General features: G+C 42.8%; 48 protein-coding genes and 1 CRISPR repeat array (1 of these 49 running past the window's edge). Of the genes, 24 read left to right on the top strand and 24 right to left on the bottom strand.

The features are described 5' to 3' along the window. The first annotated feature begins 32 nt into the window (after positions 1-32). Positions 33-2,256: direct repeats of the CRISPR family, unit length 37 nt; unit sequence CCTCAAATACCGAATCCACAGAAACTAGGATTGAAAC. Between the two features lie 203 nt (positions 2,257-2,459). After that, complete coding sequence (locus Q0L00_RS10590) at positions 2,460-2,924, bottom strand: helix-turn-helix domain-containing protein (RefSeq protein WP_297336843.1); 465 nt, start codon at positions 2,922-2,924, stop codon at positions 2,460-2,462. 60 nt (positions 2,925-2,984) lie between these two features. Here Q0L00_RS10590 and Q0L00_RS10595 point away from each other — a divergent pair, with 60 nt between their 5' ends. The 3 genes from Q0L00_RS10595 to Q0L00_RS10605 are packed head-to-tail and all read left to right on the top strand — an operon-like array spanning position 2,985 to position 5,011. Then, complete coding sequence (locus Q0L00_RS10595) at positions 2,985-3,668, top strand: transposase family protein (protein WP_297336844.1); 684 nt, start codon at positions 2,985-2,987, stop codon at positions 3,666-3,668. Between the two features lie 21 nt (positions 3,669-3,689). Then, positions 3,690-4,661 carry a transposase gene (locus Q0L00_RS10600; protein ID WP_297336845.1) on the top strand — a complete coding sequence of 324 codons (972 nt, stop codon included), beginning with the start codon at positions 3,690-3,692 and terminating at the stop codon, positions 4,659-4,661. Positions 4,662-4,675: 14 nt separating this feature from the next. Further along, positions 4,676-5,011, top strand: a complete 336-nt coding sequence (locus tag Q0L00_RS10605; RefSeq protein ID WP_297336846.1) for a hypothetical protein — start codon at positions 4,676-4,678, stop codon at positions 5,009-5,011. A gap of 469 nt (positions 5,012-5,480) precedes the next feature. On the opposite strand, the gene Q0L00_RS10610 is transcribed toward Q0L00_RS10605, so the two are convergent. Then, positions 5,481-7,793, bottom strand: coding sequence for a hypothetical protein (locus Q0L00_RS10610; RefSeq protein ID WP_297336847.1), 2,313 nt, complete (start codon positions 7,791-7,793; stop codon positions 5,481-5,483). Between the two features lie 196 nt (positions 7,794-7,989). On the opposite strand from Q0L00_RS10610, the gene Q0L00_RS10615 reads away from it, so the two are divergent. Beyond that, entirely contained in the window at positions 7,990-8,745 is a 756-nt protein-coding gene (locus tag Q0L00_RS10615; protein ID WP_297336848.1) for a helix-turn-helix transcriptional regulator, read from the top strand. Positions 8,746-8,775: 30 nt separating this feature from the next. Beyond that, complete coding sequence (locus tag Q0L00_RS10620) at positions 8,776-9,522, top strand: helix-turn-helix transcriptional regulator (RefSeq protein WP_297336849.1); 747 nt, start codon at positions 8,776-8,778, stop codon at positions 9,520-9,522. Between the two features lie 3 nt (positions 9,523-9,525). Here the strand turns inward: Q0L00_RS10620 and Q0L00_RS10625 are convergent, their stop codons facing one another. Further along, the gene (locus Q0L00_RS10625) at positions 9,526-10,428 is read right to left on the bottom strand and encodes a hypothetical protein (protein WP_297336850.1); all 903 of its coding nucleotides are present in this window, start codon (positions 10,426-10,428) and stop codon (positions 9,526-9,528) included. Positions 10,429-10,539: 111 nt separating this feature from the next. Here Q0L00_RS10625 and Q0L00_RS10630 point away from each other — a divergent pair, with 111 nt between their 5' ends. The 5 genes from Q0L00_RS10630 (at position 10,540) to Q0L00_RS10650 (ending at position 15,460) form a co-directional block, all read left to right on the top strand. Beyond that, a complete protein-coding gene (locus tag Q0L00_RS10630; RefSeq protein WP_297336851.1) occupies positions 10,540-11,937 on the top strand; it encodes a DUF418 domain-containing protein in 1,398 nt (465 codons plus the stop codon). A 143-nt stretch (positions 11,938-12,080) separates the two neighbouring features. Next, on the top strand, positions 12,081-12,524 hold the full coding sequence (locus Q0L00_RS10635; RefSeq protein ID WP_297336852.1) for a GNAT family N-acetyltransferase: 444 nt from the start codon (positions 12,081-12,083) through the stop codon (positions 12,522-12,524). After that, positions 12,521-13,597, top strand: a complete 1,077-nt coding sequence (locus Q0L00_RS10640; RefSeq protein ID WP_297336853.1) for an alpha/beta hydrolase — start codon at positions 12,521-12,523, stop codon at positions 13,595-13,597. Before Q0L00_RS10635 ends, Q0L00_RS10640 begins: the two co-directional genes overlap by 4 nt. A 79-nt stretch (positions 13,598-13,676) precedes the next feature. After that, positions 13,677-13,859, top strand: coding sequence for a hypothetical protein (locus tag Q0L00_RS10645; RefSeq protein WP_297336854.1), 183 nt, complete (start codon positions 13,677-13,679; stop codon positions 13,857-13,859). Between the two features lie 134 nt (positions 13,860-13,993). Beyond that, entirely contained in the window at positions 13,994-15,460 is a 1,467-nt protein-coding gene (locus Q0L00_RS10650) for a serine hydrolase domain-containing protein (RefSeq protein WP_297336855.1), read from the top strand. A gap of 38 nt (positions 15,461-15,498) precedes the next feature. Here the strand turns inward: Q0L00_RS10650 and Q0L00_RS10655 are convergent, their stop codons facing one another. The 11 genes from Q0L00_RS10655 to Q0L00_RS10705 form a co-directional block, all read right to left on the bottom strand. Further along, positions 15,499-16,506, bottom strand: a complete 1,008-nt coding sequence (locus Q0L00_RS10655) for an alpha/beta hydrolase (RefSeq protein WP_297336856.1) — start codon at positions 16,504-16,506, stop codon at positions 15,499-15,501. 13 nt (positions 16,507-16,519) lie between these two features. Beyond that, a complete protein-coding gene (locus tag Q0L00_RS10660) occupies positions 16,520-17,506 on the bottom strand; it encodes an alpha/beta hydrolase (protein WP_297336857.1) in 987 nt (328 codons plus the stop codon). Further along, the gene (locus Q0L00_RS10665) at positions 17,507-18,739 is read right to left on the bottom strand and encodes an alpha/beta hydrolase-fold protein (RefSeq protein WP_297336858.1); all 1,233 of its coding nucleotides are present in this window, start codon (positions 18,737-18,739) and stop codon (positions 17,507-17,509) included. Positions 18,740-18,922: 183 nt separating this feature from the next. Then, positions 18,923-20,188 (bottom strand): alpha/beta hydrolase, encoded by a 1,266-nt coding sequence (locus tag Q0L00_RS10670; RefSeq protein WP_297336859.1) that lies wholly within the window; start codon positions 20,186-20,188, stop codon positions 18,923-18,925. Between the two features lie 314 nt (positions 20,189-20,502). Further along, complete coding sequence (locus Q0L00_RS10675) at positions 20,503-21,723, bottom strand: permease (protein ID WP_297336860.1); 1,221 nt, start codon at positions 21,721-21,723, stop codon at positions 20,503-20,505. A gap of 128 nt (positions 21,724-21,851) precedes the next feature. Further along, positions 21,852-23,384, bottom strand: a complete 1,533-nt coding sequence (locus Q0L00_RS10680; RefSeq protein WP_297336861.1) for a SulP family inorganic anion transporter — start codon at positions 23,382-23,384, stop codon at positions 21,852-21,854. A 456-nt stretch (positions 23,385-23,840) separates the two neighbouring features. Continuing rightward, positions 23,841-24,809, bottom strand: a complete 969-nt coding sequence (locus Q0L00_RS10685) for a zinc-binding alcohol dehydrogenase family protein (RefSeq protein ID WP_297336862.1) — start codon at positions 24,807-24,809, stop codon at positions 23,841-23,843. 22 nt (positions 24,810-24,831) lie between these two features. Then, the gene (locus tag Q0L00_RS10690) at positions 24,832-25,131 is read right to left on the bottom strand and encodes a hypothetical protein (RefSeq protein ID WP_297336863.1); all 300 of its coding nucleotides are present in this window, start codon (positions 25,129-25,131) and stop codon (positions 24,832-24,834) included. A gap of 30 nt (positions 25,132-25,161) precedes the next feature. Beyond that, entirely contained in the window at positions 25,162-25,686 is a 525-nt protein-coding gene (locus tag Q0L00_RS10695; protein WP_297336864.1) for a DinB family protein, read from the bottom strand. A 29-nt stretch (positions 25,687-25,715) separates the two neighbouring features. Next, positions 25,716-26,798, bottom strand: a complete 1,083-nt coding sequence (locus Q0L00_RS10700) for a hypothetical protein (RefSeq protein ID WP_297336865.1) — start codon at positions 26,796-26,798, stop codon at positions 25,716-25,718. Positions 26,799-26,870: 72 nt separating this feature from the next. Next, complete coding sequence (locus Q0L00_RS10705) at positions 26,871-27,452, bottom strand: Crp/Fnr family transcriptional regulator (protein ID WP_297336866.1); 582 nt, start codon at positions 27,450-27,452, stop codon at positions 26,871-26,873. A gap of 232 nt (positions 27,453-27,684) precedes the next feature. On the opposite strand from Q0L00_RS10705, the gene Q0L00_RS10710 reads away from it, so the two are divergent. Further along, the gene (locus Q0L00_RS10710; RefSeq protein ID WP_297336867.1) at positions 27,685-29,484 is read left to right on the top strand and encodes a potassium transporter TrkG; all 1,800 of its coding nucleotides are present in this window, start codon (positions 27,685-27,687) and stop codon (positions 29,482-29,484) included. A gap of 270 nt (positions 29,485-29,754) precedes the next feature. Next, positions 29,755-30,447: a TrkA family potassium uptake protein gene (locus Q0L00_RS10715; RefSeq protein ID WP_297336868.1), complete on the top strand. Its 693-nt coding sequence runs from the start codon at positions 29,755-29,757 to the stop codon at positions 30,445-30,447. A 6-nt stretch (positions 30,448-30,453) separates the two neighbouring features. Here Q0L00_RS10715 and Q0L00_RS10720 read toward each other — a convergent pair whose 3' ends face one another. The 4 genes from Q0L00_RS10720 to Q0L00_RS10735 all read right to left on the bottom strand — a co-directional run bounded on the left by Q0L00_RS10720 (position 30,454) and on the right by Q0L00_RS10735 (position 35,741). Continuing rightward, positions 30,454-31,263, bottom strand: coding sequence for an ion transporter (locus Q0L00_RS10720; protein WP_297336869.1), 810 nt, complete (start codon positions 31,261-31,263; stop codon positions 30,454-30,456). A 204-nt stretch (positions 31,264-31,467) separates the two neighbouring features. Beyond that, positions 31,468-33,927 (bottom strand): bifunctional UDP-N-acetylmuramoyl-tripeptide:D-alanyl-D-alanine ligase/alanine racemase, encoded by a 2,460-nt coding sequence (locus Q0L00_RS10725; protein WP_297336870.1) that lies wholly within the window; start codon positions 33,925-33,927, stop codon positions 31,468-31,470. Continuing rightward, entirely contained in the window at positions 33,905-34,990 is a 1,086-nt protein-coding gene (locus tag Q0L00_RS10730) for a lysylphosphatidylglycerol synthase transmembrane domain-containing protein (protein WP_297336871.1), read from the bottom strand. The genes Q0L00_RS10725 and Q0L00_RS10730 overlap by 23 nt, the downstream gene beginning before the upstream one ends. Before the next feature lies 1 nt (position 34,991). Then, positions 34,992-35,741, bottom strand: a complete 750-nt coding sequence (locus Q0L00_RS10735) for a segregation/condensation protein A (RefSeq protein ID WP_297336872.1) — start codon at positions 35,739-35,741, stop codon at positions 34,992-34,994. A 178-nt stretch (positions 35,742-35,919) separates the two neighbouring features. Here Q0L00_RS10735 and dxs point away from each other — a divergent pair, with 178 nt between their 5' ends. Together dxs and Q0L00_RS10745 are read left to right on the top strand one after the other, a co-directional pair. After that, the gene (dxs, locus tag Q0L00_RS10740) at positions 35,920-37,833 is read left to right on the top strand and encodes a 1-deoxy-D-xylulose-5-phosphate synthase (protein WP_297336873.1); all 1,914 of its coding nucleotides are present in this window, start codon (positions 35,920-35,922) and stop codon (positions 37,831-37,833) included. A gap of 4 nt (positions 37,834-37,837) precedes the next feature. After that, positions 37,838-38,605: an alpha/beta hydrolase gene (locus tag Q0L00_RS10745; RefSeq protein WP_297336874.1), complete on the top strand. Its 768-nt coding sequence runs from the start codon at positions 37,838-37,840 to the stop codon at positions 38,603-38,605. Positions 38,606-38,722: 117 nt separating this feature from the next. On the opposite strand, the gene Q0L00_RS10750 is transcribed toward Q0L00_RS10745, so the two are convergent. From Q0L00_RS10750 to prmC, 3 genes are all read right to left on the bottom strand, one after another. Further along, on the bottom strand, positions 38,723-38,911 hold the full coding sequence (locus Q0L00_RS10750) for a type II toxin-antitoxin system RelE/ParE family toxin (RefSeq protein ID WP_297336875.1): 189 nt from the start codon (positions 38,909-38,911) through the stop codon (positions 38,723-38,725). Further along, on the bottom strand, positions 38,904-39,149 hold the full coding sequence (locus Q0L00_RS10755) for a type II toxin-antitoxin system ParD family antitoxin (RefSeq protein WP_297336876.1): 246 nt from the start codon (positions 39,147-39,149) through the stop codon (positions 38,904-38,906). Before Q0L00_RS10755 ends, Q0L00_RS10750 begins: the two co-directional genes overlap by 8 nt. Before the next feature lie 90 nt (positions 39,150-39,239). Continuing rightward, complete coding sequence (gene prmC / locus Q0L00_RS10760; protein WP_297336877.1) at positions 39,240-40,073, bottom strand: peptide chain release factor N(5)-glutamine methyltransferase; 834 nt, start codon at positions 40,071-40,073, stop codon at positions 39,240-39,242. A 140-nt stretch (positions 40,074-40,213) separates the two neighbouring features. Here prmC and Q0L00_RS10765 point away from each other — a divergent pair, with 140 nt between their 5' ends. The 6 genes from Q0L00_RS10765 (at position 40,214) to Q0L00_RS10790 (ending at position 45,871) form a co-directional block, all read left to right on the top strand. Then, entirely contained in the window at positions 40,214-41,020 is an 807-nt protein-coding gene (locus tag Q0L00_RS10765) for a hypothetical protein (protein ID WP_297336878.1), read from the top strand. A 57-nt stretch (positions 41,021-41,077) separates the two neighbouring features. Continuing rightward, complete coding sequence (locus Q0L00_RS10770) at positions 41,078-42,265, top strand: RsmB/NOP family class I SAM-dependent RNA methyltransferase (protein ID WP_297336879.1); 1,188 nt, start codon at positions 41,078-41,080, stop codon at positions 42,263-42,265. A gap of 315 nt (positions 42,266-42,580) precedes the next feature. After that, complete coding sequence (locus Q0L00_RS10775) at positions 42,581-44,116, top strand: hypothetical protein (protein WP_297336880.1); 1,536 nt, start codon at positions 42,581-42,583, stop codon at positions 44,114-44,116. Further along, positions 44,088-44,627: a hypothetical protein gene (locus Q0L00_RS10780; RefSeq protein WP_297336881.1), complete on the top strand. Its 540-nt coding sequence runs from the start codon at positions 44,088-44,090 to the stop codon at positions 44,625-44,627. Before Q0L00_RS10775 ends, Q0L00_RS10780 begins: the two co-directional genes overlap by 29 nt. An 86-nt stretch (positions 44,628-44,713) precedes the next feature. Next, a complete protein-coding gene (locus Q0L00_RS10785; protein ID WP_297336882.1) occupies positions 44,714-45,250 on the top strand; it encodes a hypothetical protein in 537 nt (178 codons plus the stop codon). A 423-nt stretch (positions 45,251-45,673) separates the two neighbouring features. Continuing rightward, the gene (locus tag Q0L00_RS10790; RefSeq protein WP_297336883.1) at positions 45,674-45,871 is read left to right on the top strand and encodes a hypothetical protein; all 198 of its coding nucleotides are present in this window, start codon (positions 45,674-45,676) and stop codon (positions 45,869-45,871) included. Between the two features lie 13 nt (positions 45,872-45,884). Here the strand turns inward: Q0L00_RS10790 and Q0L00_RS10795 are convergent, their stop codons facing one another. Further along, positions 45,885-46,610, bottom strand: a complete 726-nt coding sequence (locus tag Q0L00_RS10795) for a hypothetical protein (protein ID WP_297336884.1) — start codon at positions 46,608-46,610, stop codon at positions 45,885-45,887. 318 nt (positions 46,611-46,928) lie between these two features. On the opposite strand from Q0L00_RS10795, the gene ileS reads away from it, so the two are divergent. The 4 genes from ileS to Q0L00_RS10815 all read left to right on the top strand — a co-directional run bounded on the left by ileS (position 46,929) and on the right by Q0L00_RS10815 (position 55,601). Then, positions 46,929-50,303, top strand: a complete 3,375-nt coding sequence (gene ileS / locus Q0L00_RS10800) for an isoleucine--tRNA ligase (RefSeq protein ID WP_297336885.1) — start codon at positions 46,929-46,931, stop codon at positions 50,301-50,303. 17 nt (positions 50,304-50,320) lie between these two features. Continuing rightward, entirely contained in the window at positions 50,321-50,956 is a 636-nt protein-coding gene (locus tag Q0L00_RS10805) for a lipoprotein signal peptidase (RefSeq protein WP_297336886.1), read from the top strand. 174 nt (positions 50,957-51,130) lie between these two features. Continuing rightward, positions 51,131-54,070 (top strand): DEAD/DEAH box helicase, encoded by a 2,940-nt coding sequence (locus tag Q0L00_RS10810; RefSeq protein WP_297336887.1) that lies wholly within the window; start codon positions 51,131-51,133, stop codon positions 54,068-54,070. A gap of 184 nt (positions 54,071-54,254) precedes the next feature. Then, the gene (locus Q0L00_RS10815; protein ID WP_297336888.1) at positions 54,255-55,601 is read left to right on the top strand and encodes a PhoH family protein; all 1,347 of its coding nucleotides are present in this window, start codon (positions 54,255-54,257) and stop codon (positions 55,599-55,601) included. Between the two features lie 202 nt (positions 55,602-55,803). Here Q0L00_RS10815 and Q0L00_RS10820 read toward each other — a convergent pair whose 3' ends face one another. Both Q0L00_RS10820 and Q0L00_RS10825 read right to left on the bottom strand, forming a co-directional pair. Then, positions 55,804-56,403, bottom strand: coding sequence for a 4'-phosphopantetheinyl transferase superfamily protein (locus Q0L00_RS10820; RefSeq protein WP_297336889.1), 600 nt, complete (start codon positions 56,401-56,403; stop codon positions 55,804-55,806). A gap of 90 nt (positions 56,404-56,493) precedes the next feature. Further along, positions 56,494-57,671 carry the 3' portion of an MATE family efflux transporter gene (locus Q0L00_RS10825; protein WP_297336890.1) on the bottom strand. Its footprint extends 217 nt past the window's final position, so only the last 1,178 of its 1,395 coding nucleotides appear in the window; its start codon lies beyond the right edge, outside the window; it ends in the stop codon at positions 56,494-56,496.

Genomic DNA, 57,671 nt, shown 5'->3' on the forward strand with positions numbered 1-57,671 from the left:
AAATATGGTGCATTCTTATTTACCGAAAGTGGTGCAGTTGTAATTACCGATTACAACTAGGATTGAAACGTCTCATAGATTTGCTCCTTAACCCATGTTTCAAGGCCTCAAATACCGAATCCACAGAAACTAGGATTGAAACGAGTAGCCAATCCACCTTTCCAGTAGGTTTCCATTACCTCAAATACCGAATCCACAGAAACTAGGATTGAAACAATCATGAGCAAGCTCAAAGAAAAAAAAGAAGCTCGCCTCAAATACCGAATCCACAGAAACTAGGATTGAAACTGGTGACGATACCTACTTCTGGTCGCTGGATGAGATCCTCAAATACCGAATCCACAGAAACTAGGATTGAAACCACAAGGATACCGGAGTTCATTGGGGGGGATTAGCCTCAAATACCGAATCCACAGAAACTAGGATTGAAACCCTAGAGGATATTGACCATGCTTGGATGATTTCGTACCTCAAATACCGAATCCACAGAAACTAGGATTGAAACCGGTGCTGTTGATGGGGATTGAGTAATCAAAATCTCCTCAAATACCGAATCCACAGAAACTAGGATTGAAACATTGTCATGTACAAAGTACTAAAACCTCTTCCCGGACCTCAAATACCGAATCCACAGAAACTAGGATTGAAACATAGTTACTGCTAGAAATCCGCAGTTAATTAATCTAACCTCAAATACCGAATCCACAGAAACTAGGATTGAAACAAAAATGGGCTGCGATAAGGTAGGAAGCGGGGTTTTCCTCAAATACCGAATCCACAGAAACTAGGATTGAAACCACTCGTGGTTTTCAGGGCATAGATTTTAAGTTTGCCTCAAATACCGAATCCACAGAAACTAGGATTGAAACACTTTCTTTCCAAGCCAAACGAGCAACCGGTAATGCCCTCAAATACCGAATCCACAGAAACTAGGATTGAAACTTTAGGCTTACATTAAGATTGCTGGAAATGGGATTGCCTCAAATACCGAATCCACAGAAACTAGGATTGAAACACTTTCTTACCAAGCCAAACCAGCAACCGGTAATGCCTCAAATACCGAATCCACAGAAACTAGGATTGAAACCGTAAATAATTTAGTCGTTTGGCAGGACGGTAAAGCCTCAAATACCGAATCCACAGAAACTAGGATTGAAACGGATTACACCGATTAACCCAGCATCCTAGCAAGTCGCCTCAAATACCGAATCCACAGAAACTAGGATTGAAACGTATCGATTCAAATATCAAAAACATATCACAATATTCCTCAAATACCGAATCCACAGAAACTAGGATTGAAACTAGCTCTGTCAATAATTACCCCCCAATCAGGAGTCAAACCTCAAATACCGAATCCACAGAAACTAGGATTGAAACTCGGAGAAGGGGATACAAAGACTCAGATCTCTGTCACCTCAAATACCGAATCCACAGAAACTAGGATTGAAACTTCCATTATCCGAAAGTTGATGGATAAGATGTCTGACCTCAAATACCGAATCCACAGAAACTAGGATTGAAACCGGGGTTCGGGTCGGAGGTGCTAACTATGAGGAAGCCCTCAAATACCGAATCCACAGAAACTAGGATTGAAACCAGGCCATTGTCGAAAAGTCCTGGAACTGATAGTAACCTCAAATACCGAATCCACAGAAACTAGGATTGAAACACCTTTGGGGTGTCAATCCTGCTATTTTCGATCCTGCCTCAAATACCGAATCCACAGAAACTAGGATTGAAACGGATCAACTGACAAAACTGAAACTCCACCTCCCCTGCCTCAAATACCGAATCCACAGAAACTAGGATTGAAACAAAAGTCTTTCATCGCCCCTTTTCTAAGGTGAGGTATCCTCAAATACCGAATCCACAGAAACTAGGATTGAAACAATATTATCTGTGATTACTTTCCGGACGCCCGAAAAGCCTCAAATACCGAATCCACAGAAACTAGGATTGAAACTTGAGCTTGACCTTCCAGAAGCCTATGAGCTTGAGACCTCAAATACCGAATCCACAGAAACTAGGATTGAAACCTTCCTGTTTTGATTGGGGGAGCTGTTGGATTAATCCTCGAATACCGAATCCACAGAAACTAGGATTGAAACTTCACGACCGGAAAGGTGACGAGTACCCGGTCACCCCTCGAATACCGAATCCACAGAAACTAGGATTGAAACATGGCTTTAGCCTCCTTTTCCTCCCTTGCTTTGGCTCCTCGAATACCGAATCCACAGAAACTAGGATTGAAACATTATACTCATACCAATGGCTTGAAAGGATCTTTATTTCCTCGAATAGGTTAAAATCTTTGAATTTTTGACTACAACTACTAATTCGCTTTAAATCAACTGTAAGGATTATGGGAAATGTATCTAGTCCAATGTTTGGATATTCCGGACAATACTGGGTTCTTCGTCAATTTTGGTGAAAGAACATTAATAAAATACACATTATTATTTTGCAGTAACCCCACTTCCTTTTTTGAATACCAGTCCCATCTTTTCGATTAATTTATAGGATTGGCTGGGTTTATAATCAACCTCAAACTGTTCTTTTATCACTCTAAGAATACTGGGTCCTGACCAATTTTTGGCATTAATCCCGTAATCTTCAGGTGATTTTTCCAGAACTATGGCCCGTATTTTTTCCATCTGTTGATCCGTAAGGTAGGACTTCCTCCCTCTCCCTGACCTGTTTTCCAATCCTTCTACTCCGTTTTGCTCGAAACGATGGACCCAGTTGACCACCTGTTTGAAACTGACTCCGTACCATGAGGCAACTTCCCTGCTTGAATGCCCCCTTGCTACATGGTAGACCATATTCAGGCGTGTTGCCAACAGGAAGTCAGCGTTGTTTTTCAAGATTCCGGCTATTTCTTCCGGAGTCTTTCTGTTTATTTTTAATACAGGCTTGCCCATAATGATAGGTTTAATCGATATAAATATATAATTTAAATGTGTATTTAATAAACATAATATATGGTCATCCCTTCCTTTATTATCCCTTCAGAACTCCAGCTTTCAAAAGCAGTTCTTGTCAACCAGGACCCTAGTCTTTTGATTGCAGCGGTGTCCGTACAGAAACGGTCTGCCTGCCCGTGCTGTGGAAAACAGAGTAAATCCGTTCACGGGTTTTATGACAGATCACTTGCTGACCTGCCGGTTTCAGGCAGGGAAACCAAAGTTATCCTGCGTGTCAGGAAGTTCTTCTGTAAGAACAGGAAATGTTCCCGAAAAGTCTTTACCGAACGGTTTGTTGATCAGATCAAGCCCTACAAAAGATGTTTTTCCAGATCTGCTGATCTGGTCAGATCAGTGGGTACAGAGCTTGGGGGGAATAAAGGCGCCGCCCTCTGTAAGGTAATCGGATACCCTGTCAGTTCATCTACTGTTTTGAGGACCCTCAAAGGAATCGGTGTTACTGCCAGAGCATTGACTTCGGGAACCATTGGCGTAGATGACTGGGCCTATAAGAAAGGGAGAAATTACGGGACTATCATCGTCGACCTGATCAATAAAGAAGTCATCGATCTGCTTCCGGACCGGGAAGCTGACACGCTTGCAGATTGGCTGAAAGGCCACCCTGAGGTTCACACCGTATCCAGAGACAGGGCAAGTGCCTATGCTCTGGGTATCAGAAAAGGTGCACCTGATGCCATTTAGGTAGCCGACAGGTTTCATCTTTTGGTCAATCTTACCGATGCCTTTAAGAGATCCCTGAGAAAGCACAGTACGGTGATCAAAAAATGCTTTGAAGAAATGGGATCCGGACAGGCAGGCTTACCGGAACCCGAAGAACAGAAAGCCATAAAAGAAACGGAACTGGAGGCCGGGGAAACCCTGTCTTTATCTTCCCCTACAGAGGGGGAGGCACGGATGGTAGGGAATGTCGGTCCGGATAGACAGTTTAAGTTTCAAAAAGCCAGGGAACTTCACCAACAAGGCTACGGCATCAAAGCTATTGCCAAACAGCTCGGGGCGGGCAGGAAAACAATCAGAAAGTACCTTGCCTCTGAGTGTCTGGTCTCAAGGGAGATAAACGGGAGCAGGACCCTGACCAACTTTTCTGGTTTTGAATCTGAATTGATAAAGCTTAGCCAGACTAATACCACCTACTTAAACCTTTTCAACCACATAACAGAAAAGGGTTTCAATAGAAAGTATAGCCAGTTTTGTGAGCGGATGAATAAACTGATCAATGATGGAAAAACTGCTAAAACCAGAGAAAACAACCTGCTCCCTTTGCTCAAACCGGTTAAGACCTGGTCCCTGTCAAAACTGGCATTCATCGCCTTGGCAAAGGCCGGTACTTTGAAAGAAGAAGATCAAAAATACTTGGACATATTGCTACAAAAATCACTTGAAATCAAACACAGTACTGATTTAGCCCATTCCTTCCGCCAACTGTTTGTAGCCAAAGAAGAGGGCAGTTTAACGGAGTGGATAAAAACTGCAGGCGCCGAAGGTTCAGCGCTTAAAGGGTTTGCAAAAGGAATAAACCAAGATTATGAGGCAGTAAACCAAGCTGTTATATCCACGATTAGCAACGGGCAAGTGGAAGGGCAGGTCAATAGACTCAAAACCATCAAAAGAAACATGTATGGCAGGGTGGGATTTGACCTTTTGAGAAAAATAGTACTGGCTAATTCTGGCTGAATCCTTCACCAAAAGTGACGAAGAACCCAGTATTGTCCGGAATATCCAATGTTCGAGGGAATAAGAGGAAAAGTCGAGGGTTTGGTGTGTTCTCAATCCGGTGGCAATACCTACGTCAGGTAAAACCCAAAGAAAAACGGCATAAAATCGTACGTCCAAGAGAAAGCGGTTTTCCCAGTTTGCTCAAATTTAGTGCAGGTTCCCTCATTGGTCCACACAATGCCTCGGCACAAGGACATGAGGATGGGATTAAAATCATCTGGACAACTAATTTCTGGGCAGGCTTGGCTCGCCCTCATGACAAAGCATTAGTCGTGACTATAAATCTGGAAAAGGATGTCTATTCTTAAACTTTCGAAGGTGAATCCAGAGTAAAGAGTGAGCATTTTTTAGTACTTAATTCTCCGAAGGCTAACCACTGGCATGTTTCCTCGCCTTTAGCCAGGGAAACTGGCACAGTAAAAAGGTCATTGTTTCTGACTCGGTTTATTTGGGAAAAATTGATCGGCCGGAATAATAAGGTTCGAGTATCAGGGTAAATCCAAGATTTCTTGAATTTCAACCAGATCCTTCTTGCAAAAAGGCTGTGCAGACCCAGCCCTGAGCGTCAGTAATCTGACTAATCAAAGCGCTGAAGGCGCGTTCTTTACAAGCCCCAAATGCAATTTGGGGTCTAGAAATCAGAGATTGGGAGCCAGAGCGATGAAAGCACGATCTATTCCATTTATTCGGTTTTATAACCCTACGATAGGAGATTCGAAATTTATCCCGTTTGCTATCGAGGATCTCGAATAGCGGATTGGGAGGAAAGAAAGATCCTTAGTGACCTTCCATTCCTTTCACCCAAAGCGGTGCGCCTTCTTCCCATTTGTTATGGGTGAGTTTGACCTTTTTGCCGTCTTTTAGACGGAGGGCCACGATTTCCCCATACATCTGAGGAGAGAAAATAAAACTCTGGGAAAGCGGTTGCTCATCATTGATCCCATATTCCTCCGTGGTATAAATCAGCCACTCTCCATCCGGTGAAAAGTGGGGATGCCCCGTCTGACTTTGGGTAAACGTGAGTTGTTTTGGTTTTGACCAGTTTTCTCCTTCTCGCTCGATCAGGTAGATGTCCATGGTTTTGATTCCGCTGCCCACCTCTTTCCCATTATGATCGCCCACGAAAGCAATCTTGTTTCCATCCGGAGAAATCACCGGGAAATTCTCCCGACTCGGGCTTTTGGTCAGGTTGGTAAGTACTCCATTTTCTTTTACAAAAATGTCAAAATTCCCATCCCGGTCACTGCGGAAAACCAATCTGTCTTTTGCCGCTGAATAATCCCCAAAACCACTGTTGTTATTCATCTGAGTAAGGTTTTGCTGGCTTTTGCTTGCAAAATCGTACTCCCAAACTGCCGCCTTGCTTCCCTGATCTCCCCGGAATGGCCCCGTGGTGAAAAGCAAACCGGAACCATCAGGCAGGTATTTCAAATCGATGACTGTGCCAAAGGCAGGATGTACCCCGGACTGAGGCTGTATGGTATGAATTTGCTCAGTTTCTAATGTTTGATAATTGACGCGATAGAGTTCCGGCTTGATCTGAAAGAAATAGCCTGCAAAGAAGCCCAGGTAAATGCAGAGAAGGGATAGTACCAAAAAGGTACGGAAAAGATAAGCGGGTAAAGTCCTCTGAGAGACTGTGGAATTCTCTGCTTTTTTCCGTTTGAAATAAAATAGCAGAGCCAATCCCCCCAAAATCAAAACCAAACCAAAAGCGGCAAAGGGTAAGTAGTCAAATTTCATAAAATCTATCAGGAAGAAATAAAAGAAAACGCCCAGTACAGCCAGGAATCCTACGAATGCTCCCAAAACCGCGATCAAAAATTTCCAAAAGTGGATTTTCCTTCGATTCCGTATTCCCAGATAAATCCCCCAAATCAGTATGCCTACACTCAGCAGGATCAAGATCAAAGCGATTCCTGCCCAAAATGTAGCTCCGTCGATAAAAATTTTTGTGGGATCTGATTGATCGACGTAATCAAACACCAAGAATGGTCCATTTGGGTCGGGAGGAGCGGCAAATGCTCGGCGAATGGCCGTAAGCTTCAAGTTCAGGGAGTCTTGATTTTTGAGGATAGGAAAACCAGCTCCGATCAAGTTGCCGGCAAAGCCCCCCTTGTTACTTTCGATTTCCTGGGCTGTTTTGGCCCCGTGAGCCACCCAAAGCCCTGATTTACTTCTATGCGGATTAAATAGATCCAATTCACCCCGGTAAAGTGTGTCTATTTTCTGTGAATTCAGGTCTAGCGTGAGTTGATAGACACGATCTGCTGCTTGATTTACGGTGGTGTACGCCAGTTTGCCTTCGGAAATCAATTCTGGTGAAAGGCCCACATGGCTGGAATCGCTAAGTTGGACCACTTCGGATCCATCCGCTTTGATTTTGAAAATTGCCGGTTGATTGTTTTTTCTTCCGCTGTAAAAATAAATGTTTTTCCCATCTGCAGCCCATGTTGGACTTCCGTCCCAAGCCTCTTCTTCGGTCAGACGAACTAGGTCTCCGGTTTCTAATTCGAGCTTGTAGATGTCCCCAATCCGATCCATGGCAAACGGAAACACCCGATGGGGCCGAATCGCATGGCCTCGATCACTGGAAAAGGCCAAAAACGTTCCGTCAGGAGAAAAGCTCGGGCGAAAGTCTCCTCCGGGATGAAGGGTGAGATTCTTGGCTGATGAAATATCCTGCAGGGAATCCGGCAAAAAGTCCATCAAATAAATCTCTGCATTTCCCTCATGGGAAGCCACAAAGGCGAGTTGGGAGCCGTCGGGAGAAAATGCGGCCTGATCTTGAAAAGAATCCGATTGGATTAAAAGTTTGGGCTTGGCACTCCCATCCAGAGGCATCACATAAAGCTGGGGAATACCACTGCGCTCCGAGGTAAAGACAATCCATTGCTCATCCGGGGAAATCACGGCATCATAGTCCAATGCCGCATGATTGGTCATCGCCTGGAAGCTCTTTCCGTCATCTTTGGAAAGATAAATTTCCCAAGTTTCTGGGGAGAACGAACTGAAAAATACGCGTTCTTGAGCTTGGGAAATGAAAGCGAACCCTAAAATTAAGTTGATCAAAAGAGTGGCCTTTCGCATGGTGAAAGTAAATTTGGACTTGGTGGGAGGTTACTTATTAAATTGAAATCAAGATTATTCAAAAACTCGAAGGAGTCAATCCCTGAATTCAGGGATAAAAAATCCAGATTCTTCTTTTTTCTCTCAGGAAATATAAATTTTTTGGGTTAGATTAGATTTTATTGAGAAAATCACGAGTACTATAACTCAGCTAATTATGTGCTTTTCGTCCATTTCTGAAGCTTTAGGCGTTTTGAACGAGCCGGCGAAATCAAAAATTGATCAGTTGCAGGTGGATTTGGAACAAATCCCAGATTCTTTTTTTGCCCTGTTTTGGCTTTATACCCATGACTTTCTTTACATCAGTCCGAGCATTGAACGGGTGACCGGTCATACGTTTAGGAATTTTGAAAAGCATGGGATGGTCTTTTTCACCGGGATTATTCCTCCCCCCTTGATTGAAAATATTTACCAATCCATGTATGCTCAGGCTGAGGCAATTAAAAATCATCCGGATCATCTCTTTGCGGATGAATTTTTGCAAATCCAAGCAGCCGTGTTTGATCCTGAAAAGCAGGAAATCCCGGTCAATTACAATGCGGTTTTGCTGGATGAAAAAGTCTTTGATCCGATCTCTTATTTGGTGCTGTGCTCGTGGATCGATACCCGGGAAAAATCAGCCCAGGAAGTGCATCAGTTGGAAATGGATTTAAGAAGCAAGCTAAGGGCAATCAAGCAGGTTTATTTCCAATCCAAGCCAGAGCGCTTTGAATTTCTCAAAGTCAAAAACAAAATCTCCGATCGGGAAAAGGAAGTGGCCCAATTACTTGCACAAGGACATTCGACCAAAAGCATCAGCGAAGAGCTTCATATCAGTTTCAATACCGTGGAGTCCCATCGCAAAAACCTTTTGCACAAGCTGGAAGCGAAGAATACCGCTGAGTTAGTGTATAAGTTCAGAAGTATTGGGTAGTGTTTTTACTTGGCTTTTACCCTCCAATTTATGGTAGTCCCCTATTTACATGATGCGTTAAACATCAGGAATGATACCCTCAGGGCTGAGGTTTTAGATGCCCAGCTCAAACTTGAGGAATTGCAGGATTGCTATTTCGGCTTGTTTTGGCTCTATACCCATGACTATTTGTATATCAGTAGCTCTGTTGAGAAAATTCTTGGTCATCCGTACCGCTTGTTCCAGGAAAAAGGAGTTGCTTTTTTACAAACCATTATTCCTGAAAATCATTTTGAAAACATCTATTCTTCATTGGACAATCAGGCCAAAAAAATAGAAGAAGACCCTGAATACCTAACTTCTCATGTTGTCTTACAAGTGGATGCCGCTATTCTAAACCAAGATCAAATACAAGTTCCGGTGAGATATCAAGGCATTTTGCTTGATGCGAGGCAATCCCATCCAGTTTCTTATCTTGTTCTAGGTTCTTGGATTAAACTTGAAAGCATGAAAAGTTTTCCCTTTGATGAAAAGACCATCCTCCAGCAATTCAAACGAATCAAAACTGCCTACATCCAGGATAATCAAAAGCGATTTAGAAGCCTGGCTGCAAATCGAAAAATTTCTCAAAGGGAGTGTGAAGTAATTGAGCTTTTGGCTCAAGGGTATTCCACCAAAAGGATCAGCGAAAAGCTTCATATCAGTTTCAATACCGTGGAGTCCCATCGTAAAAATCTCCTGTGTAAACTAGAGGCAAAGAATACCGCTGAGTTGGTGTATAAGTTTAATCAGATTTGATTCCTACTCCCAACTCAAAAGTAGCTCAGTCATTTCTGTGCCCAATTGTTCCTCAAGTTGATTTTGAAGTTGCCCATCATCCATTTTCTCAATCTTCGTCAAATCCGTTTGAATCAGAAATTCCCGCAAATCAATTAGTCCTTTTTCTCCGAATTTTTCCTGCAGCCTCACCGCTTTTTTAAACAATTGAAACTGAAACCACTCGTAATTTTGCGCTCCCAATCCGGGCAGGTAGAGTTCCTCAAACTTTTCCAAAGACGTATGTTTAATGAATGGAAAATGAGCTTCCGAACCTACCTCAGCATAAGCTGCCGTGGCTTTGGCCATTTTGGGATGAGATTTTATCAAAAAGTTCCGTGCTGCATAGGTAGCGAAAAGCTCCTGAAGCCATCTTCGTTGGGGTTTACTCGCCTCATAAAAATGATACAAGTGCCCCAATTCATGCACTGCTACATTATTTCGATAAAATAAATCCATATCCAAGGGGTCACCGAAGTGACTTTGTAGCTTTTTCAATTGCTCAGCGGGTAGATTTTGGAGCTGTTGCTCGGCTTGGATGGCTACTATGGATTTTTCACTTCCCAAAAATATATTGCCCGCCCAAGCTTGAGGCATGCCTGGAGGCGGGAAATAGGCGTAATCGTTCCATTCGGAATTGGAGACAAAAAGTATCGAAACTGAAAAGTTCATCTGAAAAATCTGATCAAAATAGTCCTTCGCATTTTCCAGCAGGCCCAATGTGTGTTGATCCACTTCAGCTTTTGGAGAGTTAAAGACAGCGATGTTTTCGGCTTCCGAAACCAAGTTCAAACCCTGATGCTTGCTGCTGTCGGGCCAAGAATTTTGAGAAAAAGCCAAAAAGAAACGAAAGATCAATAGTAAGGATGGCAGAAGTGACTTGTGCATGCTTTTCAGTTTTTTCAAAATTAGGAAGCTGACAGTCCATGCACAATCCCTGAATTCAGGGATTGACTTTATACTTTATTAGGTCAAACTTGATCGGTAAAAGTTTGAGCGATGAATTTACCTAGCAATACGGAAGTCAAACACATCCATGAGGCTCCCCAACCCGCAGTTCTTACCGATAGAATAGACATTATTGATATTATCCGAGGAGTTGCACTTTTAGGGATTTTAATTCTCAATATCCCCTATTTCTCCATGCCGGAATATTTTTCCGAACCTTGGGTTCAGGATACCGGCAACGTTAATTTTTGGACGCATGCTGTCAATATCATCTTATTTGAAGGGAAGATGCGGGCACTGTTTTCTTTGGTTTTCGGAGCGGGAATCGTACTGTTTACCAGTAAAAAGGAGAAAACCGGAAAATCCGTGACTTGGCTATTTTACAAGCGGATGATCTGGTTGACGCTCTTTGGCTTGGCCCATGCCCATCTGATACTTTGGGTAGGAGATATTTTGTATTTCTATGGGTTGATCGGGATGCTGGCTTATCTTTTCAGAAAGATGAAACCCAAATACCTGGCTTTGGGAGTACCCATCGTGGCGATTATTGGATTTGTGGCCAATACCCTTTTCATGCAGGATATCCGGGGTAAATACCTTGAATTTAAAGAGGCGAACTCCTTACAAGAGCAAGGGACCGCACTTACCGATTCGCAAACCGCTGCAATCGAAACTTGGAAGGAACTTCAGCGGGAATACATCCCCAATCCCGAGGAAGTGGCCGAAAATACCGCTTTGATGAAAGGCAGCTATTCGGAAGTAGCCAGTTTTGTTCGGCCCAAAGCTTGGGACGGACAATTCAAGTTTTTGGTTTTTTCGATCTGGGATATGCTGGCCTTGATGATGCTGGGAATTGCTCTTTTTAAATGGGGTTTTCTGACCATGAAGTGGACTCAAGCGCAATACAAAAAAACCATTTGGGTCGGCTATGGAATCGGCCTGCCTTTGGTCATCTTCTCCTTTATCTACAATACCATACATTTTCCCAATGTAGAAGCTGGGCTGAAGTACATCGAGGAGCACTCCATCAATTGGGTTTCATTGATTTACGATTTTCAGCGCATCCTAATCATGATGGCGCATGTCTCGGTCGTGATTTTAGTATACCAAAAAGGCTATTTTAAATGGGTAATGAATGCACTTCGAGCGGTAGGCCAATTAGCTTTTACCAATTATGTGATGCATTCGGTGATTTGTACGCTGGTGTTTTTTGGCTATGGACTGAATCAATTTGCCGAATGGGAATATTATCAGCTCTACTTTTTGGTGTTGGGGATTTGGATTTTCCAATTGGTTATTAGTCCCATTTGGTTGAAAAAATACCTTTTTGGACCCTTGGAATGGGGGTGGCGAAGCTTGACTTATGGACGGATACAGCCGTTTAGGAGGAAGGAAATCCTAGAATCAAAGGAGGTGAAACTAGAGACGGCAGGTAATTTTAAGGTCTAAATCACTTAGTAATGGCCTTTCGGAATGGCACTAAGGATTACTATCTCATTTAAATTTGTTCGGTTTAGATGAACTTTGATTGGATTTGCAAAGAAAATTTGTTTTCTGTCTGGATACCGAACATTTATAAACTAAAAGAATTCATGGAAATCGAAAATACAAGCTCCCCAAAAAAATTCAAGGAGCTCCTTGGGATTTTTGCCGAAGTATTTGAAATGGAAGATTTCAACATTCCTTCTGATGTCTATTTGGAGCACCTGTTAAAAAAGGAAGATTTGATCGTTATCATCGCAAAACATGAGGATGGCGTGGTTGGTGGTTTGACGATTTATCGGTTGATGAACTATTATTCTGAAAAACCACTGGCTTATATCTATGATGTGGCCGTATCTCCCTCATATCAAAGACAGGGCGTAGGAAAACAGTTGATGGCTTACACCAAAAGCTTTTGCCTTGAAAATGGATTTGAAGAAGCCTATGTTCAAGCGGATATCATTGATCAGCACGCACTAGAATTTTATAGGAAATGTAATCCCAGCAGCGAAAGTGAGGTAATTCAGTTTTCATTTAATCTTATAAAGTCATGATCCGGACCTTCGTTTTGATTTTCGCGCTATTCTTTTTCTCAGAGGCTTATTCCCAAATTGAGGCTGGAGAGCGATGGGTGAATGTCAACGGAAACAGCATCCACTATCTCGACTTCGGCGGCGAAGGCTTACCCGTGGTTTTGATCCCTTCTGGAACTTGGTCGGCTGCAACCTATGCTGAATTTGGGCCCTTGTTGACTGAGAACAATCAGGTTTTTGCCCTTACCAAACCGGGCTATGGAAAATCGGAAGGAGATCAATATGATGTACCCAGCCAAGGCGATTATCTGATTGGGTTTTTGGATGCGTTGAAATTGGAAAAGGCGGTCTTTATTGGAAATTCTTCGGCTACGGCCGAAATCACCTATTTGGCAGAGCACTATCCGGATCGTGTGGCCGGGGTTGTCTTTCTTTCCGGACTATCTACGCCTTGGGTTTGGGACATCATGGACGAAAAGGACCCAAATCAAACAAATAAAATGTACGCCCGGTCGGCTTATTCCGAAGACCCCATTGATGAATTGAATGAAGGTGGGAAACAGACCAACTCTAGAAAAAACAAGGCAGAAGAAATCCTGGAAGCTCGGTCAACCTATCGCCCCAAGCATTTTATTGGGGACTATTCCATTGATGTACCGGCTTTATTTTTCACCAATAAGGATGGACGATTAGGGTATGAAAAGGATGTGGCGGCCTTATTGGTGGCAGGTTCCCCGCTGATGGATGAAGTGCGGCAGAGTTTTCCTCCTTCCCCTTTGCGAGAGGATTTGGATAGAAGAGTCACAGATTCAGTGTATCGGGCTGCCCAATTTGACCGGATGCAGGACTCAATCGCTAGAGCCTTTTTTTACAAACTCGCAGCAGATCCAGTGATGCAGCGTGAAGTACTGGATTTTCAAATCGAGACGGTTTATCCGGCCTTGATTGCCGCTCAGGATCGAATGAAAAAAGCCTTTGGGGCAAATGCACAGCTGGTGAAACTGGATACACCCATTGTGGTTGATTATGCCTATCGGGATGCACCGGATTTGATTTTGGGAGATCTAATTGAGTTTTTAAAGGAGTTGGATTAAGTAAAATCCCTGAATTCAGGGATTGACTAATCTATTGAATTTAAAAAACTTGTAGACAATCAACCAAACACTCCTTCCGATGAAAGACTGTCCCAAGTTTATTCTGGTCATTTTCTTTAGTCTTTTTGCTCTGGTCTTTTTGACCATCTCCTATGTTGTGATGGTCAAGGTTCTCGATGCTCAAAATTTTAAAATCAAGGTTTTTGAAAAAACAGCAATCCAAGCGCCTGGTAGAATTTTCTTAGCTGAATTGAGAAGGTAACCTAAGCAGGTTTCAATATGAAAAGCAGTTGTAATTTAAATCCAGCCTTTTACTGGGTCAAGCCATACCTTACCATGCTATTTGTGCATTCAGCTTGTATTTCAAGGAATACGGGTGTTATAATTCAAAACCCGATGAGAATATTTTTTTTAATCCTATTCTTTCTCATCTGGGGATCAATTCAGGGCTTTTCCCAAGACTGGTCTCCTCAATTCGAAAAATACCTAAAAGCTGGAATGGAGGAGCGTCAAATCCCAGGGATGATTACCGCTGTATTTTTGGAGGACAAATTGGTGTACAGCCAAACTCATGGTCTGAGAACTATCGAACAGCAACTCCCTGTTGATCCTCATACGGTGTTTAACTTGGGTTCAGCTACCAAGCCCTTTATCGGTATCGCCATGGCTATGCTGGTCGAAGAAGGAAAAGTTAACTGGGAAGATAAAGTAAAAGCCCATTATCCCGATTTTCAGCTTTCAGACGAGGGTGTTACCGCTGATGCGCGGATCCAAGACTTATTTCTGCACAATCTGGGCATTGCTGCCGATGATTTACTTTGGACGCTAGATAGCACCTCTACCGAGGTGATGCTTTCACGCTACTCCATGGCAGAAAAAATCCATCCGATGCGGGCGGACTTTCATTATAACAACATGCTGTATGTGATTGCCGGAGAGGTGATCAAAGCAGTATCCGGTAAACATTGGACGGAGTTTGTCGAGGAAAATATTTTTCTTCCATTGGAAATGAATCACAGCTTTAGCCGCGCAGGAGAAGTGCCCGCCTATGGCAACTACGCTACGCCATATTTAGTCCAAACGGATAATTGGATTCCGCATCCCCTGAATCTTGCCGACCAAATGGGGGCGGCCGGAAATATCTGGTCATGCTTGGAAGACATGGAGCATTTCCTGGAGTTTTTGGTCAATCAGGGAAAATATAAAGACAGGGAGTTGCTCAGTCGGGATTCCTTTCAGTTTTTGATTCGCTCGCATACTTTGGAAAGCAGTCCGGAAATGGATCCGCTTTATGAAGGATTACAATCCAATTTTAGGACTTATGGAATCGGTTGGTTTCTGCATGATTATCGCGGTGAAAAGGTAGCCTATCACCCAGGAAGTATCGAGGGCTTAAACGCGCAAATTGGCTTTGTCCCCTCTAAAAAATTGGCCTTTTTCACGATGTGCAACCGGGATTGGGCCGAACTTTGGCGGAGCACTTTCTATAAAGCCATCGATCTTTGGGCTTATCAGGATGACAGTAGAGATCATTCAACTTTGGCCATCAATCCTACCGAGTCATTTTTTCAGGAATGGGAAACTAAGAAAGCCGAGGACAAAAATTCCGATGCCTTGCCAACGATCACAACAGAGGCACTTATCGGAATCTATATCCATCCCATGTATGGAAAGGCGGAGGTGAATTGGCTTGAGGACGGACTTAGAGTGCATTTTAATGAGTACCTTAGTTTCGAATTAGCGCATTGGTTTGGCAATACCTATTTGGGAAAAACACAAAATAAGTTTTTGGGATGGGATGACTATTTTGAGTTTGAAAATGGTAGTTTATTGGTTTTTGGAGAACGATTTGTCAAGCAATAAAGCTTAGTTTCACATCTAAGGTAGTATTCGAGGAAGAATTATTTTTCTCCTAAAACTTTCTCCTTAAAATCCAAAATATGCTTTGCCTGCCATAACATGTAGTCAGCAAAGGCTTCATCACTTTCCAGTTTCTGAGGAAATTCTTGTTCCAGTCGCGTAATCAATTGATCCCCAAAAGCCCGTTTCATCCCCGCTTCAATTTCCGCTGACAGATTACATGCCTTTAATTTTTCATAAAGTTGCTTGTAGCGTATGGAATCGTTGAGTAAGTCTTTCAGGTACTGTTGTTCCTCCTGTCGAGTTCCTTTCCATTCTTCTTCGCTCATGTTTTTGAGTTCCCCTGTTTCCATCCAATGGAGATTGAAATTTGTTTGTTCAAACTCTGGATTAATGAAGCGAAGGGCAGGGAGGTCAATCCGCAAGTCTTCGTCTGTCAGAAAATCAGGACGGTACATCGCCCGCGAACCCATGATTCGCTTCAGTTTTTCCCTTTCAAAATCAGGGGTGAACACCGAAATATTTTCGAAGTACTCGATAACTTCCAAATCCGAACAATGTACTAGGACTATGGGATTATTGTAATAGACCAATCCCAACACCCGCTCGGGATGATGCTCCGCGATCCAAGTCAACTCCTGACTTCCAGGAAAACGTCCATAGAAAAAGGCCTTTTCCACACCCAGCGCATCCATAAAAAGCACTAAATCTTTTCCCAGCGTAGCCACATCCATCCCCCATTTGGTATCAGAGCTTTTGCCATAGCCCCTACGCATGGGTGCCACCACATGAAAACCTTTTGTCAATTCCTCCAAAAAGGCAAAGCCTGGAGAATCAGGTTTGTGATAGGGGCCTTCGTAGTAGTTGTGAAAGTCCTGTACTTCGATAAATAAAGGTCCACTGCCGCCGTGGTCGTAATACTCTAGTTGGATCTCGCCGATGTCTATCATTTTGGATTGGTAAGAAGGCGAGGTCTCCTGAGCTTGGAGTGAAAAGCTCAAAAGGGTAAGAATTAAAACTAGAGGGATTGGATGTTTCAGTTTTAGCATGCTGGTATTTTTTTCATTCAAGTGTTTCATTCAAAAAGGTTTTGATTTCTTTTACATAAAAAGGTGCGTAAACTTCTTCCCAAAAGGAATCAAAATCTGCATCTTCGGGGAGTTCAGGTTCCCATACGGTCTGTAGATTTTCGCCAAAGGCTCGTTCCAAACTCGCTCTAAACGATGGGCCGGGATCATATTTTATGAAATGGTTTCGGATAAACTCCTGTCGGCTTGACTCCTTTCCCAGTTCTCGGAAATAGGCCGCCGCCTGAGCTACCCGATCATTCCAAGGTTTGAAATCAGGCGCTGAAACCTGTTGGATGGTCCGATTTAGATAAAATGCATTTCTTCCACCGGGAAGGCTTTCTACATCCATTTTGCTTAAAAAACGAAGTGTGGGGATAGCAATTCGAGCAATGGAATCGGACAAAAAATCCGGACGCCAGCTGTTTCTTGGTCCACGCATGGCCACTGCCCGTTCACCCAAATCCCAGGACATGGCGAGGAGTTCGCTTTCATATGTTCTGATCTCAGGTTCCGAGGAATTAAGACCCAAATAGGGATTACCAATCATCACTAGGGTCGCAATACGTTCCGGATGATGCTCGGCTATCCAGATCATATCCTGATTGGCGGGAATACGTCCGATCAAAACGGCTTTTTTGATGCCCAGCGCATCCATAAAGCCCAACAGGTCTTCCGATTGCGTGGCCACATCATAGCCCCATTCGCTGTGGTCTGATTTTCCCCAGCCCCTTCGTGTGACTGCCAGAACTTGATAATCTGAAATAAATTGCTGTGCGATACCTGCCATTTCTCCTGTGTGCCATTCGGATGCGTCATCATGAAAGGATTGCAGGAAAATCAGGGGTAGTCCAGAACCGCCAAAATCCAAATAGTGCAATTGGACGCCATTAGTCCGGATGAATTTATCCTGCACTTGCTGTGCATTCACTAATTTCAGCGAAACTAAAAATAGAAAGGGTATATAAATCAGGCCTCGCATTTAGTCTTGTGATGATTTTTCTAATTCTTCCAGTTTTTTCCTAGTTCCTGCATTTTCATCCCGCTTCAAGGCTTCCTTGAAAAATTGGATAGCCTTTTCCTTTTGTTCGCTTGCTAGGTAGAAATCCCCCAAGGAGTCATACACATTGGCACTTTCAGGATAATTCTTCACATTCATTTCAAAAAACAACTTGCTTCTAGCTAGATCACCTGCTTGCAGAGCCCAATATCCCAGCGCATTAATCATCGCTTCTTGGGGCTTGACCTCGTAGCCAAATTGCTCCGACATGCGCTGATGAATAGACTCAATACTTTTGATCAACTCCTCTGTGGTCTTATTTATGCCGATAAAAGGGTCAGCGGCATCGACCAGTTCTTGCTGCAGATCAGCATACCAAGCAAATAGAAACTTCAAACCATCGTAAGTTCCCGGAATCACCATATCGGTATGGCTTCCCTTGGGATAGTTTTTATATAAAACCCGCATATCGGAGCGCTCGGTGAGAAAATCTCGAATCTGTTCATTAGGAATTCGGAAAGTTGTCAACAAAGAATCAATTTTAGGATTCCCTGTGGCATTGGGGTCCGCTACGGCAAGCACATAGCCTTTACGGGCCAGTATTCCCTTTTCTGCTGCTTCTTTCAGCTTTTTCCCCATCAAACCCTCATCCCAAGTGGAAGTAGGATCTAAAGAAATTGTATTCTGGAATAAATGGGGACGGGTTGCCAAAGCATAACCCGATAAGAGTCCACCCAAAGAATGACCGATAAAGGTTCGGTATGGGCTGGTCGCATAGTTGCGGTCCATGTGTGGAATCAGTTCCTTTTCGATAAAGTCCAAAAATGCTTCCCCTCCACCTGATTGAGACACATCAAAACCAGAAGGGTCAATGGGCACATGCGTGGGAGTCAAATCTCGAGTTCGATTGCTGTTTTTGATCCCCACAATAATAGATGGGGGCATAGCATCAAAACTTAGCTGCTTGATGAGTTGGGTGGTGATTGCAAATTTGCTTTCTGCATCAAGTAGGTAAACCACCGGGCTGGGAGTTTGCTCCATTTCCAGATTCCGGGTACTCTGGGGTAGGTAAATAAACAAATGACGATTTTCTCCGAGGATTTCGGAGTAGAGACTATCTTGATGACCTTGATAGTATAATTGTTCACTGATGTTTTGGGTCCACCCAACATGTGCCAGGGAAGCATAAAGGAAAAGGGAATAGAAAAATCTCATTGCTTTAAAATTCAGTTTCACAACGAGTTAAAAGTCCGATTAAATTAAAAAGGGATCAATCCCTGAATTCAGGGATATTGAAATAATTAAGAGGTATTTAAGAGAAAATTAAATGAAAATTAGGTCTCCAAAAGGGAGGTTTTTTGCCTTAAATCAAAGAAAGGTGAAAGGGAACTAGGTTTATCACTTTTCCCCATTAACCCTTGCCAAGTTCTTTTTAAAAATACCTAAATCGTTGTGTTGACTTTTTTCTCCCAGCAAGACCGCTTTTTCATAATAGGCAACAGCCTCTTGTGTCTTTCCCAAGGCGACCAATCCGTCACCCATACTGTCATAAACATTCGCTGAATTCGGGTTTCGATTCAAATTATAGGTAAATAAAGCCAAAGCATGAGCTGGTTGATCTTTGCGAAGCTGATCGTAGCCGAGCATATTAATCGTTGCCTCTGGAATTTTCCCGGAAGCAGTGTGCATCTCCAATCCTTCCAGATAGTTGGCGAATCGCTCGGAATCATACCGTTGAGCGGCCTTCACCAATTTCTTAGTCGGATCCCCATAATACTTTGATAGAATGGAGGAAGCGATTTTTTCCGGTTCTTGTAGATGTAGGTAATGCGAATAATTGGACAGTAGGACCATTTCTGAATCTTCGCTATTCAAAATCTGAGACGTAAATTCAGCTATTCGGTTCTTGTGGAGCAGATTGACCATTTGCAGATAATCAACTGATAGTTTTGGCTCAAAAGGATTTTCCATAAAGACTACTTGCTTGCCTCCTGCGAGAATTGCGGATGGAATTTTTGGAAAATCATATAGCTCAGACTTCCTTCTTTCACCTTTTGCAAAATCAAACATGACTTGAGCTTCCGCCTTTATTCCTTCTGGTGCTTGTTGAAATCTTTTCTTTCGAAGATCAAAATACTCCGTGGCGACTTTCTCCCCATCCCAGCCCTCTTTGTCAAAAATGGCAACCATTTTTTCAAAGCTGGAAGACTCATCCACCGGATCTAGGTAAACCATCCCTTCTACCTGTTCGGGATAAGATTGGGCAAAATCCTTAATCAAAATGCCTCCCCATCCATGTCCTACCAAAATATAAGGGGGCTCTAGGTTCAATTCTGTGAGAAGGTTTTTGAGTTGTCGGGTTCGATTTTCGGGAGTTGGCAATTCCTCAAAAGAATCAGATTGGCCAATGCCTGCTCGATCATAAGCCAGCACGGGGGTGTTCTTGCCTAAAAGGTCGATCACTTTATTCCAAGTTTCGGCATTGGAGGCATGATTGCTTTCCAGAATAATCAGGGGTTGCCCTAATTTTCTGTTTTTGTCTCCCATCAATAAATAATGGATGGATTTACCGTCAACGAGAATAGACTCTCCTTTTGTTTGTGCTAGGCAAACGTTAGCCGAAAAGAAAATTAAGACAACTATTATTGAAACAACCTTTTTCATCTGTTTATAATTTGTTTCTCAGAGGTCATATGGAATCTCGCAATTCTAATCCTCCCGGTGTGTGACGGGTACGTCGTGCTCGATTTCATAACAAATTGATTTAAAGCATTCTATTTACAAAATATTTTTAAAAAATCTACTAATTTTAACTTCTTTTACTAATGAATAGTAGATCATTTAAGAGTGTAAGTTTGTTTTTCTCTGATTTACCATGGATGGCCAAAAACTTATTTGCCGCCTAGGAAGGAACACTTTCACTTAATTAATAGACTGTAAGTTTCCAGTTGTGCTCCAAACACGAACTTCAGGGATATTCAAACCACAAATCCCCAAACCAACATTCCCCCAGCCAACCAAACATAGGCTATGTAGGCCAAATAAGTCAAAATCTTCTCCAGCAAGGCACTTTTGGGCGCCATTTCCATATGATGCATGACGTCTTTTCCTTTGACAAATCCGAGGTAAACCAAAACACCGGTGATAACCAAGAAGAACAAATTGAAGAAAAAGGTGTAGTCAATCGCAAAGTGTTCCCGATCTGTGATATCGACTGATTTTGGGTCAGGTAAATAACCCAAAAGATCAAATCCATAGTGAAGCAATAAGGCAGTACCGATCAGAGAGGAAAAAAGCAAAAACAGGATAAACAGGGACATCTTCCATCCATAGTAAGTGGCATTGATTCGTAGCACGGGAAAGACCACCAAATCACTGAAGATAAAAGCCATCACTCCGGCAAAACTCACTCCTTTACCGAAGAGCAAGGCCGCCAAGGGAATATTTCCCATCGAACCGATAAAGGTCAGAAAAGCCGCCACGGGTCCGATGACGGTATGCTGCAGCAAGGTCAAAAAGGAAAAAGAATCGATATTTTCTCCGGTGTTGATAAATAACGAATGAAAAAAGGAATCCGGTACAAAACCCGATATGATCCCCGCAATCGTAAATCCAATGGTCACATCCTTCCAGACCATGTTCCATTCCATCACATATTGCTTACCCACTTTTGCCCAATTTTCAGAAGATTGTATTCGCTTTTTTAGGGACTGATCCGAGTGATCCTCCTCCTTGGCTTTGCCTAAATTTTTTCGGGCTTGTTCAATCAGTTTTTTGGGTTTGATTATCCGGATCAAAAACCAAGAAATCAAAATCAGCATCGCTCCTCCAACATATTCTCCCACGACAAATTGCCAGCCCAGAAAGATGGAAATGATGATTCCCAATTCGATTACCAAATTGGTCGAAGCCAAAAGAAATGCAATTGCTGCCGAAAAACTAGCTCCTTTCTGGAACAAGGATTTGGTGGTGGCTAATGCTGAAAAACTGCAGGAACTGGAAATAAAACCGAAAAAAGTGCCTAAAACCATGCTTTTGCCACCACTATCTCCCATGGTTTGTTGCATGCGCCGCTCGGTGACAAAAATCTGGATCAGTGAACTCAGTGCATAGCCCAAAATAAAAGCCCAAAGGGCCATCCAAAAAAATCCCAAACTGGTATGGGCCGACTGGGCCCAGTTTTCCAAAAATTTATCCATAGGTTTGATTTGAAATTCGACTTCCTTTTAAGGTAAAAAAAATCAAAGGACTGTGCAAAAAACCTAAAGAATGGTTAAGCTTTTCCAGAGTCTCAGACTTTGGAAAAGCATTTCTACCCAAGTCTCATTTATGCAAATTCATCCGTCAGCACCTTATAGGTCGGGTCTTCCATAATATTCACATCGATAATCTGATCGGCGCGTGCCAGCAATCGGCGACAATCCGGGCTCAGATGCTTCAGGTGAACTTTTTTACCCACTTTCATATAGCGTTCGGTAATTTTATTCAAGGCTTCAATTGCCGACATATCCACCACCCGACTTTCTCCAAAGTCAATAATCACCTCTTTGGGGTCATTCAACACATCAAATTTATCATTGAAAGCGGCCACTGAACCAAAGAAAAGGGGCCCGTACATTTCATAATGTTTAATGCCGTTTTCATCGATATGCTTGCGGGCACGGATACGTTTGGCATTGTCCCAGGCAAAAAACAAGGCTGCCAAAATCACTCCGATCAATACCGCCAAAGCCAAATTATGAAGTACCGCCGTGATGATGGTGACTAAAAACATCAAGAAAATATCCTTCTTAGGCATCTTGGTAATGGTGCGAATACTCGCCCATTCAAAGGTCCCGATGGCTACCATAATCATCAATCCAGTCAATGCCGCCATGGGAACCCGCTCAATCAAACTAGACCCAAAAACAATAAATACCAGCAACATGACCGCTGCCACAATCCCCGAAAGTCTTGCTCTGGCTCCTGAAGAGACATTGATCAAACTCTGTCCAATCATGGCGCAACCTCCCATTCCGGAGAAAAAGCCCGAAGCCACATTCGCCAGGCCCTGGGCCACCGCTTCCTTATTACTACGACCCCGGGTTTCGGTAATCTCATCAACAATATTTAGGGTCAAAAGCGACTCGATCAAGCCCACACCCGCCATGATCGCCGCATAGGGAAAAATAATCTGAAGTGATTCGAGGGTTAAAGGAATAGCAGGAATGTGAAATGGAGGAAATCCTCCTTTGATACTGGCAATATCGCCCACAGTTTTGGTGTCAATGCCCAAAGCGAGTACCAATCCAAACACAACCACAATTGCCGTCAAGGAAGCCGGAACAGCTTTAGTCAACTTGGGCAACCCCCAAATAATCAACATGGTCAAAAGCACCAAACCCAACAAAATGTAAAGGGGAGTTCCGGTCAGCCAATTGCCATCGCTGCCTTTAAACTGATTCAATTGAGACATGAAAATGATGATTGCCAATCCATTGACAAAACCGAAAATCACCGGATGGGGAACCAATCGGATCAATTTTCCCAGACGAAGTGAACCCGCCAAAATCTGGATAAGTCCTGATAAAACCACCGCTGCAAACACATATTCTACCCCATGAGTAGCCGCCAAAGTCACAATGACCACGGCAATTGCCCCGGTTGCTCCTGAAATCATCCCGGGCCTTCCACCCAGAATGGAAGTGACCAAACCCATCACAAAAGCGGCATACAAGCCCGTCAAGGGAGAAAGCCCAGCAATCAGTGCAAAAGCGACAGCCTCAGGGATTAAGGCCAACGCCACAGTCAGGCCGGAAAGAATTTCGGTTTTGTAATCTACGCGTTGGCTAAAGTCAAATAGATTGAAATACTTTTTCATCTGTTTATAATTTGTTTTTTAGAGGTCATATGGAATCCCGCAATTTTAATCATCCCGGTGTGTGTCGGGTACGTCATGCTCGATTTCATCAAGATAAAATAGGATTGATTAGGTGGAAATGAGTAGGTGCAAGAATGCAGACAAAGGGCATTTTTTCCGAAAGAGATTCAGAAAGAAATCAAAAATTAATGTGGCCCGTTTCCTAGCATAAAGAATTTCATTGCGCTGCAAAGGTAAGGGAAATATTCTTACCAAAGAATATTTTGCGCTCATGGGAAATGGGGCTTAGGCGGTGAATCCCTGAAAATCAGTTCTATTTACACCCGCAATCGATTACAGAGTTGCTAAGAAAAAAGATTTCTGCTCGAATTTAAATTGAATTTTTAGCCCGTAGATCTACGCCGATCAGATTCGCTAATTCACCGAGTAAGGTTAATTTAGGGTTTCGCTTTCTTTTCAAGTGACGACCACAATTTTCCCAGAAGCCTGATTGCTTTCCATCAATTGATGAGCCTCCACGATATGGGATAGCGGAATAACCCTTGAAATCTGAGGATTTACTATACCTTTCTCTATATTCTGGATAAAATCTTGAAAAGCCTCGGCATCTACGTCAATTGATCCACTATGAAAGGTGGTCAAGCCTACCGTACTGGGAATAAAATCCATAGGGGCAAAATCAGAAATAGACCAATTTTCAGATAACATCCCCGTAAAACAGAGTAAGCCTCCGGACTGAACCGATAGCATGGAATCTCCTAGCGTATTGGTTCCTATTAGCTCCAAGGCCTTTTCCACCCCCTTTGGAAAAAATTCTCTTACTTTCTCAGCTACAGTTCCCACATCGATTAAGACATGATCTGCTCCATTGGAAAGGAGAACTTCTTGATTTTTGGGATTTCTAGTGGTGGATATCACGCGGCATCCTTTGAGTTTTGCCCATTGGGCTGCCATCAATCCAATGGAGGAAGATCCTCCCCGAATGAGCAAAGATTCGTTTTTTTTGATATTTAGGGCTAATTCAAGTGAGCCAAACACCGTTTGGAACAACTCGGGCAAGGCGCCTAAAACACTCCATTCAAGCCTACTTTGGAACGGAGTCAAAATTGAACGGGGAAGAACGGCATATTCCTGATAACTTCCATCAAAATCTCTCCCCATACCTCCCATGCAAGCAGCTACTTTTTGACCGAATTTATACTCACCTGAAGGATCTTCTGCTACCTCCCCGACGCATTCTATTCCCAAGACCCGAGGAAAATTTACATTGGGCGAAACCCCTTTTCTGGTCATGAGTTCAGACCGATTGAGCCCAAAGGCTCTCACCTTCACCAAAACTTCACCTTTTTGAGGTTTTGGAATAGGTCTTTCCTCCATTTCTAAATTTTGGGCTCCTCCAGGATGATTTAAAACGATCGCCTTCATTTAAATTCCTATTGGCTTATTTTCAGCTCTTTGAAAAATCCTTCCGTACCGATATCCACCCAAAGCCCGATTGAACCACTCTGTGTTTTACCCAGCATTTCATTGACCAGAAAAGAGGGGTAGGCTTGATCCTGGAGAAAGAGCTTGACCCTTTTTCCAAGTCACGCTCCACCCGCAACACCCCCTCACCATTTAATTGATTTACAGTGGCTTTGACATGGGAAAGTTCAAATCCTCTCCCTTCAAAGGTTATCGATTGGGCCTGTCCTCCATAACTAATGGAGAACAAACTCAAAAGGGTCAATTTCATCAAATTATTCATGCTTGCTTGAGTTATGAAGCATTTAAAAGATTAAAACAACTTCTCTTGCGGAGGAGTCACACCCGCTAGACGGAGATAAACTGTCGCTTGACCACGGTGGTGAGTTTGATGTTCAAAGCATTTTTGCAGGGCTTTGGCTCGGCTCATTTCGAATTGTCCGAATAAATTCACCTGTTCATCCAACTGATTTTCAGATAAGGTTTTGAGGCTGCTGATCACGAAGTCATATCCAGCCAAAACCAGTCGGGCCACATTTTCTTTGGATTGGTCGGCGGATTGTTCAGATTCACCCATCTTGATGGGGTTTTCCACTCCTGTGCCTGCCGATGAAAATCCATAATTTGCATCGGTCAGGTGCAGCATTTGCTGGGCAAAGGAGCGCATCTCCGAAGTAGGTTTGAGATCAAAGCGATCTGCTGGCATGGCTTCCAAATATTCTTGGGTGTAGGCTTTGGCTCGCTCCCAGTCTTTGACCATTTCTTCTATGGAGTTTTGGGCAAAGGAAAGGCTGACAAAAGCCAAGAAAAAGGCAAGAGTTGCGAAAAGATTTTTCATTGAATTTGGTAATTTGAAGTTGATTTCACTTAATATTTTTGGTAAAACAATCCTGCTCCAAGATCACTTCCCAAAGTACCTGGAGCAATATGCAGGTAATATTTGCTGGTTGGATCGGTGACGATTTCCAAGCTTCCTTTTTTCTGGATGATGACATTTTCACCCAATTTCAATTTGTTGGGGTCCGCAGATTCGCCTAATCCTCCAGGACCTCCGCCCTTGTTGACCAGTTGATTATAACCGACCACTAGTGAATTGGATAATTGGAAACTTCTCTCCTCTTCCTGGTCCAAAATCCAAACTGCTTCGGCTTGGGTGACCACATTATTATAAAATTGAAAATCTTCTGCCAATGACCAAGTCCAAACCGCTGCTCCGTAGATATTTACGATCAAATTATGATGCATGGCGCTATTTTCCGAGGGCTGGTCAGAATGCCAAAAGACTACGGCATCCTTTACTCCATAAAACACACAGTGGTCTACCACTACGCCTTGACCGCTAGCCAAAACCGGGAGATGATTGGGAGCGGCATGGATATCACCTAAAAACAAGCACTGGGTTACCCTCAGGTCATCCAAATCCCTCCCTTCTCGAATGATGGGGTAGTTTCTGATGACCATTCCCTCCTTTGGTCGCTCATGTACCGGAGAACCCAACATGCGCAGTCCTTGAATAGTCACATGACTGGTCTCGATTTGGATTCCATTTGATGCTCCACCGAGTCGATCATCAGGGATATTGTCAAAGGGCATGGTGGAAATCAACACGGGCATTTTTCCCGGGTCCCAATTGTCGTCATCGGGCAGAATCTCAGCCCGGATTATCAGGCGATTTTCTTGGGTAAACTGCCTGTTGATCGGATCAAACCGAACCGTAGTATCGAGCGCATACATACCCTCTGCGAGAAAAACGGTCACAGGCCCCGATCCTTCCAGGGTATTGATTCGTGAGGCTGCTTCTTTTAAGGATTGTATAGGATGGTCCTTCTGCCCGGAATTTTGGTCATTGCCAGTTTTAGGATTGATGTAAAGAGTGCCTTGGTCCAGCTGTGCAAATACCTGAAGAATCAGCGTCTGGAAAAGCAAAAAGGTAATCTGTAGCCGTTTCATTCCTTGTCTATTTTTTGTTAAGACAAAGATCGAAGGACCAATTGAGGTTTACCCTTAATCTAGTTTAAGAAATCAGCCTCTAAGCTGAATATTTTTTCGGATTTTGCTCAAAAATTCCGGTGTGATACCTAGGTAAGATGCGATTTGCGTGTTGGGTAATCGGTTGGATAGATTTGGATACTGATCCAAAAATGCCAAATACCGATCCTCTGCGGTAGAACTAAAATTTTGCAAGACTCTATTCTGAATCTCAATGTATTTCAGTTCTATCAAGACTTTAAAAATCAGATTCAACTTGGGCACATGGGTATATAAATAATACAAATCTTGCTGCTTGATTTGAAAGATTGAGCTTTTTTCCAAGGCTTCAATGTTTAACTGACTAGGCTTTTGAGTATGAAAACTGCCAATATCAGCAATCCAGTCATTCTCTGCGGCAAACTGAATGTTGTGTTCAAACCCTCTGTCATCCACCCCAAACAAGCGAAAGCAGCCCTCCACTACAAATGAATAATGCTGACAAACTTCCCCAGCTAGTAAAATTTTTTCTCTTCGCTTTACCTGACGCACTTTTGCCCGATCGACCAAAAGTGTTTTTTCTTCAGCTGAAAGCGGGATAAAACTGCCTAAGTGGAGTGTAAGAGGGTGGGTCATGTAGCCTTAAAATTATCCTAACATCATTAACATCCGATTCATTTTCTGGAAAAGAAAATTATAAAGGATTTTAAGTCTTACGTTTCCTGAGTATGAGAATTTTCAATTCTATTTTGCTCTTAAAACTTCAAATTGAAAATCAATTTAGCGTTTTTTTCTCGTTAAATGAATTCAAGATTTATAGCAAAAGCCTAGTGAACTCCCTACATTTGGGGGTCCATTCAAATCTATTTTGAAGCTATTCTCTTCTCCAAGTCAACAAATTCGATTTCTGCAGAAGCTCCAAAAAACGCTTGAGCGACTAATTCGCTATGGAAGTTTTTTGGCTTTCCTTGTCCTGCTCCGCCATATTGGATACTCGGAAGATCCAGGGGAGCGCCTAATCGAATCGGTTATTTTTTCTTCGTTGATTTTACTGATTGGCTTCAGCTCTATAGTCAAAATCGGCTTTTTTGAAAAGTCAATCCAATCACCTCGAATCCTTACTGAGGTGCTGTTGAGCCTCTTTTTGATGATTTCGGCGATTTATCGCTTTGGTTTTTTTCCTTCGTCCTTCGACTCAAATCTCCAATGGCTGGAGAGTTATTACTTGGTCAATCTTTCGATCATTGTGCTCTTTTTTATCGAATTGAGTAAGCTGAGTATGGCCGTGAACCGCTTGCGCCTGAGTCCATCGTTGGTTTTTATTTTATCGTTTTTAATCGTCATTTGTATCGGAGCTGCATTGTTGAGTTTACCGGCGGCTACAACGCGGGATATTTCGGTGATTGATGCGTTTTTTACCTCGGTCAGTGCAGTCTGTGTGACCGGGTTAATTGTACTGGACACCTCCTCGGATTTCACCGTTTTCGGTCAAACTGTGATTCTTTCTCTTTTTCAAATTGGCGGCCTGGGAATGATGACCTTTACGAGTTTTTTTGGTTTCTTTTTTAAAGGCAGCTACAGTCTGGAAAACAGTCTTTTTCTGAGAGATTACATCAATGAAAACAATGTCAATGAGGTTTATTCCACGCTTTTGAAAATCATTTCCTTTACCCTATTGGTTGAAGGAGGAATAACACTGATGATTTATATCAATACTCCGGGATCCTTATTCGAAAGTGTTGCGGATAGACTTTTTTTTGCACTTTTTCATGCCATTTCTGCCTTTTGCAATGCCGGGTTTTCTACCCTTCGCAATGGGCTTTTCGAAGCTGGATTTCGGGAGCTTTATACGATGCAGTTGGGAATATGCCTTGCCATAGTACTGGGAGGCATCGGTTTTCCAGTGGTGTTAAACTATTATTCCTACCTCAAGCATTTGGTTGTCGGGGGGTGGAAAAAGATGTGCCGATATGAAGAGTTTCGGCATGTGGCCCGTACGACCAACCTGACTACCAAACTGGTGATGTATACCACTGGTTTTTTATTGATTCTGGGAGCGGTGGTTTACTATTTTGCCGAAAAAGAACATACCCTTCAAGGCTTGAGTCCCTATGGACAGTTTGTTACCACGGTTTTTGGTACGGTTACTCCAAGAACTGCAGGGTTTAATACCGTGGATATGACGCAGCTCGCCATGCCCACGGTATTGATTTACTTGGTGTTGATGTGGATCGGTGGATCTCCGGGCAGTACGGCAGGAGGATTGAAAACCAGTACCTTTGCCGTGGCGGTGATCAATACGGTCAGTATTGCCAGTGGAAAAAAGAGAGTAGAAATATTTGGTAGGGAAATCAGTCAGGATAGTCTTCAAAAAGCCTTTGCGGTAATCGCACTTTCCTTTTTGATTATCGGTTTGGGGGTATTTTTGGTGACGCTTTTTAATCCCGAATTGGCCTTAATTGATGTGGCTTTTGAAGTGTTTAGTGCCTTTTCTACCGTAGGCTTGAGTTTGGGAATAACGGCTTCGCTCAGTACGGCAAGTAAAGTTGTGATCATGATCATCATGTTTATCGGTCGAGTAGGAAGTTTGACTATTTTAGTAGCTGTAGTCAGGAAGGCCGGAAGTCAAAAGTATGCATATCCAAAAGAAACCATTATAATCACGTAAAACATGAAATCGAGCATGATATGGCCCTCACATACTGGTATGAGGATCAACCCTGCGAGATTCCCTGTGGCCGTCAAGAAATAAAAATAAACACATGAAATCGAGCATGACCTACCCGTCACACACCGGGATGATTATATTTGCGAGATTCCATCTGACCTCTAAAAAGCAAATTTTAAACAGATGAAATGCCCTTGAGAATCCACCTCACACAAGGAAATGATTAAACAGGGCATTCCATCTGAGCACTAAAAACCAAATTATAAGCAGATGAAATACATCATCGTAGGAATGGGAAATTTCGGAGGTTATTTAGCCATCCAGCTCACCGAAATGGGCCATGAGGTGGTTGGCATAGATACCCGTGAGTCAAAAATTGACTTTGTAAAAGACCGGGTTACCCATGCAGTTTTGTTGGACGCGACAGACTTACAGGCGGTGAAAACCCTACCCATAAAGGATACGGATGTGGTGATTATAGCTATAGGTGAGGATGTGGGTGCTTCAATCATGAGTACAGCCATGTTTAAGCAACTCAAGGCCAAACGAATAATAGGCAGAGCCATTAATAATCTCCATGAAACAGTTTTACGGGCTATTGGGATCGAAGAAATCATTCATCCTGAGGAAGAGACCGCGGATCGATTAGCGAAGAGATTGGAAATGAAAGGGGTGATTGATTCCTTGGAAATTTCTGATGAATATAATATTGTTGAAGCCAAGGTTCCCAAACGATTTGTGGGTATGACTGTATCGGAATCGAATATACGCCGTGAATTTTTCCTCAATATCATGACGATTATCCGACTCGAGGAACGTAAAAACCTGATTGGTTTGCCTGTCCCTCATAAAAATGTGTTGGGTGTAATTAATGCTGATTACACGTTTAAGGATGGGGATTTACTTTTGCTTTTTGGCAAACTCAAACATCTCCAGGAGTTTCTGAATCTTTCTGAGGATTAAGGGAAATTAATCCAGGGAAGTACCACATTCCCGACAAAAATGATCCGAAGAGTCCAATCCGTCCTTTCCACAATGCGTGCAGGTCCGGGCGGAGGCATGGTGATCTGCCGACTTCATTTTTGCCATTTCAGAGCTGACTATGCCAGTGGGTACGGCTATAATCGCATAGCCCAAGAGCATGATCAAAGAGGCCATGAATTGCCCCAAGGTGGTCACTGGGGTAATGTCCCCAAAACCCACCGTAGTCATGGTTACAATCGCCCAATACATGCCTTTGGGAATAGAGGTGAATCCGGACTCAGGCCCTTCGATCAAATACATCATCGTCCCCATGATCAGTACCACGGTTAACACCGTGAACAAAAAGAGTTGGATTTTGGCCATGCTGGCTTTCAAAGACCTGCGGATAAAGTCAGCCTCTGCCAAATATCTTCCCAGCTTTAATATTCGGATCACACGCAAAAGCCTCAAGGCACGGACGACGGTCAACAATTGGACATTGGCTACAAAAAAACTCAGATAAACGGGTAAAATCGCCAACAAATCCACTAGGCCATAAAAGCTGGTGACATATTTCATCGTTCGGCTGGTAAGCCAAACGCGCAGAATGTATTCTAGCGTAAACAAACAAGTGAACAGCAATTCCAGCTGATAAAAAAGTTGGCCGTAATCAGCTCTTAGGTGGGACACAGAATCCAAAATAGCCACTATCACCGAGGCAAAGATAAGGACCAACAAGACCAAGTCGAAGGTTCGCGATGCTCGATCATCCGATTCGAATACAATGTGGGCCAGACGCTTTTTACTGAGTTTCATTTCGGAATTTACTTAAAATAGGATGAAAGGTTAATTTGCTCTAAGTCAAAACTCTTGGGAAATCGGGATGGATGAGGAGACTGGGCTCAGCACAGGCTTGCTGATGACCGATGCTTCCTTAAATTTAACGTTTAAGCTGATTTTAGGCCGTTTAAATTTCTTCCTTTTAAGGCGGGAAGATAATCAGATTTAAAATTCAATTCATCAATCCAAGTAATAGACTCGCTTGACCCGACTGCTGATATTGGTCAGGAGTTCGTAGGGAATTGTTCCGATTTGATCAGCGAGCTCTTTGAGGGAAATTTCCTGTCCGTAAACGACTGCTTCATCCCCGGTCTTGACTTCCATTCCGGTCACATCCACCATCACCATATCCATGCAAACATTGCCGATGACCGGAGCCTTTTTTCCGTGAATGAGCACATAGCCTTTGCCATTGCTAAATCTCCTGTCAAAACCATCTGCATAGCCGATGGGAAGGGTGGCAATTTTTCCGCCTTTTGCCATCATGCCCTTTCGGGAATAACCTACCGTCTCCCCTGGCGCTAGGGTTTTGACTTGGGAAACCGTTGTTTTTAAGGTGCTTACTGATTTCAATGCGGTGTCGTGAGTTCCGGTCACCTCCACTCCATAAAGCCCGATTCCCAAACGAACCATATCCCATTGATATTCCGGAAAGCGAATAATCCCCCCGGAGTTTAGGGCATGGATCAACGGTTTTTCGTTCAAAACCTCAATCAAAAAACCGTTCATCTGTTGGAAGTTTTTCAATTGCTGCCGGGAATATTCCTCATGGATTTGTTCATCCGAACCGACCAGATGGGTATAAATCGAGGCAATTTGCAGATGCGTGGTCTGTTTTAATTCGCTTCGCAATTCCGCTAAATCCTCTCTATCAAATCCCAATCGATGCATTCCCGTATCCAAATCCAAATGAACTTTTAGGTGGGCATTCTGAGCGATGCACCATCGATTTAGTTTTTTGAAAAAATCCAAACTGAAGACCACCGGTTCTAACTCAACTTGTTTTAAGAGATGAAAGGATTCCTCCAATGGATTCATTACCATGATCGGCAGTTTGATTCCTTGCTGGCGCAAAGCAACTCCCTCGTCGGTATAGGCTACGGCCAGGTAATCCGCTCCCAGCGCTTGCAGGTGATTGGAGATTTCTACCGCTCCACCTCCATAGGCAAAGGCCTTGACCATGACCATAACTTTGGTATCGGGACGAAGGCGTTTTTTGAAAAAATTGAAGTTATGGGTGAGCGCATTCAGATTGATCTCCAAAACCGTTCCGTGGATTCGCTGCTGTAAGAGGTTGATCACCGATTCGAAACCAAAAGATCGGGCACCGGTGACCAAAATCAGGTCATTTTGAAATAAATCCGGATTTATCCATTGGAGCAACGCTTCGGTACTGGCGAAAAAGTCTGCCTTTCCGGGCCATTTTTTCCCGATGGCTTGAATGGATTTTCCGACGCCCAGAACCCAGTCTATGTCGTGGTTTTGAATCAAGTTGACCACTTCGGGGCACCATAGATCCGAAGATCCTTGCTGTAATAAATCCGAAATAATCAAAATTTTCCGACGTTTGGCTCGCTGCATCTTCATAAAGTCCAAGGCGATTCGCAAGCCCTCTAAGTCATTATTGTAGGTATCATCGATGAGGCTACAATCATTGACCCCCGCTTTGAGGGTGAGTCGCATATCCACGGGTTTGAGATGCTGAAGCCCCTGTTGAATTTGCTCAGGATCAAGCTGAAGAGTCAACGCTGCGATGATGACGTGCGTGACGTTTTCAAGCGATGCTTTATCCGAAAATTGGGTGAAAAAGGTAAAGGTGCTCAGATCGGATTTCATCAGGATAATTCTCGCCCCTTGCTCCAAAATTTTGATGGAGCGGGTAAAATCCGCTCCGGGCTGATCCGACCAGCTGATCAATCTTTCCCGTGCAAAGTTCTTTTGGATTTCGGCGTCGATTTCCAGGTGATCGGAGCAATAAATCAGCAATTTGACCTCTTGAAAAAGGGTCAGTTTTTCGTTGATCTTGTCTTTTCTATCAAAAAACCCTTCCTCATGGGCCGCACCGATATTGGTAAAAATCCCCAAATCAGGCCGAAGAATCTCTTCCAATGCTTTCATATCCCCTTTTTGGGAAACCCCTACCTCCATGACAGCGACTTGGTGGTAAGGCTCCATCCCAAAAACAGAAAGGGGAACACCCACTTGGGAATTGTAGCTTTTGGGACTTTTGGCTACCGAAAACCGCTCTGAAAGCACCTGCCCCAGCCATTCTTTGACAATGGTTTTCCCATTGGATCCGGTGATTGCTACGAGCGGATTGCTAAAGCCTGAGCGCTGATGTGCCGCTAGCTTTTGCAAGGCATCCTGGGTGCTTTCTACCCGGATAAAGGTCACACCGGGGTGGTTGCATTTTTCATCTTTGGAGACCAAAAAGGTCAACACCCCCTGATCGATCAAATCAGGAATGAAACGGGCACCATCCACTTTGGCACCTTTCAATGCCACAAAAAGCGTATGAGCCGGATCGATCACCTGGCGGGAATCAATGGCGATTCGGCGGATCGAACCTGAGGAAGCTAATCCCTGGATCTCTCCGGAGGTGATGGACGCAATCTGATCAGGGTTGAGATTCCTTAGCATCGGCAGAGGGATTGCTTTTTTTCTTGAAGAAAACCTGACGAATCCACCGTGGAAGGAAAATCGCCCCCAGAATCAGATAAGGATAATAGGAAAGCAATCTCCACAAAATACTCGTCACGAAAGTATACCCTCCCAAAAACTGGGCAAAAAACTGTCCGAAGAAAAACTCAGCCGTCCCCGAACTTCCAGGAGTGGGTGAAATCATCATCACAATCCACATGATCACCTGACGTGCAAATACGATCACTTGGTTGTCCAGTGATAAGGGGATGTAAGCTGAAATCAACGCATTGAGCATCAGATAGCGGGAGGACCAAATAAATATGGTGGCCAGAATCACCGGGACCCAATAGTTATAATTTTTCCCGCTTAATTCTTTTGAAGCATCGATGATTTGATTTCCGTATTCCTGGGCATCGTGCTTCCATTTTCTCAGCCATTTGATCGAGAAAATTTTGATCAAAATCCATTTAAATACCCTGGGCCGGTAAAAAAGTGCCAAGGCCATAATCAAACTGTATGAGGCATACAGTCCATAGCTGATCCAAAAGATGGCCTGAAGACTATTTTCGAGTTGGTTTTTTAGGAGTTGGCTATCAGGAAAAATATTTCCTTTAGCAAAATAAAGAATTACCGGTGCTCCGATGATGAAGAAAAGATTGTCCAAAATTGCGGTAACCATCACAAAAGCAATGGCTCTGCCGAGTTTGATTCCCTCTTTGTGGAGAATGAAGATGGCTACTGCTGTTCCTCCAACCACTGAAGGTGTCACCGCAGAGGCAAACTCCCAGAGAATGATCACGTAGATGGCCCGAGTCCAAGAGATTTCTTTTTGGGTGATTTCACGAATCCGGTATACATAACCCAAATCCCTGAAAAATATCACGACGATTGCCAGCACGATAAAGGCTGCCGAGGCATCAAACACTCCGCGGAGTGTATTGGCATTGACACTGGGGTCAAAATAAAACATCCCAAATACGATCCCCAATCCAATCAGAATGGGAACCCAGACCCTATTGGGGTTGAGTGTTTTAAAAATCTTCTTATTGTCAAGCTTCATATTAGGCTACTCCGATCGGCTCCGTCTTTTCTACCCAAAAATTATTGTATCCTTCTCCGATGATAATGGTCACTTCTGACAGCTGAAGAAGCTCCAATATGGCCAAGAAGGTGTATATGACAAATATTTTATCAGGTTTGTAGCTGATGAAATCGGTAAAAGGTACTTTTCGCTTAAAGCTTATTTTTTCCAACACAAAATCTTTTTGTTGCTCTATGGTGTAAGGATACTGAATGACGGTGTGTTTTGTTTCTTCGGTTCGGGCGGACATTTTAGCCATACATTTCTGAAAAACCTTCAATAGCTTATAGAGGTCCACATCTTGGAGCTCAGCATCCACATCGTCAATTTTGCTGAGCGCTTTCAGTTCGGCTGCAATATTACCTCTTTTCTCCTTGGCCAATCTGCTTTCCTCTAACGCGGAGAGCTCCGCCACTACGGATTTGTATTTTTTATACTCCAATAAATTCCGGATGAGTTCCTCTCGCGGATCGATTTCTTCTCCCTTTTCGTTGAGCTCGGGTCGTGGAAGCAGCATTCGCGATTTGATCTTCATCAGCGTAGCCGCAAAGAGGATAAACTCGCTAGCCACTTCGATTTCCATTTGCTCCAAATGGTGAAGATAATCGAGAAAATCATTGGTAATCTTAGAGATAGGAATATCGTAAATATCGAGTTCGTCACGCTCAATGAAGAAGAGCATGAGGTCAAATGGACCCTCAAAAAGCGGTAATTTGATTTCGAAACTCAATGGATATCTAAATTAATGGTTAATTTTGTTCCCTTATTGTCAAAGATATTCAATTACTAGAAATAATTGGATTTCAGGTCGGAGAATCGGGGGATTGTACTTAGTTGCTATGCTAACTAAAAAACAAACAATTCTTTGTTAAGTTTATCTTTTCTGACCACAAATCGTAGAAACATTCATGTTGATTCAACCCGGAGAATTGTTAGCCCAAATAGATAGTCCAGAGGATCTAAAAAAGTTCCCCAAAGATAAATTAGTCCAAATTTGCGATGAGTTGCGTGACTTTATCATAGACAACGTTTCTGTGTATGGAGGTCATTTTGGAGCCAGTTTGGGCGTAGTGGAGCTTACTGTTGCGCTACACTATGTACTCAATACTCCAGAAGACCAACTCGTTTGGGACGTGGGTCATCAAGCCTATGGGCACAAAATTTTAACTGGGAGAAAAAATAAATTTCATACCAATCGAATTTTTGGGGGAATCTCCGGCTTTCCAAAAAGAAAAGAAAGCCAATACGATACTTTTGGAGTAGGCCACTCAAGCACCTCTATTTCTGCTGCACTGGGAATGGCAGTAGCTTCCAAATACAAAGGTTCAAAAATCCAACACGTTGCCGTCATAGGGGATGGTTCCATGACCGGAGGAATGGCTTTCGAGGCCATGAATCATGCAGGGGTAAGCGATTCCAATCTGCTGATCATTCTCAATGACAACTGCATGGCCATTGATCCTAATGTGGGGGCTTTGAAAGATTACTTGACCGATATCACCACTTCCCATACTTACAATAAAGTCAAGGATGAGGTCTGGAAAATGCTGGGTAAGTTCAGCAAATTTGGCAGCTCTGCTCAGGAAGTGATTTCCAAAGTCGAAGGAGCGATCAAGTCGGCTGTGCTGAAGCAAAGCAATCTTTTTGAATCCTTAAATCTCCGATACTTCGGTCCGGTTGATGGCCATGATGTGAATCATTTGGTGGAGATCCTGCGGGATTTGAAAGATATTCCCGGTCCAAAAATCCTTCATTGTGTTACCGTGAAAGGAAAGGGGTATGAGCCAGCAGAAAAAGGAAACCATACCACTTGGCATGCCCCGGGTACTTTTGACAAGGTTACCGGAGAGATCTATAAAAAAACTCCAAGTAAACCCCAGGCTCCAAAATACCAGGATGTCTTTGGCCATACGATAGTCGAACTGGCAAAGGCAGATTCTCGAATTATGGGCGTGACTCCAGCCATGCCATCGGGATCTTCTTTGAACATCATGATGAAAGAAATGCCTGATCGGGCGTTTGATGTGGGGATTGCCGAGCAGCATGCGGTGACTTTCTCTGCCGGTTTGGCTACGCAGGGATTGATTCCCTTCTGTAATATTTATTCCACTTTTATGCAGCGGGCTTATGATCAGGTGATTCATGATGTCTGTTTGCAAAATTTGCCTGTGGTCTTCTGTCTTGATCGGGCTGGATTTGCCGGAGCAGATGGACCCACTCACCACGGCGCCTATGATTTGGCTTATTTCCGATGTGTGCCCAATCTGGTTGTAGCAGCACCGATGAATGAGGAAGAACTACGCAATATGATGTATTCTTCTACTCAGCATGGAGGTCCCTATTCCATCCGATACCCGCGAGGAAATGGCGTCATGCCAGAATGGAAAACGGAATTTCAAGCCATTCCAACAGGTCAGGGTAGAATCGTCAAAGAGGGGGAAGAAATTGCCATTTTGACCCTAGGCCATATTGGGAATTATGCCGTAGAGGCCTGTGAAAACCTTGAAAAAGAAGGTTTAAATCCGGCGCATTACGATATGCGATTTGTGAAACCTTTGGATGAGGAATTGCTTCACGAGGTATTCGGTAAATTTAAAAAAGTCATCACGGTGGAAGACGGCTGTCTGATGGGTGGATTTGGTTCGGCCATACTGGAATTCATGGTCGATCATGGCTATCAGGCTCAGGTGAAGCGCTTGGGTATCCCGGACGAGGTGATCGAGCATGGTGAGCAAATCGAACTCCATCGCCTTTGTGGATTTGATCCCGAGGGAATCGCCAATGCCGTGCGAAGCATGACTGAAGTGCTCAAAATTAACTAAAATCATGTCTCCCATTCATTTTTTTGAAAAGGGCTCGGGTCAGTCTGTGGTTTTGATCCATGGATTTTGTGAAATCGGAGCCATGTGGGAGGATTTTGCCCAAGAATTATCGCAAAGTTTTCATGTCCTTTGTCCGGATTTACCCGGTTTTGGAAAGAGTCCATTGCCCAAACCGCAAATCTCTTTGGAGGAAACCGCCGTCGTGCTGGAGGAGTGGATGGAAGCGCATTCAATCCACAATCCGATTATTATCGGTCATTCTTTAGGCGGTTATATAGCCTTGGCTCTTTTGGAGTTGATGGGGAATAAAATCAAGGGAATAGGGCTTTTTCACTCGACGGCATTTGCCGATGATGCCGAGAAAAAAGAAATGCGGAATCGCACGATTCAGTTTTTGAAGAAGTTTGGTGCAGAGAAGTTTGTCAGTTCATTTGTACCCCCACTTTTTTCGGAGAAACACCGGGAAGAATTTGCCGATGAAATCGAAAAGGCCACCCAACAGGCAAGGCAATCTACCTTGGAGGGATTGATCGCCTTTACCGAAGCCATGCGGGACCGCAAGGATCGATTCGAAGTTCTGAACAACTTTCAAGGCCCCAAACTCATGATTGCCGGTACGGAAGACGGGGCGGTCAAAATTGAAGCTAGCCGTCAGCAGAAAACAGCCTTTACCGATTATGTGGAACTCGAAGGCACAGGCCACATGGGGATGATTGAGGAGAAGGAAAGAACCTTAGCTTTGGTCAGAAATTTTTTAATTGAATCCATTTAGGACTCATTCTAAGTGTCTCTTGATATCCATAGCCGAATGAAGAATCCTAACGATTTCTACAGGCTCATTTTCTTTGTTTCGATCAAAAATAAGGTGGGATTTAACTTAGCTGACTCTTTAGTCCTTTTGCAATATTTTGAGGGATTTTCCTGAAAATGGTCCCTTAGCCACATACTCAATTTCTTGAATGATGAGTTTATAGTAGCGATCTGCCTGCTCTTTTGACCAATTTTGGAAGGTATAAACCCAAATACTCTCCAGATCTTCAATCGCTTTTTGGCTAATGCGATAAGAAGAATTATTCATGGGCTCTTTTCTGGATTTTTTTCAAATATTCATTTGGCTCGAAATCTTCTACAAAGCCGCTGTCCTCGCCCTCTTGAAGTGCTTTAATTAATTCTCGTTCCTTTTTTTCTTCCCTTTCCAATAATCGCAGTGCCGCTCGAATTACTTCACTTGCTGAACTGTACCGTCCAGAATCCACCTCTTCTCTTATAAATTCCTCAAAATGATTGCCTAAGGAAATAGATGTTTTTTTACTCATTTCGGTATAATTTCTTGAATATACCAAATCTTGGTATTGAGGTCAATAAGTAAATATTGAAGTCAAAGTTTCACTTATGGGTTCCAAAATTTAAAATTGTCCAAACACCATCCGATCCTTCCCATTCAAATCTTGAATTACCTTCACCTCCGTATAGCCTTTTTGCAAGAGTAAATCCTTGACTTCTTTTCCGTAGTCTTCGTGGATTTCGAAGTAAAGTTTTCCCTTCGGTTTTAATGCCTTTTTTCCCAATTCGGCAATCCTCCGGTAAAAAAGCAAAGGATCCTCATCGGGTACAAAAAGTGCCAGTTCCGGTTCAAAACCCAGGACATTGGAATGCATCTTGGCTTTGCCTTTTTCAGGAATATAAGGGGGATTGCTGACCAAAATATCCAAGTCTTGGATTGGAATTTCTTCTTTCAAAATATCCAACTGAATCCAATTCACCTTTGCTTTTAATGCCTTTCCATTTTTTTGAGCAATAGCTAGGGCAGAGGCAGAAACATCCAATCCGTAAACTTCTGCCTGGTTCATTTCCAAAAACAAGGTAATCGGAATACAACCTGTGCCCGTACCCATATCCAAAATCTTTAGACCTGATTTCGGATTCTCCTTGATGATCAAATGCACCAGTTCCTCGGTTTCATTTCTGGGAATCAACGTATCTCTGCTCACCTGAAATTCTCTGCCATAAAAAGGAGCCTTTCCCAAAATCTGCTGTATGGGTTCTCCGGTTTTCAACCGCTCAAAATCATCACTCAATGCCTGCGGAAGGTCTTTTTCCTCCAAAAACCGCATCATATCCACCCGTCTCAAGCCCAAGTGATGCTCCAGCAGCCACTCAACGAGCGTTTGAGCTTCAACCTGCTCATAAAGCGGCAGCTGCCCAGCCCATTTTTTGACGAGTGTGGAATAATTAATCATTGTAGCGAATTCTCTTAAGTATTCGTAAAGGTAAACACGAAAACCGTTTCCCATGAAATCGAGCATGACTAAAAAGTCCCACACTGGGATGATTATAATTGCGTGATTCCATGTGACCGCTAAAAGACAATTATAAACACATGAAAAAACTGATTTTACTATCCTGGATTTTGCTTCTTCCTTTCCTTTCTTATGCTCAGGAAAAACGCAGTGTATTCTTTGAGCTCGACGGTACGTATTGGGAAAAGTCCCTGAGCTATCCCCAATTTTTTGCACCTGAAAAAAATCGATTTGGAAGTGCTAGGTTATTTGTAGGCATACCTATGGGTGAAAAATGGGCCATTGGACTGTTGGGGGGCCCTAGCGCTACCTATCAGCAACAGGAAGATGGGAAGCGGTTTAGAGAGCTTTATGCACCCGAGCCGGATGAGAATGGAAATGCGATTTACATTGGCAATACCACTGAGACTATTCCAGTTGGACTACAAAGCGAATTGATTGGTTTTGGTGCATTTATACAGCGCCGGATCAGCTTAGGTGAAAAAACCTCGCTGAATATCAATTTCTATGGAATGAATGAAAGTGGAACTAATGGGCAATTGGAGATTTTTCCAGACTATTCTTACTGGTATTGGTGGCCTTGTCCGAATTGCCTCACGATTGCTCCCGGACCAATCGTACGGGAAATGGAGCAGAATAACTGGAAAGCAGGCTTGGATTTGGCTTTTGCCTGGTCACTTTCCCCAAAAATTGACCTGGGCTTGCGAGCTAATTTTTTGGAGTTTCGCAAGCAAAGCTTGAAAGGAGTTCCCAGCATCACCAATGGCTTAACTATTTATGATCCCAACTATATACTGTCCGAAGGCTATTTTGGGGATCGATACGATTTCGGATCGGCTGTGGCACGGGAAGGAGTTCGCCTTTCCTTGAGCTTTAAGCCCTTTTGATTGGAGGATTCAAAAGACTCGGAAAGAAAACCTACCTTTGTGCAGAAATAGAATCGAATGAAGCTGCATAACAATACCATCCGAGGGGTTCATTCCGCTTTGGAAGCCATTTTTGAAGAGGGACAGTACGCCGATAAGGTGATCGAGCGAACCCTCAAATCCAATCCCAAATGGGGGGCGAGAGATCGCTCTTTTATCGCAGAGACCACTTATGAAATGGTGCGCTGGTGGAGACTGATCAATTACCTCAGTCCCTCAAAAGACTACTGGGATCTTTTTGGCACCTATTGGCTGATGCAGGGAAATGAGCTGCCGCCTTGGGAGGAATTTGCGCGGATCAATCCCGAAAAACTGAAAACCCGCTACGACGCCTTGGAGAAACCGGCGCTATTGGAGTCGATCCCCGATTGGATGCAGGAATTGGGCGAAAAAGAACTGGGCGATAAATGGGCCCCGGAAATCCACAGTCTCAATGAAGAGGCAGAAGTGGTGCTTCGGGTGAATACACTAAAAATCAACCGGGAGCAACTTAAAAACCGTCTGGCTGCTGATGGTATCCGCACTTACATTGTCAAAGGCTATCCGGATGCCTTGATCCTGGAGGAAAGACAGAATATTTTCAGGAACCCGGCTTTTAAGGAAGGGCTTTTTGAGGTGCAGGACGCCTCTTCCCAGTTGGTCGCTGCTGCTTTGGCCGTGGAACCGGGAATGCGCGTAATCGATGCCTGTGCCGGTGCGGGTGGCAAAACCTTACATCTAGCAGCTTTGATGGAGAACAAGGGAAAAATCCTCTCCATGGATCTTGAGGAGTGGAAACTGCAGCAAACCAAGCTCAGGGCACGACGAAACGGAATTGACATCATTGAGCGGAAAGTGATCGAAGGATCTAAAACCATCAAGCGACTGAAAGAGTCAGCGGATCGACTGCTACTTGATGTGCCTTGCTCCGGGATGGGTGTACTCCGGCGAAATCCCGATACCAAGTGGAAACTCAGCCCTGAATCCATTGCCCAAGTGCAGGAAACCCAGCAGGAGATATTGCAATCCTATCCCAGCATGCTAAAAAAGGGTGGGCAATTGGTCTATGCGACCTGTAGCATTTTGCCTTCGGAAAATGAGAAGCAAATCGAGAAATTCTTAAATTCCGAAGCCGGAAAGGATTTTGAGTTACTCGAAGAGCAGCGGGTGTTGGCCCATGAAAGTGGATTTGACGGTTTTTATATTGCCAGGTTGATGAAGAAGTAAGGGTCCAAGGCTAATCGAAAAGACACCATTTGCTTTTCAGATTGAGCATTTAGGGTGAGATACCCTTTTTGGCAACAAAATGAAAGAAATTCTTTTTTACAGCTTAATCGAAGCGGATTAGATATTTTTATTTACTCCTCACCATATAATTATTTCAAGAAATAACTTCTCTTAACCTACTTTTTTACTGAAAAATCTTGCATTTCATAGAATAGATTTTTATAGTTGGAAATCAATTAGTTTTCAACTCACTCTTTCATCTAATGAAAAACAATTTTACCTCCCCATTACAAAAATCCAGGTATAAACGGATTTTTGAGAATTTTAACCGCTTTTGTCTTGGCTAGTTTACTGCTTAGTTCATGCGTACAGGAACCTGAAAGTCCCCGAGTGGAACTGAGCGAACGCGATCAGCTATCCAACGTCAAAAACTGGTTTGAGCAAAACAAAACCAAGCTACGATTGCCGGAGAGGGGCAGCAATCTCCGATCCGGGTCACAGGAATTGATCCTTCCCTTCTTCGAGAAAGAGCCCGATTGGGAGCAATTCCATCATTACTACTTTCCCGATGGACGGGAGGTTTTTGAAGTGAGCTTGGCCAATGCAACCAAATACTTCCCTGCCAGTATGCTAGACAGCTTCCCGGATCGGAACCCGGATGAACTGGTAATTCAGAACATCATGTTTGTCAAGCATCCCACAGAAGAGCGATTTGATCCGGTGATCGCTAGATACTATCCTGATGGGGAAGGATCAATAGAAGATTTTGAAGGAATCTATTACAAGGGTATCCCCCATGACTGGTCGGGAATAGTGGATATCTGGACTTATGATGAACGGCATTTTATAGTGTTTACCTTTGAAGATGGAGAAGTGGTCCATCATTTTAATTACCACCCAATTAATTCTACCAACCATCAAGCCAAAATAGCAGGAGATTGTTATGAAGTTGAACGATCTATTTTTATTCCTGATAATCAAGGTGGCGGAACTGTATTAGATGTGACCAAAACATATTGTACTGGGGATACAGGATATACTCCAGATGGTGGCTCAGGTGAAGGAGGAGATAATTATGACTATGAAAGACCTACTTGTTGTGACGACCCAATAACTGCTCCACCAAGGGACGAACCTAGCTATGATCCACCATCGATACCCGCGCCCTCAACCATTATCAATCAACTGACCAATCCCTGCGCTGCCGACATTTTTAAAGAGCTATCTAAAGGGAGCGCATATTTGACTGATAAGAGTGGTTTGGGAAGCTTGGATATTTTCCCAGGAATGCTGGACCTATTTGAAAATAGTGGCCAATTTGACTATCGTATCCAAAATGGTAATCTTTCGGGACAAAATGCTGTAACTAATAGAGTTCAAGGGGTAAACATTATCACCCTAGACAATGATTACCTAAAAAACGCCACCTCCCTTAGTATTGCAAGAACCATCATACATGAAACGGTGCATGCTTATCTTTGGGAACAAACAAAAGTTCAAACCGATAAATCAAGCCTTGAACTATTAAACATTTATTGGGAAAAATATAAGGGTTCAGGAGACGGAAGATGGCCAAATACCCAACATGCAGCCATGAGTAATTTTATTTTAGGAATTGCAGTATCTCTGTACAATTGGGATAAAAAATATGGACCAACGGCAGGAAGTTTGCCATTTGATTACTACTATAAAATGGCTTTTGGTGGGCTAGTAAAAAAGGAAAATCCCACTCAGCTTATGGATGAGGCAAAGCCATATTTACCTTCAGGCACTTCTTGGGACGATATTTTAAATTTACTTGATAAAGAAAAATCTGGGAACTATGAAGCAAAGGGTAAGAAATGCAATTAGCATAATATGCAAGTTTATTTTGATTTTAGTTTCCCTTATTTTCTCCTTATCATTAAATGCTCAGGATATTGATAATGGTGAAGGATTATCTTGTGCTCAATACGAGTTTTTAAATGATGTCTTTGGCAAATATTCAGATAAGCAGGAAAAGGTTTATTATCAGCCAAAAAATCAAGAAATTTGGATCAATGAATTTTTGACATTCAAAAGCGATATTGGGATCGGTACTTGTATATTTAATGAAGGCTCCTTAGAAGAAGCGATAGAAGGTCTCAATAAAAAAGAATTTCTTACCAAGTCTTATGAAAGAAAGAAGTTACCCAAGAGACTTAAACCGCTAAAGGAACCTAGTGAAAGAAGTGGTTTGCATATTTCTGAACCCATAATAATAGACTCTTATTGTTTCTTATTTATTTGGGAGAAGTCTTACAGAGCGGTTGAAATTTACCATTTCGAAGTAGACGATCATTGGAAGTTTAAATGCTTTGCTTTGTTATCTGGAGAATTATAAGATAGGCCTCTGAAAAAAGCTATCCCAACTTAGGGATGGCTTTCTACCAAAACGCTGGAAACAATTATACTTGAATCTGGGCAATTATGCTAAAGGTCAACCTAGTACTTAAGCTAGTTTTGGTGACAGTTGGATTGTTTTCCCAAAAAGTTACTGCACAAACTTTAGAATATTCCTTGATTAGTCAATTGCTAGTAGAGCGGGATTGGTGCACTATAAATAAAGAATTTATTTCTTGGGAATCTCAAGGTTTTGATGAATATGATGACTTTAATCCTAAAAAAGCAGAATATGCAGACCTCTTTGCAATTAACCAAAATCTTGATTTGGATAGTTTAATTGGACATAATTATAAAGAAAAAATAAAATGTATAATTTCTTTAAAGAACCGTAATAAAATTAAAAGAAAAGAAATTGATAGTAATTGTAATAAAGTAAAATTTAACCAAGCAAATACCAGCGTACTATATTTCACAAATCCAATTGTCCTGAAAAGCGAACGTGGGGAAATGTATGCATTAATCATTGAATCGTTTGAAGGAGAAACCATATATTGTATATACAAACGAATTGAAATGGATTTTTGGGAAAAAATACATAAAACTATGATTTCTATTGAGTAAGGCTAATTATGCCCCACCTCTATCCTATCTACTTGAATTCCTCAAATTAGTTTATTAGATTAATTTTTCTAATTGATTCTAGCAAGTAAAACCAGAATAAGTAAACTTTAGATAATTGACTTTTCGATGCAAAATTTTCTAATCGTCCTAAGCTTTATTTTTCTAGTTCAGGGCAAACCTCCTGAGCTCGAATACTCTCTACTCAACCAAGTGGTAATCGAAAGTAGCGTAAAATCCATCAGATCCGATTTTTACAGTCCTAAGGATAAGTTTAAAACCTAGGGGGAATTTTCCCTCGCCTTTGAGCGGGATATTTTAGATCCGACCAAGAGCTTCAATCTGGACAGCTTATTTACGGGGCAGCAGATTCGAGCTTTTGAGCAATCCCTGCAAACCGAAAAGCCAAGAAAAGTAAAACCCAAAATGATCCAAGCCCAACTTTCCAAAACGGGTTATCAATTGTCCTTTCCCTTAATTCAGGAAGGAAAAAATGAGGAGATTTATGGGTTTGTATTTGAAAATGTCATGTCTATGGAAAGTGGTGGAGTAATTTTGAAACTCTATCGAAAAGAAGGGAAGAAATGGACCCTACTTCATGAAACCTATGTGGCCCTCAGTTGAATTAGATGCAAACTCACAAAAACACCGAGTTCATCAATTCCCTCAACCAAGGGGAATCTTTAAAAAACAGGAGAATGGGAATAGCCAAAACCTGTACGACCGTTACCAAAACATAGGAGGCATAGATTTTCTTTTCCTTTTGAAAATCCCTGAAAATCAAAAATAAAAGCACCAGAATAATCAGCACCTGATTGCCCACAAAGACATCCGACCAGACAAAGGGTAAGTCGGAAAAACTTTCCGGTTGGAATACCATCAGTAAGGGAACATAGGAAAGGCGCACGGTTGCCGGAGAAAGTACCCAAAAAACCGTCGAGATCATCCATCGGGCATGAGAGGCCGTATTCCTCGCATTCATCACCGCCAAAATCACCGAAAGCATGAAGAATCCGATAAAAAGACAATCCAATGAGGAAAGGCTGTAGCGGACATCAAACAGCGGACTGGCTTCAGTAGCCTGCAGGTTTCCTTTGACCATGTTTAATCCGGAGGCCGTCACAAATCCAGCCAAGACCAATCCGACCATGCCCACTTTTCGGTGAAGATGGATGGACCTATGGTGATAAATCCAAGGTTGGGCAATCAAAATCAGGTACCATGCCGTAGCGGAGATTCCATGCAAATGCCAGTGAAAGGGCATGGAAGTGAATCCCATCCAGTATTGATGAAATCCAGCAAGGGTAAGTAGAAATGGCAAAATCAGCCAAAGGTGAAGGCGGGGAAAGAGTTTGGTATTCAAGGCTGGATTATTTCAAGATGTCAACTGGGTAAAAACTAGATGAAAATAATCCTTATAATCTGAAAGGCAATTGCTTATAAAATATTTTTAAATAACTCAAATTTTAATAATCAGTGATTTTGAGAGGATCTAGCATTTTGATTTTAGTGACTTTCAAATTCAAATTATCCAAAGTTTTCAATGGGAGATTAAACGGAATACCATTTTTTGAAATAAGCCTGTCAAAAAGGCCCTTTTCTGCTATCTTTGTGGCTTGTTTTGAGGAGGATGCTTGGCATCTCTCCTTTTTCTTCACCTAATCCCTCAAAAAAGGACACTGTGAAAACGTATCAGGAATTCAAACAGGTCGATTATCCGCATATCGGAGAGTCGGTTCTTCAGTACTGGAAGGAAAATAAAATCTTCGAAAAATCCGTTGCCAATCGCGATGGTGCTGAGACCTTTACTTTTTTTGAAGGTCCTCCCTCAGCCAATGGAACTCCCGGGATTCACCACGTGATGGCCCGGACGCTCAAGGATATTTTTTGCCGATATAAAACGCTGAAGGGTTTTCAAGTGAAGCGAAAAGGGGGCTGGGATACGCATGGTCTTCCTGTAGAATTGCAGGTAGAAAAAGAACTCGGCATCACCAAGGAGGATATCGGTAAGAAAATTACCGTCGAAGAATACAACCGCAAATGCCGGGAAACTGTCATGCGTTTCAAAGACGAATGGGATGACTTGACCGAGAAAATCGGCTATTGGGTCGATCTGGATGATCCCTACATCACTTTTGACAGCAAGTACATCGAGACGCTGTGGCATCTGCTCAAGCGACTCTACGACAAGGATCTTTTGTACAAAGGCTATACCATTCAGCCCTATTCCCCAGCCGCAGGAACGGGACTAAGTTCACACGAACTCAATCAACCGGGAACTTACAAGGATGTCAAAGACACCTCGATCACGGCACAGTTTAAGCTGAAAAATCAGGAAAACACCTACATCCTTGCCTGGACGACTACGCCGTGGACTTTGCCTTCCAATTCCGCCCTGGCCATCGGAGAAAATCTGGATTATGTCAAGGTCAAGACTTTCAATCCTTACACCCATGAGCCTGCAACTGTGATTCTGGCAAAAGCCAGAATGGGAGCCTATTTGAATCCAAAAGCGGCCGAACTGAAATTGGAAAACTACCAAGCGGGTGACAAACTCATCCCTTACGAAGTGATCGAGGAGTTTAAAGGAAAAGACATGCTGGGCTGGGAATACGAGCAATTATTTCCGATTGAGGCCTTGAAGCTTCCTCATCCGGCGTTCACGGTAGTTTCTGGGGATTATGTGACCACAGAGGACGGCACGGGGATCGTTCATTTGGCCAAAGCCTTTGGTGCGGATGACTTTAGAACCTTGGTTCAAAACAATGTTCCTGGGGTATTTGTCCAAGATGAATTGGGAAATGATATCCCCGTCGTGGACAAGCAGGGAAAATTTATTCCTGTGGTCGGGGAGTATTTAGCCGCAAAAATGCAGGAACATGGCATCACCGCGCACAAAACGTTTGGAGCGGATGATTTTTATGTAAAAAACTATACCGATGATGACGAGGGTACCGCGGATTTCAAAAACACGGACATCATCATTTCCATCATTTTAAAAAACGAAAACAAGGCCTTCAAGGTCGAAAAATACGAGCACAGTTATCCTCATTGCTGGCGTACAGACAAGCCTATTTTATACTATCCACTGGAGAGCTGGTTTATCAAAACCACCGCTTTCAAAGACCGACTGGTTGAACTGAACAAAACCATCAATTGGAACCCTGAGGCGACCGGCACAGGACGGTTTGGCAATTGGCTTGAAAATCTGGTGGATTGGAATCTCAGCCGATCCCGGTTTTGGGGTACGCCGCTGCCGATTTGGAGAACAAGTGATGGAAGCGAAGAAAAGTGCATCGGTTCAATTGCAGAGCTGGAGTCGGAAATAGAAAAGTCGATTGCTGCAGGCTTTATGAAAAAATCGCCTTACGAGGGCAAAGAATTGGATTTGCACCGTCCCTATGTGGATGAGGTGATTTTGGTTTCGGAAAAAGGTGAAAAAATGCTGCGCGAACCGGATTTGATTGATGTCTGGTTTGACTCAGGCGCCATGCCTTATGCACAATGGCATTTCCCTTTTGAAAACCAGGATGTTTTCAAAGCCAATTATCCGGCTGATTACATTGCCGAAGGGGTGGACCAAACGCGAGGCTGGTTCTTTACCCTCCATGCCCTTGCGGTGATGTTATTTGACTCAGTTGCCTTCAAAAATGTGATTGCCAATGGATTGGTTTTGGACAAAAACGGCAACAAAATGTCCAAGCGGTTGGGAAATGCGGTCGACCCCTTCAAAACCCTGAAGGAATATGGACCGGATGCTTTACGTTGGTACATGCTCAGCAATGCCAATCCTTGGGATAACTTAAAATTCAACTTGGACGGAGTCACCGAAGTACAGCGACGTTTCTTCGGTACGCTTCAAAACACTTATAATTTCTTTGCGCTATACGCCAATTTGGATTCCTTTGTTTACGACAAGTCCAAGTCGATTGCGGTGAAGGATCGAGCTGAACTCGATCAGTGGATCATCTCCAAGCTTCAATCCCTTATCGCTGAGGTGGAGGAATCCATGGATCATTACGATGCCACAAGAGCCACTCGTGCGATCATGAATTTCACGGTAGATCAGCTCTCCAACTGGTATGTGCGATTGGCCAGAAAACGGTTTTGGAGAGGAGATATGAATGCAGATAAGCAGGCAGCTTATGAGACTCTGTATGAATGCCTGCTCAGCTTAACACAATTGATGTCTTCCTTTGCGCCATTCTATGCGGATTGGTTGTACCAAAATCTGACTGAATCTGCAGAAAATGCGAGGGAATCGGTGCATTTAACCGATTGGGTCGCCGCTGATGTTGCTTCGGTCAACAAGGATCTGGAAGCGAGTATGGACTTGGCCCAGACGATTTCCTCTTTGGTTCATTCCTTACGGAAGAAAGAAAAGCTGAAAGTCCGCCAACCGCTACAGCGGATTTTGATCCCGGTATTGAGTAAAAAGATACAGGCTCAAATCGAACATGTGGAAGAACTGATCAAGTCCGAAGTTAATATCAAAGCGGTGGAGTACATTGATGATGCTTCCGGTATTCTGGTCAAAGAAGTGAAACCGAATTTGCCAGTACTAGGTAAAAAATACGGTCCTAAAATGCGTTTTGTCGCTTCAGCGATCAAGTCCTGGGGACAGGAAGAAATAAACCAAATCGAGCGAGAAGGAAACTTCAGCATTGATGTGGAGGGAGAAGCAATCCAAATTCTTTTGGAGGAAGTGTTGATTTCCTCTCAGGATATTCCAGGCTGGTCGGTGGCATCAGATGCTGGTGTAACGGTGGCCTTGGATGTCAATTTGACCGATGAGCTCAGACAAGAAGGAATCGCAAGAGATCTGGTCAATCGCATTCAGAATTTAAGAAAGGACATGGGACTCGAAGTGCAGGATAAAATCTCAATTGCCATTGCGGAAGGAAATCCTTTGGTCGAATCAGCCGTATCAGCATTTGGTAACTATATTCAATCCGAGACACAGGCAACCACGCTTGAGGTCAAAGTTCTTGACCGAGAAATTCAAGTTTTGGATTTGGATGATTTCGAACTTGCCGTTAGGGTACAAAAAGTATAAAAGGCTTACGCAGCGCAATGAAAAACTATATCAAATATTTTGGGATCACTCTTTTGGTTATTGCCATCGATCAAGCGGTAAAGATGCTGGTTCATTTCCAAATGGATTTTGGTACCCCGGGGCAAATTCCGGTTTTTGGAGATTGGTTTAAACTACACTACACAACCAATCCGGGAATGGCTTTTGGGATGGAACTGGGAACCGAGTATGGGAAGATGTTGCTTACTTCTTTTCGATTAGTGGCCATGTTTGGTATAGGATATTATCTATATTATATAATAGAGAAAAAGAATCATCCTATATATATTATATGTATAGCCATGATTTTGGGTGGAGCTATTGGGAATTTAATTGACTCTGTATTTTATGGAGTTTGGTTAAATAATGCCCCCTATAATGCCCCGACGCCCTGGTTTCATGGGCAAGTAGTCGATATGTTTTACTTTGATATTTGGGAGGGATATGTCCCGAGTTGGATTCCACTTTGGGGTGGATCTTATACCGCACTTTGGCCTATTTTCAATGTGGCTGACGCGGCCATTTTCGTGGGTGTTGCAATTATATTAATATTTCAGAGTCGTTTTTTCCCTGAAAAAAGCGTGGATGAAAATCAAGAAGCTAAGGATAATTCGACATTGCTTAGCGAAGAATAATTAAATCTCCGATCAAAAAAAGGTCGGAGATTTTTATTGATTTATTACCTTTTTTTAAATCCTAAGGGTATTTTTTAGTAACTTTCAGGTTAAATACCTAATTCACAATCCTTAAATCTTTATTCGGTAGGAGGTTTACCCCAACCTTTCTCCAGATTTATTTATTCCCATACTATGATTGTAGATGCTGAAAAGCCATTTCAAATCGTTTATTCTATATTTAGCCATGAGTATTTAGGCCTGTTGATCGAATCTTTTGTCGTTCAAATTGATGATAAAGGCCGTCTTTCTTATGCCTATCAAAACATCAGCTCAGCCAATGCCCAGGAGTTTGATTCAGGGCTTGACAAGCGAGATTATGAGTTGATTAAAATGATGGATGCGTTGCAGCCTGATTTGCTCATCAAACCGCACATCAAGCGAAAGAACCTTCGTCCCAAAGAATATTTGCAGCGGATTTTTGATCCCAAAACAGAGGACTTGACAGTACAGCGGTTGCTAGAAGAGGGACTGGAGATTCGTCGAGCCAAAATTCTCCCATTGCTGATCGGTAAACGACTTTTTGAAATGGGTTCAGACGGGAATCCCACTTGGCGAGAGATCACTGTCAATCCGGTGGGAGCATCTATTATGTTTCATTTTTTCCGAAACCCTGAAAACACACATTATTTTCCAACCATAAAGTATGAAGGAAAAAAAATAGAGTGGCAATACAAAGGGGGGTATCTCATTTGTAAAGATCCGGCATGGCTAATTGTCAATCAGCAACTTTTTCATTTTGAACAGGAAGTTGATGGAAAAAAATTGTTGCCTTTTCTCAATAAGAAATTCATCGTCATTGATAAAAAAATGGAGCCTACCTACTTCAGGAAATTTATGGCTCCACTTCTCAAGCAATATGATGTAGATGCCAAAGGATTCAAAATCGATACTGCAAGAGGTACCCCGCAGGTTTTGTTGACCATTCAGGATTTACCGAGTAGCTCAAAGCAAGATCTTTTTGGAGAGGAAGCCGATACAGAAAAGGAAGAATTTATTGTGTTTGAGCTGCGGTTTCAGTACGGTGAAAATGATTTCCCAATCGAAACTGGAAAAGACCAATCGGCGGGTAAGTCTGTGGCACTTGTTGAAAAAGACGGAGATTTTATTTTCAAAAAGACCATTCGAAGCCTTCAGAAAGAAAAATCATTTGGTAAAGTATTAAATGATCTTGGCCTGCCTGTGCGGGAAGGGAAAGTTTCTTGGTCAAAGACTAAAGCTTTTGAGTGGATTTCGGATCATGAAGAGGAACTGGAAGCCAAAAAGATAAAAATCGTACAACGCAAAAATCCTGAAGGAAAAGTTTACCATATCGGAAAAGCTCAAATCACCATTGAGGTCAATGAAAACATTGACTGGTTTGATGTCAAAGCGATGATCAAATTTGGGATCTACTTGGTTCCTTTCTCCAAAATCCGAAGTATGATCTTGAGTGGTAAAAGCGAATTTGAGCTTCCCAATGGAGAGACTGCCGTTATTCCTGCCTCATGGTATGTGAATTACGGAGAAATATTCTCATTCATGGAGGAAGGCAGTACCAAAGATCAAATTATCATGCGCAAGCACCATATTGCCTTGGCAAAGCAATTGGAAGAGGGCAATCTGGTGCAGCTTACGCTAAGCAGAAAATTAGAGCAGCTGCGGGATTTCGAAAGCATCGACGATTATGAGTTGCCCGAGTTTTTTGAAGGAACCCTTCGCCCATATCAAAAAGCAGGGTATAATTGGCTTCGTTTTCTGAATGAATTCCGTTTTGGAGGCTGTCTGGCAGATGATATGGGTTTGGGAAAAACGGTGCAAACTTTGGCCTTATTAGCATACGAAAAGCAAGAAAACCCGGGATTTACCTCGCTTTTGGTCATGCCGACTTCGCTGATTTACAACTGGGAACTGGAAGCTCGGAAATTTGCACCGGATCTTAAGATTTTGGTGTACTCAGGAACCCAGCGGATTAAAGATCCCTGGAAATTCAGGGATTATGATTTGGTTTTGACTTCTTACGGTATCACCCGATTGGATGTGAATATTTTGAAGGATTTTTACTTCAATTACATCATCCTCGACGAATCTCAAGCGATTAAAAACCCGAGTAGTAATATTGCCTTAGCTGTCAATAAATTGAAGAGTAAGCAAAAGCTGATTCTTACCGGTACCCCAGTCGAAAACGGGACTATGGACCTTTGGTCTCAGATGAATTTTATCAACACCGGTCTATTGGGAAATCAGAATTCCTTTAAAAAGAATTTTTTGCAGCCCATCGAAAAGCAGAATGATAAGGACAAAGCGATCAAACTGAATGCCCTGATCAAACCCTTTATCCTTCGACGTCTTAAAACCCAAGTGGCTACGGACTTGCCGGAGAAAATCACCAATGTGAAATATTCGGCCATGACTCCTGCTCAAGAAAAAGTGTACGAAGAGGTTAAAACCTACTATCGAGAAAAAATCATTGGCGAACTCAGCATGGCAGGTCGGGGGTCGCAGCAGTTTACGTTGCTGCGTGGACTTACCCAACTCCGGCAAATCGCCAATCATCCCAAGTTGGTTCGAGAGGATTACCAGGGGGATTCTGGAAAGCTGGAAGATGTGACTTACATGTTGCAATCCACGATTTCAGAAGGGCACAAAGTCCTCGTGTTTAGTCAATTTGTCAGGCACTTGGCCATCATCAAAAAATACCTGGATGAGGAGGGAATAACCTATGCCTATTTGGACGGCTCAACCAAAGACCGGCAAGCTCAGGTAGAGAAATTCCAAGAACAAGATGAAGTGAAGGTATTTTTGATCTCACTTAAAGCAGGCGGTGTTGGGCTGAATCTGACTCGGGCCGAATATGTATTCCTTTTGGATCCCTGGTGGAATCCAGCTGTGGAAGCACAAGCGATCGACCGGGCACATCGAATCGGACAGGAAAACAAAGTGATCATTTACAAATTTATTTCCAGGGATTCGGTCGAGGAAAAAATCATGGCCTTACAAAACCGCAAACTAGCTTTGGCAGGTGAGTTGATTTCTACTGAAGAAAGCTTTATGAAAAGTCTGGATCAGCAGGATATTGCAGCGCTTTTGGATTAAACTATCACAAAAAGGGGAAAAGGGTGGGAAAGGTATTTTCTCACCCTTTTTTATTGGCTTGATTTTCAACTTGATAAAGCCTTGTGCTCGTTATTTAATCATAATTTATTGTTAAAACTTAGCTAATGGATGGGATATTTTTCTAAATTAAACCAATACGATACCACTAAATACCTACCTGCACATGCCTAGAGCTAAAGCCGATAAAGATCGGAAAATCTTCGTGCTGGACACCTCGGTGATCCTCTACGCACACAACTCTATTATGAACTTTGCCGAGCACGACGTAGTAATTCCAATTACTGTGCTTGAAGAGCTCGATCAATTTAAAAAGGGCAATGACACCAAAAACTTTGAGGCCCGAGAATTTATACGATTACTGGATAAGCTGTCCATGGATCACATGATTCATGAGTGGACACCGCTTAATGGCAAGACAAAGGGAAATTTCAAAGTACTGATGAATCCCGAAAATAAAGTCAACGCCAATGTGATTTTTGGAGAAGAAAAAAATGACCATAAAATCCTCAATGCGGCACTTTATCTCAAAGAGCATGAAAAAAACCGGAAGGTAATCCTGGTTTCCAAGGATATCAATCTTAGGTTAAAAGCCAAATCCTTGGAAATCCTTGCCGAAGATTACGAAACGGGTAAAATCAAAAATATCAATGAGCTAGAAAATACGGGAAAGTACATTTTGGATAATGTAGACCCCAAAGCGATCAATACGCTCTATGACTCGGGGTATATCGACGCCAAGGAAATTCTCGGAACCCGAAAGCGAAAAGCCAATGCCTATTACATTCTAAAAAGTGATAAGAACTCAGTTTTGGCTTTTTACAATCCTGAAGAAAATATTTTGGAGCGGGTGGACAAAAAGTTGGCCTACAATATCAAGCCTAAAAATGCTGAGCAGACTTTTGCCCTGCATGCGATCACCAATCCAAACATCCGATTAGTATCCATTCAAGGAGTAGCTGGAACGGGAAAAACGCTCTTAGCGCTAGCCGGTGCATTGGAACAGCGAAGGGAATATAAGCAGGTATTTTTAGCAAGGCCTATTGTCCCTCTTTCCAATAAAGACATCGGCTACTTGCCGGGAGACATTAAGTCTAAGCTCAATCCCTACATGGAGCCACTTTGGGATAATCTGAAATTCATTCAAAATCAGTACAAAGAGACCGATAAAGAATACCAGAAAATCACCGAATTGGTGAATCAGGAAAAGTTGGTTATTCAGCCTTTAGCCTATATCCGTGGACGATCACTGTCCAATATTTTTTTTATCGTGGATGAGGCGCAAAACTTGACTCCCCACGAAATCAAAACGATTATTTCCCGTGCAGGAGAAAACACCAAAATTGTCTTCACAGGGGATGTACATCAAATTGATACGCCGTATTTGGATTCTCAGTCTAACGGCCTTTCTTACCTCATTGACCGGGTAAAAGATCACCCCCTTTATGCACACATTAAGCTGGAGAAAGGGGAGCGATCCGAATTGGCGAATCTGGCCAATGAGTTGTTGTAATCAAAAAAGGGGCTGTCTGGCATTCGGGACAGCCCCTTTTTCTAGTTTTTTGAAATGGACATGAATGGATTACCGCGATTTCCGCACAGGTCTTTTTCTCCAAAGTCAAAAACCAAGCATGTAATGGGATGTACATCCACAGGAAGTAACCACTCGGGCCCTATAGAAAGGTTCACTTCCTAAAATCCTTCAATTTTATAGCCTATATCGCTTCCAAAGGCCTTTTTATAAACGCATTGATGATTAGATCCATACAATCCACCGTTTTGATATCTTGACTTTTGAGTACTTTGTCTGTAGCTAAATGACAAATATAATTTGACTGTAGGTTTATTTGATGAAGATACCAGGACTGTTTATCAATTTTTAAATGAGAGTCACTTGGGTTTAACTCTTTAAGTGGAAGGGTTAAACCTCTACCATCAGCTTTAATTACCGCTTCCTTTTGAGTCCAAATCTTTAGGAATTCCCGATTTGGATCCATGGCAAGTTTTATTTGCATCCATTCTTTATCTGACAAATACTCCTGATAGGGATCAAAATCGATTGCTGCGAGTGACTCGATATCTATTCCGAGTTGATGGGTTTCACTCAGTGCACAGACCACCATATTGCCAGAATGAGAAATACTAAATGAAAAAGGTCCATCTACCTCTGGCCTTTGGAAAGGGTTATAGCTAACCTGATTAAGGATGTTAGGGATATTGTAATATCTAGAGGCACAGTGTTTTAACATAACCTTTCCCAAAATGGAATTGGTTCTGTCTTTCCAGTTTCGGAACTGGCTCGCCTTATCCTGCATTGGTTTTGGCAATTGGTTTAGGTAATAGGCGAAAACCCTCTGCCCAAGTGGTTGATTTAGTAAAGCAAAGCTGATGTGTACCATAAACTTCTAAATTAGTTCGCCAACTATCTTTCTGCTCTCGGGTTTGATCAGTTTAAAAAACCTAATCATTAAGAAAAAAGCATTGGCTGATAAACCTACAATCAATCCAGCCCATAAACCTGAAACTCCCCAATCCATTTGGAATGCAAAAACATATCCAAAGGGAATCCCAATCAGCCAATAAGCCACCAAACCCAAATAGGCAGGAACTTTTACATCCTGAATTCCTCTCAAAATTCCCGCTGAGGTTGCTTGAAGGGCATCGGTAAGTTGAAAAATAGCTGCCATCAAAAGAACTATTTTGGCAAATTCTATGACCTCAGACTCGCTGACAAATAATCTAGGTAAATAGTTGTACCCCAGTATCAAAAGGCACGAAAATACCGCTCCTATCAAACTTGCAAGTATCAGTGTCGATCGGCCTATGGCTTTAACTAAAGCCCAATCATTTTTACCAAAATAGAATGCCACTCGAATGGTCCCCGCTGTGCAGATTCCCATAGAAATCATAAAAGTCAGAGACGATATATAAAGCCCGATTTGATGAGCTGCTTGCTGTTGAGCTCCTAGCCATCCCGCCATCAAACCGGAAAATGCAAAAGCACCATTTTCTAAAGAAAACTGAATGCCAGAGGGAAGCCCAATTCGGAAAATATCTTTGATAATAGCATAGTCCACTTTAAAGGCACTTTGTAGCTCTTTTCGATATTCAGCAAAACTTTTTGAGGTAGCTAAATAATAGATAAATGCGATCAAAATAATTACTTGGGTCAATAGGGTTCCATATCCGGCTCCATTGAGTCCAAGCGCTGGCAGACCCCAATTTCCAAATATCAATAGATAATTAAGAAACACATTGATCGGCAGCGCAATCAGATTGATAATCATTACCATTTTTGTTTTCCCCAAGCCTTCAGAAAAATTAGTCAGTGCCACAAACCATGCTACCGGGATCAATCTCCATCCGATGATCACCAAATATCCCTCTGCAAGGAATGCCACCTCTTGGTCTTGCCCAAGGTGGTAAACAATCCCACTCCCAAAATAAAAGATCAATGCCAAGACCAAGGCAAATAGACCTCCTACCAACATTCCATTAACCAGTAGCTTAAGGGGTGAGCTATTGTCTGATTTTCCTAAGGCGGATGACACAAGCGGCGATAACGCCATCGGTAAGGCCAAGC

The sequence above is a fragment of the Algoriphagus sp. genome, assembly GCF_024305035.1.
Lineage (GTDB): Bacteria > Bacteroidota > Bacteroidia > Cytophagales > Cyclobacteriaceae > Algoriphagus.

What these genes read in the sequence shown, in the direction of transcription:
- Q0L00_RS10715 (WP_297336868.1), top strand. Translation starts at nt 29,755, where the DNA reads ATGAAATACATCATCGTAGGAATGGGAAATTTCGGAGGTTATTTAGCC.
- Q0L00_RS10685 (WP_297336862.1), bottom strand. Translation starts at nt 24,809, where the DNA reads ATGAAGGCGATCGTTTTAAATCATCCTGGAGGAGCCCAAAATTTAGAA.
- Q0L00_RS10810 (WP_297336887.1), top strand. Translation starts at nt 51,131, where the DNA reads ATGATTGTAGATGCTGAAAAGCCATTTCAAATCGTTTATTCTATATTT.
- Q0L00_RS10700 (WP_297336865.1), bottom strand. Translation starts at nt 26,798, where the DNA reads ATGAAACGGCTACAGATTACCTTTTTGCTTTTCCAGACGCTGATTCTT.
- Q0L00_RS10730 (WP_297336871.1), bottom strand. Translation starts at nt 34,990, where the DNA reads ATGAAGCTTGACAATAAGAAGATTTTTAAAACACTCAACCCCAATAGG.
- Q0L00_RS10785 (WP_297336882.1), top strand. Translation starts at nt 44,714, where the DNA reads ATGCTAAAGGTCAACCTAGTACTTAAGCTAGTTTTGGTGACAGTTGGA.
- Q0L00_RS10750 (WP_297336875.1), bottom strand. Translation starts at nt 38,911, where the DNA reads ATGAATAATTCTTCTTATCGCATTAGCCAAAAAGCGATTGAAGATCTG.
- Q0L00_RS10660 (WP_297336857.1), bottom strand. Translation starts at nt 17,506, where the DNA reads ATGCGAGGCCTGATTTATATACCCTTTCTATTTTTAGTTTCGCTGAAA.
- Q0L00_RS10790 (WP_297336883.1), top strand. Translation starts at nt 45,674, where the DNA reads ATGATCCAAGCCCAACTTTCCAAAACGGGTTATCAATTGTCCTTTCCC.
- Q0L00_RS10625 (WP_297336850.1), bottom strand. Translation starts at nt 10,428, where the DNA reads ATGCACAAGTCACTTCTGCCATCCTTACTATTGATCTTTCGTTTCTTT.
- Q0L00_RS10615 (WP_297336848.1), top strand. Translation starts at nt 7,990, where the DNA reads ATGTGCTTTTCGTCCATTTCTGAAGCTTTAGGCGTTTTGAACGAGCCG.
- Q0L00_RS10635 (WP_297336852.1), top strand. Translation starts at nt 12,081, where the DNA reads ATGGAAATCGAAAATACAAGCTCCCCAAAAAAATTCAAGGAGCTCCTT.
- Q0L00_RS10650 (WP_297336855.1), top strand. Translation starts at nt 13,994, where the DNA reads ATGAGAATATTTTTTTTAATCCTATTCTTTCTCATCTGGGGATCAATT.
- dxs (WP_297336873.1), top strand. Translation starts at nt 35,920, where the DNA reads ATGTTGATTCAACCCGGAGAATTGTTAGCCCAAATAGATAGTCCAGAG.
- Q0L00_RS10720 (WP_297336869.1), bottom strand. Translation starts at nt 31,263, where the DNA reads ATGAAACTCAGTAAAAAGCGTCTGGCCCACATTGTATTCGAATCGGAT.
- Q0L00_RS10765 (WP_297336878.1), top strand. Translation starts at nt 40,214, where the DNA reads ATGAAAAAACTGATTTTACTATCCTGGATTTTGCTTCTTCCTTTCCTT.
- Q0L00_RS10620 (WP_297336849.1), top strand. Translation starts at nt 8,776, where the DNA reads ATGGTAGTCCCCTATTTACATGATGCGTTAAACATCAGGAATGATACC.
- Q0L00_RS10630 (WP_297336851.1), top strand. Translation starts at nt 10,540, where the DNA reads ATGAATTTACCTAGCAATACGGAAGTCAAACACATCCATGAGGCTCCC.
- Q0L00_RS10820 (WP_297336889.1), bottom strand. Translation starts at nt 56,403, where the DNA reads ATGCAGGATAAGGCGAGCCAGTTCCGAAACTGGAAAGACAGAACCAAT.
- Q0L00_RS10590 (WP_297336843.1), bottom strand. Translation starts at nt 2,924, where the DNA reads ATGGGCAAGCCTGTATTAAAAATAAACAGAAAGACTCCGGAAGAAATA.
- Q0L00_RS10690 (WP_297336863.1), bottom strand. Translation starts at nt 25,131, where the DNA reads ATGAATAATTTGATGAAATTGACCCTTTTGAGTTTGTTCTCCATTAGT.
- Q0L00_RS10665 (WP_297336858.1), bottom strand. Translation starts at nt 18,739, where the DNA reads ATGAGATTTTTCTATTCCCTTTTCCTTTATGCTTCCCTGGCACATGTT.
- Q0L00_RS10675 (WP_297336860.1), bottom strand. Translation starts at nt 21,723, where the DNA reads ATGGATAAATTTTTGGAAAACTGGGCCCAGTCGGCCCATACCAGTTTG.
- Q0L00_RS10745 (WP_297336874.1), top strand. Translation starts at nt 37,838, where the DNA reads ATGTCTCCCATTCATTTTTTTGAAAAGGGCTCGGGTCAGTCTGTGGTT.
- Q0L00_RS10815 (WP_297336888.1), top strand. Translation starts at nt 54,255, where the DNA reads ATGCCTAGAGCTAAAGCCGATAAAGATCGGAAAATCTTCGTGCTGGAC.
- Q0L00_RS10680 (WP_297336861.1), bottom strand. Translation starts at nt 23,384, where the DNA reads ATGAAAAAGTATTTCAATCTATTTGACTTTAGCCAACGCGTAGATTAC.
- Q0L00_RS10645 (WP_297336854.1), top strand. Translation starts at nt 13,677, where the DNA reads ATGAAAGACTGTCCCAAGTTTATTCTGGTCATTTTCTTTAGTCTTTTT.
- Q0L00_RS10695 (WP_297336864.1), bottom strand. Translation starts at nt 25,686, where the DNA reads ATGAAAAATCTTTTCGCAACTCTTGCCTTTTTCTTGGCTTTTGTCAGC.
- Q0L00_RS10725 (WP_297336870.1), bottom strand. Translation starts at nt 33,927, where the DNA reads ATGCTAAGGAATCTCAACCCTGATCAGATTGCGTCCATCACCTCCGGA.
- Q0L00_RS10670 (WP_297336859.1), bottom strand. Translation starts at nt 20,188, where the DNA reads ATGAAAAAGGTTGTTTCAATAATAGTTGTCTTAATTTTCTTTTCGGCT.
- Q0L00_RS10770 (WP_297336879.1), top strand. Translation starts at nt 41,078, where the DNA reads ATGAAGCTGCATAACAATACCATCCGAGGGGTTCATTCCGCTTTGGAA.
- prmC (WP_297336877.1), bottom strand. Translation starts at nt 40,073, where the DNA reads ATGATTAATTATTCCACACTCGTCAAAAAATGGGCTGGGCAGCTGCCG.
- Q0L00_RS10805 (WP_297336886.1), top strand. Translation starts at nt 50,321, where the DNA reads ATGAAAAACTATATCAAATATTTTGGGATCACTCTTTTGGTTATTGCC.
- Q0L00_RS10780 (WP_297336881.1), top strand. Translation starts at nt 44,088, where the DNA reads ATGAAGCAAAGGGTAAGAAATGCAATTAGCATAATATGCAAGTTTATT.
- Q0L00_RS10610 (WP_297336847.1), bottom strand. Translation starts at nt 7,793, where the DNA reads ATGCGAAAGGCCACTCTTTTGATCAACTTAATTTTAGGGTTCGCTTTC.
- Q0L00_RS10640 (WP_297336853.1), top strand. Translation starts at nt 12,521, where the DNA reads ATGATCCGGACCTTCGTTTTGATTTTCGCGCTATTCTTTTTCTCAGAG.
- Q0L00_RS10595 (WP_297336844.1), top strand. Translation starts at nt 2,985, where the DNA reads ATGGTCATCCCTTCCTTTATTATCCCTTCAGAACTCCAGCTTTCAAAA.
- Q0L00_RS10755 (WP_297336876.1), bottom strand. Translation starts at nt 39,149, where the DNA reads ATGAGTAAAAAAACATCTATTTCCTTAGGCAATCATTTTGAGGAATTT.
- Q0L00_RS10705 (WP_297336866.1), bottom strand. Translation starts at nt 27,452, where the DNA reads ATGACCCACCCTCTTACACTCCACTTAGGCAGTTTTATCCCGCTTTCA.
- Q0L00_RS10655 (WP_297336856.1), bottom strand. Translation starts at nt 16,506, where the DNA reads ATGCTAAAACTGAAACATCCAATCCCTCTAGTTTTAATTCTTACCCTT.